The following is a 56,739-nucleotide window of genomic DNA, read 5'->3' on the forward strand; positions in this document are numbered from 1 at the left end:
CCTGCAAGCTTAAGCTAAGCCGATCATTGCGTTAGAGGATTTGTACTAAACCCTGCTTTAAGCGCAGGGAAGTATCAAGCATAGAAAAATCTTAGGTCTATAAACCTTTCAATAAATCCCCAAATCTCTAAATTTATTTAAAAACCCTCCCTAGCTTTTTAACGCGGGTGGTGTTTTTAGATTTTAGGAGGCGTTGTATTTGGCAGTTTTTGTTGCAATTTTAAGGCTTTTGCCTAAGAACTCTCTTGTAGCCATTTTTTAGCCTACTCTTTTGATTACAAAACAAATTTGCTAACTCAACAAGGATTTTTATCTAAATCAAATCCCCTATCTAAGCCCGTGCTTTGATTTTTTGGCTATAATGCCAGCGATGAAATCACACGCCCCTCTTTTTTGTATGTTGCTTTGCTCTCTTAGGGCTATGGATTTAACCCCCTATCATAAGCAATATATCCAGTTAGTAACTGAAGATGATGGCTATATCAACCCCTACATTGATCGTTACTACACGGCAGGTACGCGTATTGGCTGGGTGAGTAAAGAATATAGCTATTTTAAGCGCAAATCTGCCATGTCTTGGGCACGCTTTGTAAGCCTGCAGGGTAAAAAAAATCGCATGACTCGCTTTAATATCTATCTCACCCAAGACATGTACACCCCCACGCTTGCCCACCGCTTACTCACAAATATAGTTAAAGGCGATCACCTCTATGGGGGTTGGTTGCGGCTTAATTTTGGTATTTTCCAAAGAAGCGCGCATGCTTTAGAACACACCAGTTTTTCTATTGGCATGGTTGGTCCTGCCTCTTTAGCAGGCCCTACGCAAAATCTTATCCACACTTGGGGGCATGATCCTAAGTTTTTGGGCTGGAATACCCAAATTAAAAACGAATTTATCTTTGAATTTAACTACACTTGGATTCAAAAACTTGATTTTTATAAAAGCCGTTATTTTAGTATTGACATGTTGCCCGCAGCTAGTTTTAGTTTGGGTAATGCCTTGACTAATTTTAACTTAGGGGCTACTTTGCGCATGGGTTATAACTTAGAGGCTGATTTTGGCCCTAATGAAATCCATAGCGGTTTTCCCGGAGGTGAGCCTTATAGTAACCGCTTAGCTTTTTATGTCTTTGTAGGGGCTATGGGGCAATTCCAGCCCTTAGATGTGTTTGTACAAGGCAATGATGCACAAACCAGAGGCATCACGCAATTACCCTATTTTCTCTATAACGCGCAGGTGGGAGTGGCTTTGCTCTATAAGGGCATGCGTTTTTGCTTTAGTGCGATCGATCTAAGTAAAACTTTTAGAGATCAGAGCAGAAACCATAATATCGGTAGTATTGAATTGGATATTGCTTTTTAAATGTCTAAAAAGATTGTCGTTATTTTACTAGGAGTGGGGGGGTTGTTAGCGGTTTTGCTATTTGGAGTGGGTTTAAAATTAAGCAGTGATATTAAACATAAATTAGAGGAAAGTTTAAACAATTTAGCCAAGCATATACACGCAATGCCCTTTACTTGCAAGGGTTTTAAAAATATTGTCTGTGAGAGTGCGGGTATTCATGGCCAAACGGGGGCAATTTTTCTAACTCTAGCTGAGGTTAAAACAAATGCCTTACAATTTAAATTAGACATCCCCAAGCTCTATGCTACTAAAACATGGATGCCAACAAGTGCGGGTTGTTTATTAGATTTAAGCCTACAAGACACGCTTGTAGAGCATAACACCTGCCATTTAAAAGGGCAACAAATTTCTTATAATCTGCTATTAGATGCCCGTTTAAAGGACGGGGATAAACCCTTAAATCTTAAAAATCTTTTAGGTTCTCAAGCCCAAACACAAAATGTAACAATCCTCGTTGAAAAATTAGGGGTTAAAACCTATTCTAAAGATTTTCGCTCTGTTCTTTACCCTCTTTTACAAAAAACAGGGGATATACACACCTCCCATTTTGACGCGCAAGCCTACAATAAAGCCCTAGAGGAAGTTGTGCGCTCTTTTAGGGGCACTGTGCTAGTTGGGCTATTAGTAGCCGGCTTACAAGGTGAAGCACAAGCAGCACAAGAACTTTCTAACCAATTACTAGCCTTTGCACAAAACAAACGCGATCATGTAAGCTTTGAATTAGTGAATAAAAACGCTCCTTTTATACCTTTGCTAGATTTCATCCATGGCAAAAATTTATTAGATTATCTCCCGCATTTTTCTATTAAAGTGTTGCCATGAAGCGCCTCTTGCTGGCATGGCTATACTCCAAAGATGGATTAAAGGCTGCCTTTAGCGAAGAGCCTGCTTTTAGACAAGTGGTGTTTTTGTGCGGGATTAGCCTATTAGGGGCTTTTTTTTGCGCACATTCTTTTATCCAGTTTGTACTCTTAATTCTGCCCGGGGTACTCTCTGTGATTGTAGAGCTTCTTAATAGCGCGATTGAAAACGCGGTGGATTTTACAGGTACGCAAAAACACCCATTAGCCAAAAAAGCCAAAGACATGGGCTCAGCAGCGCAATTTGTGTGTTTGCTGTTTTTGGTGGGGGTTTGGGTGGGGTATTTTATTTTTTAGAGAGGTTGCTATGGAAGTGAAAGAAATTGTCATTGAGGAATCGTTAAAAGCCAGTTATTTAGATTACTCCATGAGCGTCATTGTAGGGCGTGCCCTGCCAGATGCACGCGATGGGTTAAAACCCGTACACCGGCGTATCCTTTATGCCATGCACGAATTAGGCTTAGGGGCACGCGTGCCTTATAAAAAAAGTGCGCGTATTGTAGGCGATGTCATCGGTAAATACCACCCCCATGGCGATAGTGCAGTCTATGAGGCTTTAGTGCGCATGGCACAAGATTTTTCTATGCGTTTGCCTTTAGTAGATGGACAGGGTAATTTTGGCTCTATTGATGGGGATAATGCGGCCGCAATGCGCTATACAGAGGCACGCATGGCAACTCCAAGTGAGGAACTTTTAAGAGATATTGATAAAGACACGGTAGATTTTAACGACAATTATGATAACACCCTAAAAGAACCCGATGTTTTACCTAGTCGCCTACCTAATTTACTCATCAATGGCTCAAGCGGAATTGCTGTAGGCATGGCCACCTCTATTCCTCCCCACCGCTTAGATGAAATTATAGAGGCTCTTATTTTTGTGCTAGAAAACCCGCAAGCTAGCTTGAGTGATATTTTAGATTTAATACCCGGTCCAGATTTTCCTACAGGCGGAATCATTTATGGCAAACAGGGCATTTTAGAGGCTTATAGTAGCGGGCGGGGGCGTATCCGCGTGCGGGCTAAAACCCGTTTAGAAAGAATAGAGGGGCACGAGAGTATCATCATTGAGGAAGTCCCCTACCAAACCAACAAGGCTAAACTTGTAGAACAGATTAGCGAACTAGCGCGCGATAAAATTGTAGAGGGGATTTCTGAGGTACGCGATGAATCCGATCGAGAAGGGATTAGGGTTGTTATTGATCTAAAAAGAGAAGCCAACGCCCAGATTGTGCTTAACCAACTATATAAATCTAGTGGCATGGAAAGCACTTTTAGCATTATTTTACTGGCTATCCACAATAAAGAGCCCCGTATCTTTAATTTGCTTGAGTTGCTCAAACTCTTTTTAATGCACCGTAAAACTATTGTGATTCGCCGCACAATTTATGAATTAGAAAAAGCCAAAGCCCGTATCCACATTTTAGAGGGGTTATTAGTTGCGCTGAAAAATAGCGAAGCTATAATTGATCTGATTAAAAAAAGTAGCGATACACATAGCGCTCAAGAGGCATTAATTCAAGCCCACCAACTAAGTCAAGAACAAAGCAAGGCGATTTTAGAAATGCGCTTGCAAAGATTAACCGGATTAGAGCAAGAAAAAATCTCTAAAGAACATGCCGAACTTCAGGCGATCATTCAAGAATTACAGGCCATTTTAGAGCATGCCGACAAACTTAACAACCTCATCAAAGAGGAATTATTAGAGATCAAAGAAAAATTTAGCAGCCCGCGTAAAACCCAGATTGAAGAGGATTATGAAGCGCTAAGCGATGAGGATTTAATCGCCCGTGAGGATATGGTGGTTACACTAAGCCATAGGGGCTATGCTAAACGCATGCCCTTAAAAATCTATGAACAACAAAAACGCGGGGGCAAGGGCAAAATCTCGGGAAACACCCATGAAGATGACTTTATAGAGTTTTTCTTTAGCGCTAACACCCATGATATTATCCTTTTTATCACAGATAAAGGGCAACTTTACTGGCTTAAAGTTTATAAAATCCCTGAAATGGGGCGTAATGCCATAGGTAAGGCCTTAGTTAATCTCATTGATATAGCACCGGGGGAAAAAATCTGTGCCATTCTCTCTACCCCGGATTTTAGCCCGGATAAATTTTTAGTTTTCTTTACTAAAAAGGGCATGATCAAGCGCACACAGCTTAGCGCCTTTGGACGGGTGCGCATAGGGGTGCGATCCATTGAGCTAAAAGAAGGCGATGCACTTGTAACCGCACAGATACTTGAGCATGAAAATCAAGAATTATTCATGGCCACAGCTAAGGGGATGTGTATTCGCTTTAAGGCTAGTGGGGTAAGAGATATGGGACGGACAGCTATGGGAGTGATTGGTATGCGCTTAAAAGAGGGGGATTTTGTCATTGGGGCTAGCATAGCACTTAGCGATCAACACAAACTTTTAACCATTAGTTCTAAGGGCATGGGCAAACAAACTTTAATAGGGGCTTATCGCCTGCAAAATAGGGGAGGTTTAGGCGTGATTGGGGCTAAACTCACGCCTAAAACGGGGAATTTAGTAGCCATTGTGCATGTAGATGAGGGGCAAGATTTAATGCTTTTGACTAAAAATGGAAAGATGATTCGCATGCCAATGGATAGTATCCGTGAGACAGGACGCCATGCAAGTGGGGTTAAGCTTGTAAGCGTGGAGGGCGATGGGGTGGTGTATGCTAATACCTGCCCTAAAGAGAATGAAGTGGAGTAGTCTTTTTATGCTACTTTGCCACACTCTTTTGGGGCAAGAATTTATGATTTCTTATGCCATGCAGGTGCAAAATGGAATTGCTACCCGTGCTAGCTTTGGTTTTAGCCGGGCTTTAAAAGAACATGCGAGTAAAAAGAGTTTTAGCTGTGAAATCCCTATTAAAGAGACTACACTCTCCTCCAAACAAAAACCCTTTTTACTAGATATTTTGCTACAAACTTACCAAGATCAGGTAGTGGATTGTTTGTATAAAGGAGAGGTACAAGTACAAAGTAGCGGATTTAACACCCATTTTCAAAACCAAAATAACACCACTTTGCGCATCATTGCGCCTGCTAATGTGCATTTAGAGGGGGCTTTGTTAGTGCTTGAAGTTTATTTAAGGAGATAGCATGAAAATTGCCATCGTAGAGGATGATATTAACATGCGCAAGAGTTTAGAGCTCTTTTTTAGTGATCAAGAGGATTTGGAGGTGGTGGCTTTTAAAGGACCTAAGGAGGCGCTTAAGGCTTTAGATGAGAGTTTTGAGCTCATCATTACAGATATTAACATGCCCCAAATGGACGGGCTAGAATTTTTGCGCCATTTGGAGGGGCGTTATGAGGCCATTGTGATTACAGGCAATGCTACCCTTAATAAAGCCATTGAGTCTATCCGTTTGGGGGTGAAAGATTTTTTCCAAAAGCCTTTTAAGCCGGAACTGCTCTTAGAATCTATCTATCGCAGTAAAAGAGTACTAGAGTTTCATAAAAATAAACCCAAACAAAAGCCTTCTAAAGAATTTTTCATCGCTTCCTCTCAAGCCCTAGAGGCCGTGCAAAGACAAGCTTTAAAAGCAGCAGTTACAGATGCTAGCGTGTTTTTACAAGGCCCTAGCGGGGTGGGTAAGGAAGTTTTTGCCCGCTTTATCCACACCCATTCTAAACGCGCTAAAGAGCCTTTTATGGCTATTAATATGGCTGCTATCCCTGAACACCTTTTAGAATCCGAGCTTTTTGGCTATGAAAAGGGGGCTTTCACCGATGCCACAGCGACAAAGCCCGGTTTATTTGAAATGGCGCATAAGGGGAGTGTGTTTTTAGATGAAATTAGTGAAATGCCTTTAAAACTACAAAGCAAACTTTTACGGGTGATTCAAGAAAGAGAGCTGATGCGGCTTGGGAGTAATAAAACTATTAAAGTTGATTTGCGCTTTATTGCAGCCACAAATACTAATATCCAAGAAAAGATCGCGGCTAAAGAATTTCGCGAGGATCTCTTTTTTCGCCTACAAACCATTCCGCTAAATATCCCCCCACTTAAAGAGCGCAAAGAGGAGATCTTACCCTTAGCCGAGTGGAAACTTAAAGAAGTACTGCAGGTTTATAATTTGGGGCAGAAACATTTTTCTAAAGGTGCGCAGGAGTGTTTGCTTAATTACACTTGGCATGGTAATATCCGCGAGTTGCTCTCAGTAGTAGAGAGGGCAGCTATTTTAAGCGAGGGGGAGAGTATTAGTGAGAAAGATTTATTTTTGGAGCGGAGTTAACTTTTTTGTGCTATTAGGTAAGCGCCTTTTATTCTTTAAGCAAGGAGATTAAGTGGAATTTGTAACTTTAAACAATGGAGTGAAAATCCCTATTTTAGGTTTTGGGGTGTTTCAAATCCCAGATGATGCCTGTGAAAAGGCCGTTTTAGAAGCCATTGAATGCGGGTATCGTTTGATTGACACCGCACAGATGTATCAAAATGAGAAGGGGGTGGGCTCTGCGGTTAAAAAAACCAGTGTACCCCGTGAGGAGCTTTTTATCACCACTAAGGTTTGGTTTAGTAATGCCGGGGAAAAGAAAGCTAAGGCGTCTGTAGAATGCTCTTTAAGAGAAATGCAATTAGACTATCTAGATTTAGTGTTGATTCACCAACCCTTTAATGATTATTACGGGACTTACCGCGCCCTTGAAGATCTTTATAAAGAGGGCAAACTTAAATGCATTGGGGTGAGTAATTTTTACCCCGATCGCCTTGCGGATTTAGTTAGTTTCACCCAAGTAGTCCCTGCCATTAATCAAATTGAGATCAACCCCTTCAACCAGCAAATTAAGGCCCAAGAAACCATGCAAAAATATAAAGTTCAGCCACAGGCTTGGGGACCTTTTGCAGAAGGGCGCAACAACATCTTTAACCACCCCACCCTCCAAAAGATCGCAAATAAGCACAATAAAAGTATCGCTCAGGTGATCTTACGCTGGCTAGTGCAAAGAGAAATTGTGGTTTTATTTAAGTCGGATAAAAAAGCAAGAATGATTGAAAATAGCCAGATTTTTGATTTCAGCCTCCCCTCTGAGGATATGGAAACTATCGCGCAGATGGATCAGCAACAAAGCGCCTTTTTTGATCACCGCGATCCAGGCGCACTAGAGTTTTTAAAAACTTTACCCACCGTTTAAGGATTTTGCATGATTTATCAAAACGCTTTAGAACTCATTGGCGATACACCCATTTTAAAAACAAATCACCTTTTAGAAGCGGGTGCGGCTAGTTTATTTGTTAAGCTAGAAAAATTTAACCCGGGGGGTAGTGTAAAAGATCGCGCGGCTTTAGGGATGATTGAGCAGGCAGAAAAAGAGGGGCGGCTTAAAAAGGGAATGACCATTATTGAACCCACTAGTGGCAATACAGGCATTGCTCTAGCTTTAATGGGCTTACTTAAGGGTTATAAAGTGATGATTGTGATGCCAGATACCATGAGTGTAGAACGCCGTGAACTCATTAGGGCTTATGGCGCTGAGTTGATTTTAACGCCCGGATCACAAGGCACCAAGGGGGCAATTGATAAGGCTTTAGCAATAGGAAAACAAGAGGGCTATTTTATCCCACAGCAATTTGAAAACCCGGCTAACCCTCAAAAACACTACAACACCACCGCAGAAGAGATTTTAAAAGATTTACCTAAAGTAGATGCGGTGGTTTTTGGTGTGGGCACAGGAGGCACGATTGCAGGGGTGGGGCGCAAATTTAAAGAGAAAAACCACCCTGCCCAAATTATCGCAGTAGAACCCGCACAATCGCCCATTTTAAGCGGGGGTAAACACAGCCCCCATAAAATACAGGGTATTGGCGTAGGATTTGTACCGGCTAATTATGATAAAGCGGTAGTAGATGGAGTGATTGCTGTAGATGAGCGCGATGCAGCACATACGGCTAGGCTTTTTGGGGAAAAAGAGGGGATTTTAGTAGGAATCTCCTCAGGGGCAGCTATTTTTGCAGGGATGCAAGTAGCGCGCCAACTTGGCAAGGATAAATTAGTACTTGCCCTAGCACCCGATGGGGGAGAGAAATACCTTTCAACTGGACTTTATGATGCTGGATCTGCGCTATAGTTTAGAGCGCGCTTTACAACAAGACCCAGCCGCCCGCAATAAGTGGGAGGTTTTATTGCTTTATCCGGGCGTGCATGCGCTTTTAGCCCATCGCCTAGCCCACGCCCTTCATAAACGCCGATTTTACTTTTTAGCCCGTGCACTCTCGCAATTTGCGCGCTTTTTAACCGGGATAGAAATCCACCCGGGGGCACAAATCGGGCGCGGGCTTTTTATTGATCATGGCATGGGTGTGGTGATTGGCGAAACCACACAAATTGGCAATGATGTTACGATCTATCATGGCGTAACTTTAGGTGGTACGGGTAAACATAAAGGCAAACGCCACCCAACTTTGGGTAATCGTGTAGTGGTGGGGGCGGGGGCTAAGGTTTTGGGGGCAGTGGTGATTGGAGATGATGTTAAGATTGGGGCTAATGCGGTGGTGCTCTTTGATTTGCCGCGTGGATCAACAGCAGTTGGCATGAAAGCCAAATTAATAGATAAAACAAATGCAGGAGATGAGGAGTGAATGGGTAAAGGTGCGGGGAATGCTATAAATCTGGAGAAAAACTTTCTTGAAAGATATATTTGTGAAAAACGCAGGGAGTATTATATAAAACACCCAATATACTTAAAAATAGGACTAAAGGGGAGGCATCACACTTAATGTTTAGATAATCGCGGGCTTGATAAACATCCACATTCTTATTTATTTTGAGATGTTAGGATGTTTAAGATGATTGTGTAGGTTTTAGGGTAGTGTCTCTCAAGTGTTCCATGTATAGCTGTCATATCGCGTAAAAATTCTAAAATGTCTTTATCCCTTTTGGCTATTTCTTTTAACATTTTTCTTATTTCTGGATATTGCGTCTTATTAACAAAGTCTAAAACCGCTGGATGATTTGGCGGGAGATTTGAGGCGGCTTGGGGATATATGCGTTTGATCATTTCTTTTAAATAATAACGATAAGACTCTGTAGTGAACTCGTGGCCTGTAAATTCGGGTAATCCTTCTATCTGTGTGGAATGTATATCGGTTTTATGTGGCTTTTTCACTAGATACTTCTTTATTTCTTTAGCTTTTGTTTTTTTTAGTGAGAAAGCCCCAAATATACTCGCTGAGACTTTTAAGGCTAAGACGTTCCCTAACCAACTCAGGCAAAAGGCTACTAAAGTACCGCTTAAAAATCAAGAAATCCCCCACAATCCAGCTTTTGGCCAAAACTTTAAAGAGTTTTACCACAATCCAAAAGGTGCAATTGCTAAACTCATAGAAACTAAGGAGGGGCAAGTAGCCGGAGCATTTTATAGAAAGGATTTAGGCGATATAGATTTAGTGTGGGGGGAAATTAGAGATCAGAGCGGTAAACTTAAAGGGCATGGGCTAGCTAAGATTGTAGAAAAACACCTTGATGATTTTAAAGGGTTTGAGGGGAATAGTGCACTTGAGAAGTTAGGGAATGGGTTGGAGGAAATAGTAAGAGAGGGGGATGTGGTTAAAAGAGTAGGCAGAGAAGACGCCTACAACATAACACATAAAGGCTTTATCGTAGGTATTAATAAAGGCTATGATAAGCAAGGCAATAACTATTGGATAGTAACGGCCTTTGATAGAAGCAAGCCTATACAAGAGAAAACCATTAGGACAGCACGCGTTAATGATTTAACAAAAGAGCCGAACAATCCCTCTTTAAACTCTAAAGACATTTCTACCACCCCACCCCTTAAAAATCAAGATCGCCCCTATCAAGTTATTACCGATAAAGAGGCCTTTATTAAAAATTTAGATTTAAGCGCCTATGCTACACCTGTACCTAAAGAACTAGATGTAAAAGCATTTTTAAAGAGTTTAGAGGGTGTAGAAAATAAAGAGAATTTTATTAAACACTTGCAGGCTAAAGAAGATGCCCAAAGTACATTGGCTTATCTAAATTTAGTAGAACCGACTTTAAAAAGCCCAGATATTAAACTCACAAAGGGTAACAGAACAGAACTAATTAAAAGATTTATAGATGAGAATGATAAGTTTTTTGCACTACCCATAACACAAGATGCAGATAAAAAGCTTATAACCTTTATTCCGAAAGCTAGATTGAAATACTTACAAGACAAGATCAGAAACGCCGATCTTATTCAAACCTTTAACGGCCGAGCAGGCGATTAATCGCGTTTGAACCTGCAGGTAAACAATAACCCACACTCACTTAAAAAGTATTTAACTTTGAAAAATCCAGATATTAAACTCATCTTTAAAGACCCGCCTAAGCAAGAGTATATCAAAGCGTTTAAAAAAGACGGGGATAAGAATGTAACTTACTTACTAGTTACAAGAGATGATGATAAGTTGTTGGTTACGGGGTTACCGATCAAAGATAACTATCTACAAATGCAAATTAAAAGTGCTAGCATTATCCACTCTTTCATCTAGCCGGGTAGGCTTGCACCAGTGCAAAGGGAATTACCCCCGAGTGGGCTACCAGAGTTATAGTACAATAAAACAACTTAAAAAACCCCTAACCCTTACCCTAACCTTGTTACTCACCGCTTGCACCCCCCGCATAGTCTACCAAAAGGTTTATATCCCCACCAAGTGTAATATCACTAAGCCAGAGAGACCGCCCGCTCACTTAGATTATTTGAGTTATCTAAAAAAGTTATTGATCCGTATAGATTAAAGGTTAGGGGGTGGTTTTGGAGTGAGTGGCTTAAACTAATGAAGGTAGTGGGCACAAAAAAATATGGTGAAGTGTATGTTTCTGTACCTGCTATTTCCACCACCTAGCCCCGCATTTTTTCCTCAAAGAGATACATCTTTTATCTTAAAAATTCCACTGAAAGAAAAATTACAACTTTGTCAAAACAAGGTTAAAGCTCTTATGAGTAATCCAAACTACGCATTAGCTTACTAGGGTCTGATTGCGTGGTGGTGGAAAAAATGTAAGAAAAATATACCCCTTGGTAGTTTGAAAGATTTTTATCACTAATTAGATTTTGCGCGCAATTAAGAGTCCAAAATTAACCCATTTAAACAGCACCTCTACGGTTTTAAAGCCGGCTTGTTCCAGCAAGGCTATATTTTCTTGTAAACTGTAAGGTACAAGTACATTTTCTAAAGCTTCGCGCTTAAAACTAATTTCATTGAGGCTATAACCCTGAGCTTGTTTATAAAGATAGTAGAGGGCGATCATCTGTTTATCTAAAATGCGATCCAAACTCATCATCTTTTCGGCCACGATAACTACACCCCCGGGTTTGAGGTTTTCAAAAACACGGCTCATTAAGCTCTGGCGCTGTAGTGGTCTAATAAATTGCAAAGTGTAGAGTAGCGCTATAGCCCCTGCTTCCTTTAAATTTGTCTGCAAAATATCCTCACAGCGCCAAGAAATGCAAAAATGTGCGCATTTTTCTTGAGCCTTTTTAAGCATGGCCTGTGCGTTGTCTACACCCACTAAGGGGGTTTGTGGATCTACTTTGGGAGCGAGGGTGGCTAAAAAATTACCCGTAGCACAACCTAAATCATAAACAATTCCGTTTAAATCTTGGGCTACAAAGTGGCTGGCTAGTTTAAGGGTTTCTTCATAGTAGGGGATAGAGCGCTCCAACATGTCATCAAAGACAGAGGCCACCTCCGCATCAAATTCAAAACGCTTAGGTAGGGCGCTGCTAAAGAGAGTATCTTTCAAAGCTTAGCTAAACCAAAAACAGGAGAACTAGGGCTAGCGTAAGCTTTTTTAGGGATACGACCGGCTAAATAACTTTTACGCCCAGCCAGTACAGCATATTTCATGCTCTCAGCCATTAAAACCGGATTTTGGGCTAGTGCAATAGCTGAGTTAGTCAGTACCCCATCGGCTCCAAGTTCCATAGCAATGCTAGCATCTGAGGCACAGCCTACCCCCGCATCAACAATAACAGGTACGCTCACGGCCTCTTTAATAAAACCGATGTTATAGCGGTTTTGAATCCCAAGACCACTCCCAATAGGCGAGGCTAAAGGCATGATCGCGCTAGCACCGGCCTCCTCTAGTTTTTTAGCCATAATTGGATCATCATTGGTATAGGCTAGCACACAAAAACCCTCTTTGGCTAAAGTTTCACAGGCGCTTAAAGTTTCTACCACATCAGGATAGAGCGTTCTTTCATCGCCAATGATTTCAAGCTTAATAAAGGTGATGCCTGTGGCTTCTTTAACAAGGCGAAAGAGGGCAAGCGCCTCTTTAGCGCTGTAGCAACCGGCTGAATTGGGCAAAAAGCTAATGTTGGTGTCTTTGAAAGTATCTAGGAGATTTTCGCTACTTGAATCGGTGATATTAACCCGTCTAACCGCAACGGTTAGCATTTCTGCCCCGCTAGCTAAAGTGGCCTCTTTAGTGGTGGCAAAGTCTTTATACTTGCCACTGCCCACAATAAGGCGAGAGGAAAAGGTTTTAGAGCCGATGATGAGCGGATCGTGCATCACTAGGCTTTCTTATGCACAATTTGGTTAATGTAGTAGTCTACAGAACCCATGCCCTCTTTTTTAGCCCATTCTAAACACTGAGAAACAAAAGCCCAGTTAACATGGTGGTAGAATTTATCCAGATAAACAGGGCGGGCATTTTTGTGATCAATATAGTAGGCATGTTCCCATACATCTACTACTAGAAGTGGGACTTTTTTATCTGTTAGAGGGGTGTGGGCGTTGCTGGTTTGCACAATTTCAACTTTGCCATTAGTGGGGTTATAAACCGCCCAGTTCCAACCAGAGCCAAAAAGAGTTGTCGCGCTTTTAATAAAGGCTTCTTTAAAGGCTTCTAAAGAACCATAATCGTGTTCTAAGGCGCTTTTAAGTTCATCTGTCATTTCTGTGGCTTTAGGGCTCAAGCAATCCCAGTAAAAATCGTGGTTATAGATTTGGGCGGCATTGTTAAAAACACCTCCGCTAGCCTTATTAATGATGCTAAAGAGATCGCTATCTTTAAATTCCCCCTCTTTAGTGAGGTTATTAAGATTGTTGACATAACCTTGATGGTGTTTGCCATGGTGGAAATCAAAAGCCACAGGGCTTAAAAAATCTCCCATGCTATCTTTGCTATAGGGCAAATCTCTTAAAACAAACATGGATACTCCTTATTAAAAAATAGGGTTTTATTATAATCACTTTAGCTACATTTTTGATAAATAGAAAAACCTTTTAGGACTCTAAAAGCTTATCAAGTAAAAGAGAAGTTTGTTCTTGAAAAATTAAAATAGGGTCTTTAAGAGTGGAATTTAGATAATCAATATAGGGCTTACTGGTTTGGTAATAAGAACGAGCATCTGGCATGTTAATAGTGATTTGATAATCTAATTTATGGGTGCTAAGATAGTGTTGGTTGAGCAATAAATCATTGATCATGCCTAATTTACTTGGGCTAATGAGCAAAATCTTAGATCGCAAGGTGAGGGCTAAATCAATAATTTTAACTTTTTCATCTAAGGGCACTAATAACCCCCCCACTCCCTCAACAATTAAAAGATCACAACGCTCTTGCAAGGCTTTTAATTTTTTCTCAATTTGTTTAAAATCAATGGGTGGGAGGTGTGGCTCAAAGCGCGCAGCCACAAAAGGACTAGCCGGTAAAACATAGCGGTAAAAACTAATATCTTCCATGCGGAGATTTTCATCTACATGGAGATTTTCCTCTAAAAACAAGCCTGCATCCCCTAAATCTCCTTGTTGCACGCCACTTTCAATAGGCTTTGCTAAAAGTGTTTTAATCCCTTTTTCATTATAAAGTTTAGCCATTTGCTTAGCTAAGGTTGTCTTTCCCACTCCTGTATTAGTTGCGCTCACAAAAATAGAACGGTACATGACTTAATCCTTGCAGTGGTGTAGGCATTATTATAAACCACGAACTCCAATAACGATACTTTTAAGTTTAACTTTTTTATAATTAGCGCGCATAAAATGCTGTAAGGATTGGCCATGCTTAGAGTGCTTTTTGGAATTAGCGATACACAGGAGTGTAGAAGTGGTGTGGATGCGGCGATTAGATTATTTTCTAGAATCAAGGGCGTGCACTTTACGCTAGTGCATGTAAGTCCAGAGGTGTTAATTTATCCGGAGAGTGGAATCATGAATTATAGCCAAACAGAGGTCGTAGCCAATGAGCAGTCTAGTAAACTCATTGAGGAATTTACACAACTCTTTACCCAACAACAAATTGCCTGTGAAGCGGTTTTAAAAATGGGTAACCCGGTAGATGTGGTGTTGGAGATGGCCCCTGGCTTTGATCTCTTAGTAATTGGAGCTAGCGAGTCTTCTATGTTTTATAAACTTTTTGGATCGCATCAGAATAGTTTTATTGATAACTCGCCTATTCCTGTTTTGGTGGCTAAGTAATGCCACCCATTACAACTAGACTAAATCGTCTCCTGAATGCTGCTTTGGCTTTGGCTACTAAGCTATCTCACCGCTACATCACCCCCGAACATGTCCTTTTTATCATGCTCAATGATAAAGAGATACAGGGGTTTTTAAGGCATTTAGACATTGACATCACAGAGGCCAAGCAGTTAGCCCAAAATTACCTAGTTGAGCATGTTTCTACCTATGAAAATGCTTTAGAAGGCCATGGCAAGATTCCAACTAATGATGAACAACTTGCTAAACTCTTCCAGAGTCTAAGCCGTTATGCTAAAGAAATGCCCTATAAGGTTTTAGATGTACAGGATTTGCTCTGGCTCATGGTAGAAAAAATCCCATGTTATGCCACCGATATTATTAAATCCTACGGGGTAGATGGCCCTAAGATTTTAGAACAACCCCCCCTTGCCTTTTCTAAAGAAAAAACCTCTGCACTTAAAAAATTCGCTAGAAATTTAAACGCTTTAGCCGCAGATCACGCCATTGATCCGGTATCGCATCGCGATGCTGAAATCCAAAAAGTAATTGAGGTCTTGGGTCGGCGTAAGAAAAATAACCCTTTATTGGTGGGTGAACCGGGTGTGGGAAAAACCGCCATTGCTGAAGGATTAGCCCTTAAAATAGTAGAGCGCGATGTGCCTAAATTTTTATACGATTATCGTATCTATGCGCTAGATTTAAGCGGTATGGTAGCGGGGACAAAATACCGCGGGGAATTTGAAAAACGACTCAAAAAAACCCTAAAAGAATTGCAAAAAAACCCCAAAAATATTCTTTTCATTGATGAAATCCACACGGTTTTAGGCTCTGGGGCATCTAGTGCTGGATCGTTAGACGGGGCTAATATTTTAAAACCCATGCTAGCTGATGGGAGTTTGAGTTGCATCGGGGCCACTACCTTTGATGAGTTTAGAGCGGTGTTTGAAAAAGACAAAGCCTTTTGCCGCCGTTTTAGCAAGATTGATATTTTAGAGCCTTCTAAACAAGATTGCTATGCTATTTTAGACGATCTCTCTAGCCATTATGAAAAACACCACAAGGTACACTACACCAAAGAGGCACTAAAGGCATGTGTGGATCTTTCTGTGCGTTATTTGCATGAGAATTTTCTTCCGGATAAGGCAATTGATCTAATGGACATGGCAGGCTCTTTTAAAAAGATTTATGCCCCGGGTAGTAATACCCCCACTATCTCTAAAAATGATATTGAAAATGTGCTTTCTTTTAAAATTGACATCCCAAAATCTCATATCAGTTTTGAGAAGAAAAACCATTTGAAAAATCTAGAAGAACAGCTTAAAAAAGAAGTCTTTGCCCAAGAGATAGCCATTTCTAAACTAGTCAGCGCTATTAAAATCCATGCCTCTGGCCTAATTGCTACAAAAAAACCTGTGGCTAGTTTTTTATTTGTAGGGCCTAGTGGGGTGGGTAAAACAGAGTTGGCCAAAGTCTTAGCCAAACACATGCATTTGCATTTAGAGCGCTTTGATATGAGCGAATATAAAGAAGCCCATAGCATTTCTAAACTCATTGGCGCACCTTCAGGTTATGTGGGCTTTGAGCAGGGCGGGCTTTTGATCAATGCGATTAGAAAACACCCCCGTTGTGTGCTTTTGCTTGATGAAATTGAAAAAGCCCACCCCAATATTTATGATTTACTCTTACAGATTACAGATAATGCTAGCCTTACGGATAATAGCGGTAAAAAGGGAGATTTTAGCCACGCTATTTTAATTTTAACTTCCAACGCAGGCAGTGATGCATTAGGGCAAATGGGCTTTTTAGAAGATCACACCCATAAATACCAAAAAGCTCTTAAAGAGTTACTCAGTCCGGAGCTACGCTCCAGATTAGATGCCATTTTAACCTTTAAACCCCTTAGTTTAGAGAATTTAGAAAGCATTGTGCAAAAAGAATGCAAAAAATTAGAGGCGCTTTTAACCCCTAGAAATGTTAGTTTATCTTTAGAAAAACAGGCTATCACGCACTTGGCCAATTTATGTTTAAAAGACCCATTGGGTGCGCGGGTGGTGGAAAAATTAGTGCATACACATATCAAAGTCCCGCTTAGCGATGCGATTTTATTTGGCGAACTCAAAGAGGGGGGGAGTGCTAAGGTTATCTTGCGTAACCAAAATATCCAAGTTGTATCCACCCCTCTTTCGCGCAAGATTCGCAAGAAAACCACCCCAACATCTTAAGGAAAGGGATGGTAGAAGTTTTGTATAGCAAGATCCACCGCGCTGTGGTTACAGATGCTAATCTTAACTACCAAGGATCTATCACCATTGGTAAGCGCTTGGTGGAGTTAGCTAAATTAGCCCCTTGGATGAAAGTAGATGTACTCAATGTCAATAATGGGGCGCGTTTTAGTACCTATGTGATTGTGGGGGAAAAGGATTATGAAGTTTGTATCAATGGAGCGGCTAGCCGTTTGGTTCAGATAGAGGATTTAGTGATTATCATTGCCTATATTTCTATCCCTTTTGAGCGCCTTAACACCCACAAGCCCCATATTGTGTTTCTCGGGGCTAACAATATCCCTAAGGAAAATCCATGTTAGATTTTAGCCAATTTGGCGGACTTCTCTCCAGTTTACAAGAACAGATTAAAGACTTAGAGGAAAAGAACAAAAACACAGAATTTAGCGCCAAAAGCGGGGGAGGGCTTGTAAAAGTTAAACTCAATGGAGCGGGTGAACTCTTAGATATTCAAATTGATGATAGCCTCTTAGAGGATAAAGAAGCCTTGCAAATCTATCTGATGAGTGCGATTAATGAGGCGTATAAAAACATGGAAGAGGGGCGTAAAAACGCAACTTTTGGTATGCTAGGTGGTTTAAACCCCTTTGCTAAGTAAGTATTTTTTCTTACTCTTATGGGCTAGCTTTCTTTATGCCTATGATTTTTCCCATTGCCAAAAATACTACGATCTAGCCAGTCGCCCGGGTAGCGTGTCTTTATTTTGGGAGGGAAAACAGGTAGCCTTTGTACATGGCAGTGTACCCAAAGGGGTTAAAATCCTTAAAGCCGATCCCTTTGTTGGTTTTTATCTCATTAAAGTCCCTCCCACTAAATTTGCCTATAACCTCCTAGATATTGATGAGCAGGCTTATAAACACCCACTGGCTAGTATAGGAAGCCATGACGCACGACCCGGGAGTATTCTAGCGCGCCAACGGGGTTTTTTAATCTATGCTAGATTTTCTGCTCCCATGCCAGCTAATGCGGTGGTGAGTAATATCTGCTATCAAATTTATGGAATAGGGGTAGGAAATAAAGAAAATGCTTTCATAGAGAGTCGCTATATCAAACGCTTTTTATCCCAAAATAGCCCTTACTATGGAGATATTGGCGTGCGGGTAAAAGAGCAGGGGGGAGTTATGGTAGAGAGTGTAGATCCCTTTTTTACTAACAATCCTTTTTTAGAAAAAGATGTGATCACAAAAATCAACAACCAGCCTATCACTAGCACCGGCCATTTTGAGTGGCTAGTGAGTAATCTCCCTTTTAAACGGGTAATTAGTGTCCAAATTCGCCGCAAAGGGCAATTACAAACCCTAACCGTGCGGGTAGATAAACGCTATGGGGGTTTTTTACTCCCCGATAGTTTTTTAGAGCGTTTTATTAAAATCAACGCGCATTTTGTGATCACGGCTCTACACAAAAACAGACCACAAGCCCTTAGAAATTTACACCTTGGCGATCAAATCCTTTGGATCAACCGCAAGCCCATTGCCTCCTCTAGCGCTAATTTCACCCAGAAACTACGGGCTTTGCGCCAAGCTTTTAGCCATGCCTACATGCAAGGGCGGATTGAAATGTTGATTTTAAGAAAGGGTTTTGAGTTCTATGTCCGCCTCTAAATTACGCGCTTATGAAAACCTTTGCCAAGACTTTGAGGTGTATTTAAAACATGCAAAACCTAAACTAAAGAGTTTCCACCCTACTTTTGAACAAGCCTTTTGGGAAATGCTTTTAAATGGGGGGAAGCGTTTTAGACCTAAGTTGCTTTTAGCGGTGCTTAGTTCTTTTATGCGTTCTCATCTGATGATTAAAAATGCTTTCCCCATAGCTCTAGCCTTAGAAGTTTTACACACCTATTCACTCATCCATGACGATTTACCTTGTATGGATAATGCACCCTTACGCCGCTACCACCCTACTTTACATGTAAGCTATGGTGTAACAGTAGCAACTTTAGTAGGCGATGGGCTAAATACCTATGCCTTTGAACTCCTCTCTAGTGCAAGATTGCCAAGTGCATTAAAAATCTCTTTAATCAGCACTTTAGCCCATTGTGGCGGGGTTTTTGGCATGGTGTTAGGTCAGGCTATAGATTGTTATTTTGAGCATAAACCCCTTGTAAGAGAACAGCTAGAAACACTACACACCTTAAAAACGGCTAAACTCATTGCCGCTAGTCTTAAAATGGGCGCGCTTATTGCTAGAAAATATGCCCGCACCCCTGCTAATTTACCCACCACTCTTTTTAATTTTGGGCTTAAACTTGGGTTATTCTTTCAGGTACGCGATGACATCATTGATCGCACAAAAAGCCCTGAGGAATCAGGTAAAAGCACCCAACTAGATACTTTTAAAAATAACTATGTCAATTTATTAGGCCTTAAAGGGGCACAAGATTATCTTCAAACTTTACAAACAGAATTAAAAACCACCCTTAATACTCTTCCCCCCCTACTAGCCTTGCATTTACAAACCCTTTTAGAGAGCCTAGCATGAAACCTCTTGTTTTACTCACTAACGATGATGGGTATGAAGCTAGGGGGCTTTTAGCGTTAAAAGATGCCTTAGAAGAAGTGGCAGAAGTGATGGTAGTTGCCCCTAAAAATGAAAAATCTGCCTGCGGGCATGGAATCACCACTATGTTGCCTTTACGCATGGAACAAATAGGCCCGCAGTATTACCGGGTAGATGATGGCACACCTAGCGATTGCGTTTGTTTAGCCCTCTTTTTGAGCAAACGCCCCTTTGATTTAGTTATCTCAGGGATTAACCATGGCTCTAACATGGGCGAGGATGTACTGTATTCAGGTACAGTAGCCGGAGCCATTGAGGGCACAATTCATAATATCCCCTCCATTGCAATTTCGCAGTACATCAAAGATTATAAACATTTTGCAGCCCATGATTTTAGTCTAGCCAAACAGATAGCTTGTAAACTTTTACACCTTTATCTCACGCAAGGTTTTCCTTTTAAAGGGCGTAAATTTCTCAATGTGAATATCCCCTACATACAGCCCACAGAGTGCAAGGGGATTAAAATCACCCAAAAAGGAATGCGGCTTTATAAAAACAATATCCATTCTAAACAAGATCCAAAGGGCAGGCAATATTGTTGGTTAGGGCCTAATTCTTTATACTGGGAAGAGCGCGATCAAGTGATCTTGAATGATTTTAAAGCCATTGAACAAAACTATGTTTCTATCACCCCCATCACGCTTAACATGACTAGCTATGCAGATATCAAGACTTTAGAAGGGTGGATTTGATACATTTACCCATAACCCTAGCATACATGCTAAAACTTATAGTAGAATGGGGGTTATGAAAATAGCTTCACGCCTTTTATTATTGTTACTGCCCTTGCTTGGCTTTACCGGTTGTCACCGCTTAAACATGGGCTATTTCTCAGAGATACGAGGGGGTTATATTTTCAATGTCAGCGCCCCTATCGTTGTGGTTTATAGCCCGCAAGATATGATTAGTTCTTTTTATCTACCCCTTATCATCTATGATTTACAAGCAATAGGGTTTTATAATGTTTTTTCCATGCAAGAATACCCGCCTAGTAGAGCTAAAAATATCATCTATGTCCATGTGGTGCGCAATATTTCTGCCTTGCCTATTTATGCCTACCACTATACCCTAATTGATCGTGCTAGACCCGATCGCTGTTACTGGCATGAAGGCCAGTTTTATTGTAGCCAAGTGCCCACAGATTACTATGCGATCAATGGTTTTTCTACTTATAGCAAAATGTTAGTAGGATCGCATTTTATCTTAGATTGGTGGGATAATGTCCTGAATAAACGGGTGCTTTATGTTGATGGGAGTGTAACCGGCAACACTTGCGGGTATAATAGACTTTATGAAGACCTCATCCAAGATACAATTTGGCGTATTGATTTTACCCGCTCTGAGCACTACCGCTACTACCAAAAACTCCCCCTTTATCAACCCTGTTACAAACGCTAATGCAAATCCGCCGACTCTTTTCTTTTTGTGCTAGTCATATTGTGAGGAATTGTACCTCTAGGCGCTGTGCAACCAGCATTCATGGGCACAATTACCAAGTAGAAGTTTTTGTAGAAGCGCATAAACTTGATAGGGCGGGAATGGCCTTAGATTTTGGGATTTTTAAAAATGAAATCGCTAGTTTTATTGATGCCTTTGATCATGCCCATCACTTTTGGAATCAAGAGTCTTTAGAATTTCAAGAATCAATCAAGCAAATGAGTAAGCGCTATGTTAAACTTAGCTTTAATCCTAGTGCGGAAAACTACGCCTTAATGTTTCATTTCTTTTTAGACGCGCTTTTACAGGCCACAGAATTACACAATGAGGAATCGGTGTGTATTTGCTCTGTACGAGTCCATGAAACAGATTATGGTTATGCCCAAAGTTTTAAAGAGGATTTAAAAAATCCGCATTTAATGCGTTTTATTTCGCTAGAAAGTGTAGAGTTTTCAGAAGGGATTTTAGAGCAAATGGCTAACCCGCATTTATTAGATCAGCTTAAAGCCTATCATAAAAATATGAAAAATCCATCGTCTAAAAAGCCCTTTTCAAGTCCCCTTCCTTTGGAGCAAATATGTCCCTCCCACTTGTAGAAACCTTTTATAGCCTGCAAGGCGAGGGTTCTTGTGTAGGCCAACCTAGCATATTTATCCGTTTAGGGGGCTGTAATTTTAAATGTGTGGGTTTTGGTGTAAAAAGCATGATTGATTCAAAAGAAGTAGTGGGCTGTGATAGCGCTTATGCGGTTTATCCTAATGCTAAGTGGAGTTATCTTAAAAGCAGTCAGGAACTTTTAGCGCGTTTAGAGCCCCTTATTTATCCTTCTACATTGCCTCATATTGTACTTACCGGTGGTGAACCCTCTTTACACTTTAACAACCCCATTTTATTAGAAGCATTGCAGGTTTTACACACAAGAGGGCATAGCATTTGGGTAGAGAGCAATGGGAGCGTGTGTTTTGAGTTTAAAGCACCTTTACACGCCTTGCATTTTACGCTAAGCCCCAAACTTGCCTTTGCACAGACTTTTAAAGATTACTCTAAACCTTTACAAAATATTTTAAACCACGCTAAGCAAGTCGTGTTTAAATTTGTAGTAAAACCCCCTTTTGAAGTTTGTATTGCCCAAATTAAAGCGCTCTTAAAACCCCTACATTTTAAAAAACCACCTTTAATCTATCTGATGCCCTTAGGCGTGCAAGCACAAGAAATCCTAGAAGGCTTAAAAAACCTCGCCCCTTTGTGTTTACAACATGGTTATCTTTTAAGCCAACGCCTACATATCTTACTTTGGGGCAACAAGCCGGGCGTTTGATGTTAGAGGCATTTCGTGCTTATATCCAAACCATTAGCCAAGAAGATGGCAAACACCAATTTAGCCTAGATAGCATTTTAGAAATGGGGCAGGGGTTAAAAGCTATAGAATTATTGCACGAGGCACTTAATGCACAAAAACAAATCATTATCGGGGGGGATTATGATTGTGATGGGATGAGTGGAACGGCTTTGGTGATCTACTTCTTTAAAGAAGTTTTGCACTACCCACATATTAACTACATTATCCCGCAAAGAAACACCGATTGTTATGGCATGAGTGTAGAACTTTTAGAGGAATATGAAAACAAACGCCGTTTGGTGCGTACGCATTATAAAAATGGCCAACTAATCGGAGGAATAGCCCTTAATCTACACAATAGCCTTTTTATCACCATTGATAATGGCGCAACAATCCCTGATTCTGTCTGTGATTTTTTACACGCTAGAAATACGGGGCTTATTTTAAGCGATCACCACCACTTTTTAGAAGATCGTATCCCAAAATGCGATGCCTTTATCCACCCTCTTTTAAGCGATAACCACCCTTTTAAAGGCATCAGCGGGGCATGTGTGGGGTATTTATTCATGCTTGCCTATGCCAAACAACAAAAAATTAAAATGCGCTTAGATCACCTCCAATACATGCAGGTTTTAGCAGGGATTTCTACTATAGGCGATATGATGGATGTCAGCGCGCCTTATAACCGCCAACTCTTAAAACGCATGGACAAAACCCTTAAAACCAACATGCCCGCCTCTTTACAGGCAATCTATCAAGCCCAGAAATATAAAAACCCTTACAAACTTTCTACTTTAGCTTGGGATATGATTCCTCTTATCAATGCAGTAGGGCGCTTTGATGGAATCGCGGGGTTTTGCCATTGTAATTTAGTTGTAGATCTTCTAGCCACACAACAGGCTAATCCTGCTTATGCTGCGCTTCTAGTACAAGCCAATGAAAAGCGTAAAATTTGTGTCCAATCGCTTAAAAAAAGCCTAGAAACCACGCAAAAAAATAAGCTAATTTATACGGGTGGGGAAGTCCCACGCGGGGTTTTAGGGGTTTTAGCTAACCAGCTTTTAGAAAATAAGGGGGTTTGTATTGCGCTATGTTGGCGCTATCAGGGGGAAAGTGTAGAGGTGTCTTTACGGGCTAAAGAGGGGGATTTGATCGTACTTTTTACGCGTTTTAAAGAAATGGGGATAGAAGTTTTAGGCGGGGGGCATAAACAGGCTTGTGGGATGGTCTTTAATAATGATGTAGATTTTAATAGGGCGTTAGAATATCTAGGAGGTTTAGATGCTCTTTAAAGTGCCCCAATTAGCCATTTTTGAAAATTCTGAATTTCTTGCTCTCTATCAAGAAGGTGAACCTTATGGGGTGGGCAACCCCGTACCTCTTTTTGAGGTCTGTGCGCGGCTAAAAAGCTGGCGCTATTTAGGCCAAGATCAAAAACACATTAGCTTTATTTTAGAGGATACTAGCGGGATTTTGCTGTGCAAGTGGTGGTTTTATGCTAAAGAGCTTTCTTTAAAAAAGGGGGAAGATATACGCGTGGTGGGTGAATATGATACTTTAGAAAAGGTCTTAAAATGCGTGCATTCTTGAGGGTACAAACGCGTTTAGCCGTGTTTACAATGCATAGTTATAATTTTGTTTAGTTTGAAAGTGGGAGGTTTTTATGATTAAGGGTTTTGCTATGCTAGGCATTGGAAAAGTAGGTATTATTGAAAAAGAATACTTAGAAATGGTAGTACCAGAGCGTAAAAAATTAGAATGTGGCCCCTTAGATGCGCTGGTGCGCCCTATTGCGGTTGCGCCCTGTACTTCAGATTTACACACCTGTTATGAAGGAGGCATCGGGGAGCGCCATAACATGTTTTTAGGGCATGAGGGTGTGGGTGAAGTGTTAGAAGTGGGGCATTTGGTTAGAGATTTTAAAGAGGGCGATAAAGTGATTATTCCAGCGATTACGCCTAATTGGAATGCCTTAGGGTCTCAAAGAGGCTATGCCCAACATGGAGAGGCTGCGCTTTCAGGGTGGAAATTTTCTAATTTTAAAGATGGCGTGTTTGCTGAAAAAATCCATGTTAACGATGCAGACGGAAATTTAGGGCATTTGCCAGAGGGGGTAGAGGCCACTGAAGCAGTGATGTTAAGCGATATGATAACTACAGGCTTTCACTGCGCTGAGCAGGCAAAAATTATGCCCGGAGAGAGAGTAGCAGTAATTGGACTGGGTCCAGTAGGGTTAATGGCACTAGCGGGGGCTAATTTAATGGGAGCGAGTGAAATTTATGCAATAGATTGCGTGCCTTTTCGCTATGAAATAGCGCATAAACATTATGGCGCAACCCATTACATTGATTTTACAAAAGCCCCCATGCAAGAGCAAATTTTAGAGATCACAAAGGGCGTAGGGGCAGATAAAGTTTTAATCGCAGGGGGAGGGGTGGATATTTTAAGTGATGCGTGTGCGTGTGTGGTAAATGGAGGGATTATCTCTAATGTGAATTATTTTGGAAGCGGGGATTATTTGCGCCTCTCACGCCTAGATTGGAATGTAGGCATGGGGCATAAAACCATTAAGGGCGGTTTAACCCCGGGAGGGCGCTATCGCATGGAAAAACTTGCACGGCTTTTACAAACACAAAAATTAGATGTCAAACCCATTATCACGCATAGATTAGAAGGTACTTTTGAAGCCATCGCTCAGTCTCTAGCATGGATGAAAGATAAACCAAAAAATTTTATTAAACCTGTTGTTAGTCTTAAATGGTAAGGGTGCTTGTTTTAGGGGCGGGATATGCATCGTTAGCATTTATTAAGGCTTTGCCCAAGAGGCTTTTAAAGACTTGTCATTTCACGCTTATTTCTCAAAGCTCCCAGCATTATTTTAGTGTGCTTTTACATGAAGTGCTAGCAGGGATCAAGGGGCAATACACTTTAGAACTTAGCGCCATTCTCCCCCCTGAGGTGGAGTTTATCCAAGATTGCGTACTAGAAATCCAAGAGGGAAAGGTGCTAGGGGAGCGTTCTAGTTATGCCTATGATAAACTGGTTGTAGGGCTAGGTTTTCATAGCGATAGTTTTAAAATACCGGGGGTAGAAACGCACGCGCATAGTCTCGTTAATTTTGCAGATACACAGGCCACACACCAAGCTTTGCTCCAAGCAATTAAAACTTTTGATCAAGCGCGCCCTTTTTCTTTGGTGGTGTGTGGGGGGGGATTTAGCGGCATAGAACTTTTAGGTGCGCTAAGCCATACACTCCCTAATCTATGCGATTCTAAAGCTTTCAAGCTTACTTGTATAGAGGCTTTACCCGGTATTTTACCCATGTTTAAAACTAGGTTAGTACAAAAGGGAGTGGCTTATTTACAACATTTAGGCGTGGAGTTAGAAGTGGGGGCTAAGATTTTAGAATGCCAGCATGATTGCGTGGTTGTGGAGCAAAACCATATAAAAAAAGAAATTAAAGCAGATTTTATTATTTGGACTTGTGGGGTGCGGGGAAATCCAGTGATAGAAAATTCTTCTCTTTTTAAAAGTGTGCGCAGTAGGGTAGAAGTAAATAGCTTTTTACAACCTTTAGGGTTAGAGAATCGAGGGATTTTTGTACTGGGCGATTGTGCCCTCTTTAAAGATAAAACCAATAGGCCCTATGCTCCAACCGCGCAACTAGCTAGTCAAATGGGGGTGTACTTAGGGAAACAATTTATCCATATCATCGCCAAACAACGGCCTAAACAACCCTTTATTTTTAAACCCAAAGGGAGTATTTGCTCTATTGGTATGGGCTATGCCATTGGTAGTATTGGTGGTGTTGATCTTTGTGGTAAGTTGAGTCTATGGTTAAAAAAATACATAGAATGGCGTTGGGAATGCTTTTTGCGATCTAATTCCTAGACTTGACAAGATTTTTTAAAAATGCTATAGTTAAGTTTTTGTTCCAGATTAGCTCAGCGGTAGAGTAGGCGGCTGTTAACCGCTTGGTCGTAGGTTCGAATCCTACATCTGGAGCCACTGCTAAAAGCAAAATCTAAACTCTGTAGCTTCTAGTTGATAAATTTATCAAGATTTTAGCAGAGTTTAAATCCCACTTAAAGAAAAGTCTACTTGAGGAAAGACATAGCTTTTAAATATTTAAGCGATAGGGCTTATCCCTTGTATGTGTTGGATCGTATTTGCTAACCTCATAGACAAAAGGAAACTGCTCTTTTTTGATAGCATTAAACTCTTTTTTAAGAGCAAGATGGTTAGACTTAATCCCATTCTGATAGTTTTCTTTCCACCTAGCAAGCCCCCAATTGTAAGCTAGTCTAGCACACCCGAAAGCTTTTTTAAAATAAGTTTTAGCCTTGTTATTAGGGCTTAGTTGGACTTTATGGGTTATCTGAAACATTTTCATCTACAACCGCCTGCATTTGTTCTAATAGTTTCTTGTTTTTCTTTGATCTAGAGCCATATAGACGCGCTGAGAAGACCGTAATAATCTCTAAGACATCTTTAACTAATTCCTCCTCAAAACGCACATTTTCATCGCCTTTATTAATCAGAATAACTTCCACTTCTTTAGCCTCACAAATGCTAAACACCAACTCAGCTCCAAAGCGCAACAATCTATCCTTATGGGTAAGCACTAAGCGTTTAACTTGACCTCTCAAGATCAGATTTAAAAGTTTAGTTAAACCTTTTTTATAGTAATTCATTCCAGAACCTAAATCAGTAATCACCTCGTAGTCAAAGCCTAGCTTAGAACAATAAAGTTCTAAAACTTGCACCTGCCTTATTAAGTCATCTTTTTGATCCGAACTAGAAACACGGGCATAGGCTATTGTTTTTCTGTTATCATTGTGAAAGACGATATTTTTATTAAGGCTAAATGCCGCGCCGCGTTATCTTTGCGGCTATGAAAACATAATACCAGCCATCACCATTGCTACTGCTAAGAATGGGCGGCGCACTTTCATAGCGCATTAATTTGCCCCTAGTGTTGGCATAAGTTAAATTGTATTTAAATATCCGCTCAAGGCACTTTTTATTGATCGTTTCTAAGAGTTGGGGATTTGCTTTGACAAAATCTGCTAAAGTCAAGTCTGTTTTTAAATGCCCACAATTAGAACAGGTTTTAGAGCTTGGAAAGAGAAGTAAACTTTCTTAATACAATGATATAGTCTCACTAATTTACCCGTAGTGGATCAAAAAATCGCCTTTAAGCCAAATACCTACAAAACTTTTTTAAGGCTAATTAGAAAATTACGCCGGGAATAATCAGGCTAAAGAAAACTTGGCGGTGTTTTAAAAGCCATTGAGGAAAAGAAAAAGCGGTTTAAAGAGTTGATCAGGCTTTCTAAGGAAGTTAACGAGTTCATGGATTCTATCACACTAACGCCGAAGATTACTAAATTTGTAACTTACAAGCAAGGTTGCATCTAATCCAAAACTCCCCCCAATCATCGTAGAAACTAAATTTTTATGTCCGGGCACATCAATAAAACCTAAAGTTCGTTTAGAGGTTTTTAAACTTGTAAAACTTAAATCAATGGTGATGCCGCGCATGCGCTCATGTACACTAGTGTCTCCATCAAAGCCTGTTAATGCTTTAATTAAAGCGCTTTTGCCATGATCAACATGCCCACAAGTGCCTAGTAGAAAATATTGCATCAGCGCTTGAGAGGTTCTAGCCAAACTTTAATCCCTCCCTTTAAAACAAGAGGGTTATTCACATCACTTACCCGCACGAAGCGTACCTTATCTGTAATATCTAGGCTAATTTTTTCTGTAGGGGTGTCTGTGGCTGTGTAATTTAGCATGTGCAAGGTGATAAACGCTAAAAAAGATAATTAAACTCTTTAGTGCAAATTGAGTCAATAGCCTTTATTCTTATTTTCTGCTAACTCTATTATTTTTAATACGGGATGATTTAGTGCACCTGCTGGGCTAAAATAAGGGTTTAAAAGTTTATTTTTTGAGGCTTTATTCTGATTTATCTCTATGTTTACTAAAGTAAACAGAACTTACGCTAAACTAGCCCCACGAAAACTTCCTAGGGCTTTAGCTCTAGGGGTTTTCAAATCTTAATGAAAGGAGATTGTTATGAGCAGCAACAGCAACAACAGCAACAATAACAGGAACAACAGCAATAACAGCAACAACAGCAACCGCAATAACAGCAACAACAATAACAATAGCAATAACAGCAACAACCAAGACTAGTTATGCTATTCCCCCCTTGCTGGGGGGGCTTTAATCCCTTATCTTTTTTGTTTTTCTAGTAGGTTTAGCACAGCCATCTTGTAGTTTTGCGCGCATTCTTTATCTTTGCCCTCAAAACGGGTTACTAGCGTGGGTGTGGTATTACTTGCCCGCACAAGAGCAAAGCCATGTTCAAAGACCACTCGTATGCCATCAATTTCTATCATCTCAACAATGGGTGGAAAATTTGGATCTAATTTTCCCTTTAGTGCGCTCTTGAGTTTTTCAATGATATTAAATTTTTCCTCTTCTTGGACACTAATTTTTTCTTCAGGGGTTTTATAAGAATAAGGTAGGGCGTTAATGATCTCTTCTAACTCTGTAGGCGTGGTGTGCACAAACAATTCTAAAAGGCGCAAACAAGCATAAAGCGCATCATCATAGCCAAAATAGCGATCGTTAAAGAATAAATGCCCGCTAATTTCGGCCGCAAAATGGGCGTTTGTCTCTTTTAACTTAATTTTTAAATTGCTATGCCCGGTTTTATACATAATAGCTTGCCCTAGCGCATTGATCGTATCATACATCACCTGCGAACATTTCACCTCGCCAATTACAATAGGCTTAATCCCCTCTTTAGCTAAATTTTGGGCAAATAAAATAGCTAGTTCATCGCCCATATAAATGTGATTAGGGGTGAGTAAAGCAATGCGATCGCCATCTCCATCAAAGCCAAATCCTATAGAGATATTTTGTGCCCGCATATGCTCTTTTAAATCCTCTAAATTTTTAGCCTCGCTTGGATCGGGGTGGTGGTTAGGAAAAGTCCCATCAGGTTTAGCATACAAACTATCAAAGCAAATATTAAGGGCTTGTAACACAGGTATAAGCCCCAAAGCCCCTACACCATTGCCAAAATCTAGCGCAATTTTATAAGGAAAGTTTTTTAAAGAGACAAAGGCATCAATTAAATAGGTTTGATAGGTCTCTTTAGCGGGTAATGTATGCGCTTTACTTGAATGTGGCTTGAATGCCAGCGGATTGTTACGCATCTGCCCTTGGAGTTCTTGAATCTGCTGTCCATAAAAGGGTTTTTGATTGATCGTAATTTTAAAGCCATTGTAATTAGGTGGGTTGTGTGAGCCGGTGATCATGATAGAATTTTTAAGGCATGTATTTTGAATAGGATAAAAGGTAGCAAAGTAAGCAATTGGGGTAGGGATAAGCCCTAGATCATAGACTTTTATAAAATTTTCTAACCCGCTTTTAAGCCACTCAAAAAGAATAGGCGAGTGGGTGCGTGCATCATAACCCACAGCCACAGAGTCGCTCTCTTTAGCCATTAAAGCGCCTAAATGTAAACCTAATTGGCGTACCACTTCTTGCGTAAGGTTGTAATCAAAAATACCGCGAATGTCGTATTCTCTAAAAATACTAGAATCAAGTTGCATAAAAATCCTTAGGGTTTTAATAGATTAAGTGCTTGAGAACAGAGGTCTTTCCAAGGTGAATTAGTAGAGATAGCTACACAGGCTTTAAAAGTGTTTTGTGCTTGTACTAATTGGTTACTCTGTTTTAAAATCGTGCCTTTGCTATAAAGTACATGTTGTCTATCCTTAGGCTCTAAAGGTTTGCGTAATAAAAAATTGCTTTGTTGCAAAGCCTCTTTGAGTTTACTCTGCCGTATTAAAGCGCTGATGAGTTGGTTTTGGGCATAGGGGGTATAGGTGTTGTTTTGATATTTATCTTGCAAGGCGATAAGATTTTTAGCGTAGAGTTCTAGGGTTGTGGGGTTATTTGTACTCTTGGCTTCATTTTGCAAGAGTAAAGCATACACCTCAATCATGCGCGCATCTTCTTTAAACCATTTTGCTAAATTGGCATAAATTTTAAACGCCTCTTGTGGGTTATTGGTTTGCATGTAATCTAAAAACACTGTAAAGGCAATATCATAGTACCGGCGATTTTGAGTGAGTATAGCCAAAGAAAGCGCGTCTTTAGCGGCTAATAAAGAATTTTGATAATCATTAAGTGCGTAGAGATTGCGCCCTTGTCTGTATAGCCATGCTAGTTTATCTGTAGATTTATCTTTAAGAGCACTTTGAGAAAAGATAGCAGCCTTTTGATAAAGCGCTTCTTGATAAAGACAATCAAAGGCCTGTATTTGTTCATCAGCATTAAAAACATGGGGATCAAAGCCAGTAACGCGCACTAAGAAAGAATTAAAGCTTTTACAATCCGCATCTTTAAGCGCTCCTTTGCCTAATTCAATTAGAGCACCTTGTACATAGGGGGAGCTTTGTTTGAGTTTGAGTTCTAAAACCTGACTATAATACCGGTGTTCTAAAAGCAAAGCTGCCTTATACTCCAAAGCCTTTTGGTATTCATCAGAACTTGCCGGGTAATCTTTAAGAATTTGGTTATAACGGGCTAATTTTTCCTCATAATTGCCATGCATTAAAAACAACACATTTTTATCGCGGGCCTTGACTAAAGTGATGTGGATGGCGTTATTGTAATTATCTATGTATTCTGAGTTAGCTAGGTGGGCTTCATTGGGTTGGTTGTTTTTCTCATAGAGTAAGCCTAATTCAAAGGTGGCTTTTTCTTGGACATTAAAATCATTGCTTTGGTGGGAGAGAAGGGTAGCGATTTTAATAGCGGGTTTGAAAATAGCGCGGTTTTTAAGCATGGTGAGTAGATCATAAGATTTAGTCGGGTGTTTCATGAAATATTCAGGGTTACCATAAATGATTTTAGCCAAAATCAAAGCGGCATTTTTACCACTCCCGTTTAAATCAAAAAGACTCCAATTAAAAGCAATTTCGCTCGCGCTATCAATATCCTTAGCCTCTTGATAGGCTTTTTGAAACCCCATTAAAGCCGCGCTACGATTACCCTCATTAGCAGCTTGTTGGGCTAAACGCATTTGTGAGAGAGGAGAATAGCGACTCTTAGGGTATTCCTCCATAATGCGCTTAAAAGTGGTGGCTGCTTGGGGCATGTAATTAATCTGGCTATAAGCATCGCCTAAAGCATACAAAACAGAGGGAACTTGGGGATCTGATGGGTAGAGTCTGATCCACTGGGTGGCTACTTGAACCACTAAATCTTGTTTTTTCTTAAGATGGCTTAGCGCTGTGATTTCATAAAAATAAAGATCTTTTCTAAAAAGCGTATCCGGATAGAGTTTTAAAATATTAACAATGGATTCTAAGGCCTCCATATAATAACCATTATCAATTAAGCGTTTGACATTGAGGTATTCTGCAAAACCTTGATCTTTGGTATGGGCGATGGGTTGGTTATCCACATCTAATTCTGGAATTAAGGGCGTTTGGGCCTTATCAATTAAAATAGGAAAATTCAAACCCTCAGAGGGCATCACTGTAGGGTCTTTTTTAGTCAAAAAAGGAATTGTATGCTTAAAACCCACAATTTGCCATGTTTTAGAGGATTTTACAGAAAGTTTTTGGATAGGGATACTTTGTTTATAATCATAGGGGAGTGCAAAGAGTTTTTGTTTATACTGGGGCTGGATATGCAAATAAAAGATAAAATTTTGCATCTCATAAAAGACTTTAAAAAACTCTGTTTGGAAAGGCATAAAACCCATTGAAGGGATTGAGGCAATCGTGCAGATAATTTCTTGTAAGGGATATTTGACTGCTGCGCATTTGAAGGGTTTATCATGGGTTAGAGTGAGGGTTGCAAAACCCTCCCCTTTTTCTTTACCATTGGTGATTGTAAGACTAAGCGCGGGCAATAGCGCACATGCCAGCATTAAAAGCCCTAAAATGCGTGGCATAGACTAGACTCTATTAGAACCCAGATACACTTGTAAAACAAAGATAGAAAAGACACATAAAAAAGCCATAGTCGTGGTGAGGGTGTAAAGGGTTGTATTGGCATTACTTGAAAGAATCGCGCTAGATTTGACCGGTTCTTTAAAAAACATCGCCACTATAAGGCGTAAATAATAAACCGCACCCACTGCGCTATTTAAAATCATCACAACAGGCAAAAAGATTTGGTGTTCGCTAATAACTTGTTGCAAGATGAGTACTTTACCCCAAAACATAGAAAAGGGAGGAATACCAGCCAAAGAACATAAAAAGATCGCGCTTAATAGCGCTAAAAAGGGCTTAGTTTGAATCAAGCCATTAAAGCGTTCATAAGGGTAGTTATAAGTGCGTGCTTTTGCATCATCTTGATTACTAACCATCCAAAGTACGGCAAATGCCCCGATGTTGGTGAATAAAAATAAAAGCCAGTAGCTAAAAAGAGCAGTTGATCCAAATAAAACGCAGGCAAGCGCAAAACCGGTATGAGAAATAGAACTATAAGCCATCATGCGTTTGACATCTTTTTGTAAAAGTGCCATCGCATTTGGGATTGTGATTGTAAGGGCAATGAGGAATGTATAGAGGTGTTCAATGTTAATAATTGAAGTGGGTGCAAAAGTATCAAAGATTGAAGTGTGGGCAAAGACATAAAGTACCCGTAAGATCACCACAAACCCGGCTATTTTAGGCACAATAGAGATAAAACCAGCAAAAACCGGATTATTGCCCTCATAAATATCAGGCATCCAAGTATGAAAAGGCACAAGGGAGACTTTAAAGCCAATCGCTCCAAGCATGCACGCAAGCGCTAAGAGAAAAATAGGTAGGGTTAATGGCATGGCTTTATCAAAAAGTGTGCTTCTAAGACCATCGCTAATTCCTGCTAAATCTAAGCACCCGGTAAGAAAATAAAGTAAAGCTGTGCCCATTGTAAAAAATACGCTAGCCAAAACCCCCATACTAAAATATTTAATCGCCGCTTCAATGCCGGTATTTTTATAATTTAGAGCCATTAACACACACATAGATAAAGAGGCGGTTTCTAGGCCTAAGAGAATGAGTAATAAGTGATCAGCAGAAACCATAAGTTCAAAACCAGCGGTCATAAACAGATAAAGAGAATAAAACTCGGGGGTTTGAAACTCAGTAAAGCGCTCTTGGCTTTGTACTAATAGCAAAAGTAAAAAACTAGCTAAGACTAACAATAACTGCCCATTGAGGGCAAAATTATCATTAAGGATAGTCCCTATATTCTCTATAGGGGGGTTGTAAGTGTAGATAACCACCAGATTAAAGGCTAAAAATACAGAGGCTAAAGATACATTTAATCCGCGTGAAAAACGCATAAAGGCATTGATCAACAAAAGACAAATACCCCCGCCTACACTAATGAGCATGGGTAAGAGGGCTTGTATATCTAACTCAGGGGATAAAGAAGAGAGGATAGAATTCATTATCGTCCTTAGGAAATTAATCGCCCTTGTAGGGTTTGTAATAACACTTGCACGCTTCGCTCAATCGGGGATAAAAGAGGTTTAGGATAAATGCCTAAAAATAAGATAACAGCCACTAAGCATGCCATGATGCTTTTCTCACGCCAACATACATCTTTAAACGCCTGTACACACCTATTTGGCAAACCATAAAAGACTTTTTTATACAGCACTAGCATATAAATAGCAGATAAAATAATGGTGGTTCCGGCTAAAAGTGCAAAAAGAGGGGAGATTTTAAAAAAGCCTAGTAAGCTTAAAAATTCGCCTACAAAGCCGCTAGTTAAGGGCATACCCACATTGGCTAAAAGAATGATCATAAAGAAGGTGGCATATGTGGGCATGGTTTGGGCTAATCCTTTAAAGGCCACTATTTTAGTAGAGCGGCTGCGATCATAAAGCATACCAATGAGCATGAAAAGCCCGGCACTGACTAAGCCGTGTGAAAACATCGTAAAAATAGCCCCGCCAACACCCTCTGCATTAAGCGCATACAACCCTAAAAGCGCTACGCCCATGTGCGACATGGAACTATAAGCAACCAGCCGTTTCATCTCTCTTTGAGCACAGGCTAAAATCCCCGCATAAATCACCATGAATAAAGATAAAGTACTCAGAGGCAATAAAAGATAGAGTACGGCATTGGGGAATAAGGGGAGTAAAAAGCGCACCATTGCATAAGTGCCCATTTTAAGAAGTAAAGCAGAAAGCAGAGCTGATCCGGCAACAGGGGCGTTACCATAGGCATAGGGTAACCAACTATGGAAAGGAAAAATAGGGATTTTAACCGCAATGCCTAAGAAAAGCGCCCCAAAGACCCACAAATACGCATTACCGGGTAGCTCTTGGGCTGGTATCACTTGTGAGAAAGTGTTTAGATCAAAATCCCAGTAGGGAGCACCTAAAGAAGCAAAGCAAGTATAGGCATAATAGATAATCCCTAAAAGCATGATCAAAGAGGCAAAAAAGGTATAAAGAAAGAATTTAAGCGCAGAATAGATTTTATCCTTAACCCCAAAACGCCCGATTAAATAAAGTGCTGGCAAAAGCGAGGCTTCCCAAAATACATAAAAAAAGATGAGGTTAAGCGCACTGAACACACCCATTAAAATCCCCTCTAAGAGAAGAAAGCAGATGAGCATGTCTTTAGCATGTTCTGTAACATACAAGGATAGTAAAAAGATCACAAAGGCGGTGAGCAAGATTAAAAAGAGTGAAATCCCATCTACACCTACATGGTAGTTAATGCCCATTTGTTTGAGTAACTCTATAGATTCTTCAAACTGCATCATGCCCGTGTGTTTATCAAATACAACCCACAATCCTAGAACTAAGAGCAATTCTAAAAAGGCGATCACGACGCCATAAATCTTAGCCTCTCTGTCTTGCAAACCAAAGAGGGGCAAAGACGCTAGGATAGGAAAGAATATCAAAACACTTAAAAAGTGATGTGGCAATAGGGCATCCATATTAACTCCAGTAACTTAGCATGACTAAGAGGGTAATAGCTAGCACCCCAAAGGCCATCCATCTTAGGGCGCTACTTAAATTTCCACTCTGCATAGGGCGCAAAGAAATACCCAGCAAAACAGGGATTTTAGCTAAAATATCTACAAGCGGATCTAAAACGCGTATCTCTACTTTACGCCATAAAATATAGGCAAACTGGAGGAAAATCTGGCTGATTTTAGCATAGAGCTTAGGGATGTAATACTGATTAAAGAGCAAACGATAGAAAAACCCGCCTTCCTTAGCGCTAATGCCGTGTTGGTATTTTTTAATAGCATAGGCAATAGAGGCTAGTACGCCTAAAGTTGTGAGGATTAATAATAAACCTTTTGGTACGGGGTATTCTGCAAAAGAGGGCACAGAAATAGCTTTAGAGACAAAATCTAAAAAAGAATGCTCAAAAAGACCGGCTATGATAGCTAAAATCCCTAAGGGCAACATGGCTAATAACATGAAACTAGGCGCTTCATGGGGGTGATCTAGGTGATGTTTTTGAGGGGCAAAAAAGACAAGCATTAAAAGTCTAAAACTATAAAAGGCGGTAAAAAACGCCCCGATTAATAAAGCCAAGAATAGCCCATGGTGGCCAGTGGCAAAGGCTACTTCTAAAATTTTATCTTTAGAAAAAAAGCCAGCAAAGGGATAAATCCCGCACAAAGCTAGCGAGGCTAGCCCCATTAAAATAGCTGTCATTTTTAGGGGCTGGTATAATTTACCCATTTTAGTGATATTAAGTTCATCATGCATGGCATGCATCACATTACCCGCACCCAAGAATAAAAGCGCTTTAAAAAAGGCATGGGTAAAGAGGTGAAACAGCGCTACCCAGTAAGCCCCAAGCCCTGCCCCTACAAACATGTAACCTAATTGGGAGAGAGTAGAGTAGGCAACAATGCGCTTTAAATCTTGATTAACTAATGCCATGCTTGCCCCAAAAAGCGCTACAAACGCGCCTAAACAGGCAATGGCATAACTCACTTGCGAGATTGCATGGTAGAGTGGATGGGCGCGTACAACTAAATAAACCCCAGCTGTTACCATAGTAGCCGCGTGGATAAGCGCAGAAACCGGAGTAGGCCCTTCCATAGCATTAGCTAGCCAAGTGTGCAAAGGAAATTGCGCGCTTTTGCCCACCGCCCCGATAAAGAGTAAAACCCCAATCCAAAAGAGTAAATTAGAATCGGTATGTGTAAGATTAGAAAAAACAACAGAGTATTGTAGTGAGCCAAAAGTCCAGTAGATCAGCAAAATCCCCATAAGCATGCCTAAATCAGCGATGCGATTCATCACAAAGGCTTCAATGGAGGCATTATTCGCGCTTTTCTTTTGATACCAAAAACCAATGAGTAAATAAGAACATAGCCCCACACCCTCCCAGCCCACAAAGAGACCTAAAAAGTTATCGCTAAGCACTAGCACTAGCATAGAAAATACAAAGCCGGAGAGATAACTAAAATAGCGATTAAACCCTTTATCCTCTTGCATGTAGCCAATGGAATAAACATGGACTAAAAAAGAAACAAGTGTTACCACCACAATCATAATGGCACTAATAGGATCAAGTGCAAAGGAAAAATTAACATGCAAACCACCTAGATTAATCCAATCTAATAACTCTACTTGTACAAGTTGCCCATGCAAAGCCTTTATCAGCAGGCATATAGCCCCCGCACAAGAAAAACCTAATAAAGTTGAGTTAATCACCCCGACATGTATTTTTTTTGCATACCCACCCCAAAAACCCGCATAAAGCGCTCCGATTAAAGGCGCAAATAACACAACAAGCAAATCTTGCATTTTCTAGCCTTTCATGCGATTAAGTGAGTCAATGTCTAGGGTTTTATGCTTTTTATACCATAAAATCACCAAACCTAGCCCCACAGCCACCTCAGAAGCAGCCAAAGCAATCATAAAGAGCGCAAAAACTTGCCCATCTATGTTTTTAAGTGTATGAGAAATTGCGACAAAGGCGACATTAATTGCATTGAGCATAATCTCTGTAGAAAAAAAGAGCATTAAAATATTCTTTCGTCTGAGCATGCCTACTAGTCCCACACAAAAAAGTAACCCTGCAAAAACTAAATAATGCCCCAGAGTGATCACGCATTTTCCTTTTGGCTAAGATAACTTTTTCTAAGCGCTGTAGTGATTCCGCCTATGAGTGCGCTCAAAAGCATCACTCCCCCCGCTTCAAAAGCGATGCGGTATTTAGTGAACACAAAATAACCCATTGAATGGACATTGGTGGTGCTTAGATTGGGTGTAATAATTTCTAAATTCTCAGCACTAAGATGGTGTGCGTAATTATTAAGCGTAGGCGCGCCTAGTATAACCACTAAGAGCAACGCAAAAACCCCGCCTAGTATATAAACTAGCCAAGGTTTATGCGCTCTCTCAATCACCTCCTCAGAGGCGTTAAAAAACATCATGCCAAAGGCATACATCACAATCACCGCCCCCACATACACTAAGATTTGAACCACGCCCAAAAACTCCGCACCTAGCAAAAAGAAAAAGCCTGAAATAAAAACCATGCTAGCAGCTAGCGCACTCATGGCATATAAGATATTACTTGTACTCACCACGATCAAAGCCATGCTTAAAGTCAGGATTGCAAAGAAATAAAAGGCGATAACCTCAAACATGGGCATCCTTAGGGATTTCTGCTTTTTCTGCGCTTTTTTCCTCTGTTTTTTCCTCTGTCGCGTAGTCTAGCGGGGTTTGTTGCATTCTTTGGCTGGCATGTTCACTAGGCGATCCAAAACCGGCAAATTCTTTATGGCTGTGATCTTTAGCACTCTCTATATCTGTTAAAAACTCTGCTTTACCCCCAAACTGCGATCGCTGTACACTGCTATTTTCAAAGCGCTGCCCCATTACAATGGCAAGTTCTGGGCAAACCTCCGCACACAACCCGCAGTAAATGCAACGGCCTAAATTGATTGTGTAGCTGTCTATGTATTTGCGCTCATCAGGGGCTTTATGGGTGATGATTCTAATACAATTACTCGTACAAATCTTTTCGCATAACCCACACCCGATACACCGTTCATTGCCAGAATCTAGAAGTCTTTGTAAGTGGTGTACGGCGCGGTAACGCGGGCTTAAGGGGAGTACTTCCATTGGGTAGTGAATGGTAACATCTTTACTAAAAAATTCCTTAATGGTTAACCCCAAACCTTTAAATAAATCCAAACCAAAACTAGATTTAAGCGTGCCGATGAGTTTAGCGCTAGGGCTATTTTCTTGGGGTTCTTTAGCAAGCCATTTATAGGTTTGTTTTCCCATATGCATTTCTCCTAGATTAAGATAACAAGCGCTGTGATAAGAATATTAATCAAAGATAAAGGCAACATGATTTTCCAACACATTCTCATGAGCTGATCGGGGCGGACATGGGGGAAAGTCGCGCGTGCCCACATGGATAAAAAGACAAAAAAGCACACTTTAATCAAAATAGCAATGCCTCCGGGAATAAAACCCCAAGCGCTATAACCTCCAAAGAATATTAAAGAGATCACAAAGCAAAAGGCAAAGAGATGGGCGTACTCAGCTAAGAAAAACATTCCCCACCTAAGGCCGCTATATTCTGTACAAAATCCGGCTACAATTTCGGCTTCATGTTCGAGTAAGTCAAAGGGAGTGCGGTTTAATTCCGCATAACTCGCAATTAAGAATAAGAAAAAGGCTAAAGGTTGTTTGAAAACTAACCAGTGAATCATGCCGCCCTCTTGGTAGTGGTTGATCTCTACTAAAGAAAGAGAGCCTACGACCATGATAGGGGCTAAAATAGTGAGTGTACTCACTACCTCAAAACTTAAAAGTTGGATAGCCGCGCGCGCAGAGCCTAGTAGGGCGTATTTACTATTGGAGGCTAGCCCGGCTAAAAGGGGCGCATAAATGCCGGCTGAGCCTACGGCTAAAAAGAAAAGCAAGCCTACATTGATGTCTGAGATGATAGGCTTAATGGTATGCCCAAAGAGGGTAAAATCACCAAAAAAAGGAATGGGCGCCATGCTCACAAAGGCACTTACCATTGCAATTACAGGGGCTATGGCAAAGATAAGGCGGTTTGCATGCTGGGGGATAATGTCCTCTTTGGTAAAGAGTTTGATCGCATCAGCAATAACCTGCAAAAGCCCAAAAGGGCCTACATAAGTAGGGCCTAGTCTTCGCTGAAAATAGGCTAAGACCTTACGCTCTAAATAGGTCCCAAAAGCCCCTAAACCGGAAAAAACCAGTACTACGACTAAAATTTTTACCAAAGTTTCTAGGATTTCAGCGCTCATGCTAGCTCCCACTCTAGTTGTGCAAATAAGGCGCCATTAAACACGCCCTCAATATCTAGGCTAGGGCTTACCATAAACACATCTTGATCAAGCCCATAATCTATATAAAGCGCACCTTTAAGCTTGCGCCCCTCTTTGTGCAAACAAATTAAACTCCCCTCTTGTAAACCTAAGCTTTCTAAATATTTAGGCGAGGTGTAAATGCCTTCTTTAAGTTGGAGATTTTGGCTAGTGAGGGTATGGGTGTTAAACTGGGTTTCGGCAAATTTTAAATAGCTATTAAAAGGCATGCTCTCTAATTTAGCAATGGGTTCACTTGGCGTACTCTCTTGTGTTTCTTGAGGCTTAAGTTTATAACCTCTGTGGTTGCTTTTATCATTGGCATAGAAGTTTTTAAAATCATCATAGGCAAGGGGTTGATAGCCCTTTTCTTGGGGTAAAAGAGGGGTATACTCTACTAAACTTTCCCCATAGAGTCCAAAATGTTGGGCAATATCGGCTAAATCTAACCCTGTGTAGGCTAAGGCAGGTCTGATAGGTAAAACGCGCCCCTCAAAGTTAGTTGTACTGGCCTCTATTTGATTAGGACTTGGCAAGATAAAATCCACACTCTGCAAACTTTCTTGATCGCAGACACAATTTGAATCTAGCACAAAATCCCCCCGTGTGCGCACACCTACGCTTGGGTGCTCCCCTCTATCTTTTTCTAGTTGGCAAATAGAAACAATGCCTAGCGCATTAGCCGTAGGCGGGATCAAAACGATCTTAACTTTGGGGTGTTGGCTAGCCTCTTTAAGCATTCTAGCGATATTGCTTGCTCGTTTGTGCGTGTAAATTTCTTGCCCTATAAGCAGTACAACACTGGGCGCTTTTTCTAAAGTGGTGGTGATTTTCTCATAAGTAGCGCTATCTAGTTTAATATCCTCTAACATTTGATAAACCGGTTTAGGTTGCTCCTTAGCCTTTTCTGGAGTTTCTGCCTCTTGAGTCTCTATATTTTCTTTAGGTGTTTCTACTGGTTTTTGGCTTGCTAGTAAACTCTCTAAACTTGGGCTTTTCACACCTAAAGCTAGCAAAATCGCCCCCAAAAAGATTTCCTCAGCATGGCAAGGATAGTTCACAGAAATAACACTACGACTCATTTTATTAATCGCTTTGTCTGTGAGAGGGTGGCCATAAATAAGCGTTGTACCTTTGTTAACTTTAAGCATATTGGCAAGGGCGTATTTGATTAACGGGTTTTCATTGCGGATTTTTGAACCCACACTCACCACACAACCCGCGCTTTTAATCTCTGAAATATCAGGGAAATTTGTAGGTTTAAACTCTTTTAAAAATTTCTGAAAAGTATAGAGTTCCTCATTATGCAAACTAAAACCACAATGTTTACGCAAATATTCTAATAAATAGGCCTCTTCATTATTCACATCTCCGCCCACATAAACCGCTTTGGCCTCTTTAAGTTTTTGCACGGCTTGATCAATATTGCTACTCCCCTCTTTGGAGGCATGTATATCAAAGGCAAAACGCCCCGCCCCACAAATAGGGTTATGGTAAAAATCATTACCCACTCTAAAAATTTTCTTTTCCTCGCCTAGCGTATCAAAGTGGCGTACATGATAATCTAGCAAACAACCTGCTGCACAGTGCATGCAAGTTGAATCAATATGGGTGAGTTCCCAAGCATTCGCGCTATAGCTAAAATCTTTATAAACGATCGCACCCACAGGACAAACCGCGATACACTCCCCACAATCAAAGCAAGGTACTTCGCCTACAAAACTAATCATGCCCTTTTGTTTGCGACTCCACACGCTAAAAGGGTCTTTGGGCATGCTTTCTTTAAATTTGTCGGGAGCGTGTAAATTGGCTTTAGTGGCCTTGAGGTTGTTATCACCGATATTATCGCTACAAGTGGTTACACAACGCTCGCACATGATGCACAAATTAGGATCGTAAGAAGCCTGTGCCCAGAAGGCAAAGGGCTTAGCATCATCGCGCACGGCAAAGGGCTGGGTGTCTACTTGCATGCGCATGGTCATGTCTTGTAATTCACACTCCCCGCTTTTATCACACACCCCACACTCTAAAGGGTGGTTGACATCATAGGTTTGCATGATCATCTGGCGCTCGGTTTTAAGGGCGGGGGTATTGGTGAGTATATTAGTATTAGGCTTGGGTTTAGTATTACAGCTATAAACCCGTTTGCCCTCCACCTCTACCATGCACATCTTACAAGCCACCGTAGGCGAGCACCCGCTTAAATAACAAATAGCCGGGATATACACCCCCGCACTTCTAGCCGCCTCTAAAATGGTTTGTCCCTCTTTGTATTCTACCTTTAATCCGTCTATATTGATATGTGGCATGCCTACCTCTTTTTGACTACTAAAGTCCAATCTACGCGGTTAAAACGCAAAGAATTCATCAAAGTATCCCCCCTTTGTTTGACATACTCCGCGCTTTGTTCTACGATGTTAAAATCCACCACCTCTAGCATAAAAATCACCACCTCACCAGCTTGTACACTACGATCTAAAATACCCCCCATGTGGTTTAAAACCGCCTCATTGGGTTGATCTCTTAAGGGGCGTAGATCAAAGCGCTTCATCGATCCACCTCGCCAAAAACTGCGTTACTTGAGCCAATTACGGTTACTGCGTCAGCTAGATACTGCCCTATTAAAATATCTTGCAAAGAACCAATGTGATAAAAACTAGGGGCGCGGATTTTAAGGCGGTAAGGGTAGGGATCGCCCTCTGAGTGGATAAAAAAGCCTAATTCTCCCTTAGGCGATTCAGTGGGGGCGTATACCTCGCCTTTGGGGGGGCGCATGCCTTGAGTTACAAGCACAAAATGTTGCATTAAAGCGTAATTTTGCGTCATGATGTCCTCTTTAGGGGCGGAAAAATAATGTGGGTTGTGTGCCATGATGGCCTTATCTGTGGGGGCGTGCATGGGAATGAGTTGTTCTAAAATACGCAAGGATTGTTCGATCTCTAGCATATAAAGTTGGTAGCGATCATAAGAATCTCCATTATTGCCCACCGGAATATCAAAGTCTAATTCTGGATAAAGCTCATAAGGCTCTTCTTTGCGCACATCATAGGCAATACCTGTACCTCTAAGCATGATTCCACTAGCGCCCCAAGATTTAGCTTGTTCTTGTGTGATCGTGCCTACATTTTCTAAACGGGCTCTCCAAATGCGGTTACTATCAAGTAGCCCCCCTATTAGTTTATGTGTTGCGCGCACCTCTTTTATAAAGGCCTTTAAGCTTTCTAGCCAGCTAGGCGCTAAATCTAAAGGCACGCCCCCGATACGGATAGCATTATGAGTCAGTCTTGCCCCACAATAATCCTCCATTAAATCTAACCCATACTCGCGGGTTTTAAAGCAGTAAAGAAAAACCGACATCGCCCCCACATCTAGAGCGTGCACGCTTAAGAAAAAGATATGTGAAATCACGCGGTTTAATTCTAGTAAAATGGTGCGAATCACCTGTGCGCGTCTGGGGATTTGCACCCCTAGTAAAGTCTCCACAGCGTGAGCATAGGCGTAGTTATTGCTGGTAGAGGAGGTGTAATCTAATCTGTCGGTGGTTGGCATGTACTCATTATAAGTCATGTTTTCGCCTAGCTTTTCACAGCCTCTATGTAAGTAGCCAATCTCAGGCGTAGCCTTGATAATTTTTTCTCCATCAAGTTCTAAAATTAGGCGCAATTGCCCGTGTGAGGAGGGGTGCTGAGGCCCAAAGTTAATCACCATTTGGTTATCATCTCTCTCAAAGAGGACATTTTCAAACTGGGGTTTAAGTTTATTAAAGATCTGTGCCATTAGGGACGCTCTTTGAGTTCTGAGGGGTCTTTTGTGTGTAGGTCTTTGACAAATAAAGACTTTTGGAAAGCGTGTTTTTGGGGGTGATCTTCAAGCGGGAGGCCTTTGGATTGTTCATGCCCAATTTTAGAAAAATTGAAGGTATCTTTCTCATCTACCCGTGCGCTATCTCTTTGCTCAGGCCCAATAATTTCGCGGTATTCTTTGCCAAAAATCTTATCCACCTCATACCACGCGGCATGTTCATCGCCCTTTAGTGGATAGGATTTTAAAAGCGGATGGCCAACCCAGTCTTCTGGCATTAAAATCCGGATTAAATGCGGGTGGCCTTCAAAGACAATCCCAAACATATCATAAGCCTCTCTTTCACTCCACAGAGCCGATCTAAAAAGATGACTCAGGGTGGGGGCTTTAGTACCTTGTTTAAGAGTGGCCTTTAAACGCAAGCGCCTTTTTTGCGCAAAGTTAGGTAGATAAGAGACAAATTGATAAAAGAGTTCAAACTCGCCTCTTTGTTCTAAAAAATCTATCGCGCTCATTTCGCTCAAAGTTTCATAACCTAGATTTTTTAGCCTCTTGGCAATTTCTGCTACCTCTGCCACCTCTACCACAAACACAGCCGTGTTAGTTTCTATAAAATTCTCTAGGATTTTATGATAATAGCTAAGGTGGTTGTAAATCACCTCGTAAGCTGTACCGATAAGAGAAGTTCTAGGCGTGTTTGCAATAACATGGAAGCGATCGGAGTAGTGGACATGTTTTTGGACATTGGCATTGGGGCGTTGTCTTCTAACCATTTGTAATCCTTTAAACGAGTCGTTTAGGCGCTTCTTCTGGCAATGCCTTTTGGCGGCGGATTTTATCTTGTAAAACCATTAAGGCATACTGCAAAGTTTCAGGGCGGGGTGCACAGCCGGGCAAATAAATATCTACAGGGATCACGCGATCTACTCCCTGCACGGTGGCATAAGTGTTAAACATGCCGCCTGTATTTGCACAAGAACCCATAGAAATCACCCATTTAGGTTCAGGCATTTGATCATAAAGGCGACGGGTAAATTCAGCGTGTTTTTTGGTAAGAGTGCCGGCGATGATCATCACATCTGATTGGCGGGGGGAGGCTCTAAAAATCGTGCCAAAGCGATCAAAATCAAAGCGCGAGCCACCTGTAGCCATCATTTCAATCGCACAACAAGCCAGCCCATAAGTAAGAGGCCAAAGCGAATTACTGCGCCCCCAATTTAAAAGCCTGTCTAAAGTGCTTAAAGCGATAGGAAGCCCGCCATTTTTTAAATAACTTACTGCATGCTCTGCCATTCTAGTGCTCCTCTTTTTAGTGCGTAAATAAAACCAATGACTAACAAACCAAGAAAGCTCAACATCTCTAGAAAGCCAAATAACCCTAAATCTTTAAAACACAGCGCCCAAGGGAACATGAATACAATTTCTACATCAAAGAGGATAAAAAGCATCGCCATGACATAAAACTGGTGGCTGATGCGGTTTTGTTGCTTTAAAGCAATGGGGCCACATTCATAGGCAGAAAGTTTGAGTTTTTCATTTCTTTTTTTGGCAAGTAGGCGGCTTAAAAAGCGCTGTATACGCAAAGTCCAATTAAAGACTAAAAAACTAAAGACCAGTAAGAAAAACGCCCCAAAATACGGATGTTCAAAACCACTCACTCCCACCGCTAGCTCCTTAGCAATTTCAATCCTATTAAAGCATAAATTGATTAACCAAAACTTTTATTAAAGATAGAAGTAGGGTATCAGAAATTTATTAATATTTTGCCAGCAGATTAACTATGTGCGGCTAAAAATAGCGCTGCTCCCTCACTTGTAAGGATAATAGGAGAGGGGCTATAAATTTTTCTGTCCTTAAAGAATTGGCGCTCTTGGTTAGAAAATCCCCCCTCAGGGCCTATAAAAATTCCATTTTCTAGGCTAACTAGCCCTTGAGTTTGATCATGCAAATCAAAAATACAGGCAGTAGGGTAGCACTCTAAGGCCATTTTTGTATTTTCTAAAACCTCTAACTCCATACATGCACTACGGCCACATTGTTCACAAGATGCAATGAGAATTCTTCTAAAACGCTCCAACTTGGGGGCGTCAATTTTTTCATTCTTTTGGCTAAAATGGGCGTAGAAAAAACTAATCTTCCCCACTCCCATTTGGTTAAGATAGGGTAAAACTTTTTCAATATTTTTAGACGCGATAATCGCCCAGATCAAATGAGAATAGCGTTTAGGGCAAATAGGGCGCAACTTTTGATCTATTAAGGATAAGCGTGCATGGTGTTTTTTAACCTCTAAGGGCTTGTAAAAATAAAGAATGTGATCGGCTAGGTTTCTAAAAACAAGAATTTCTTGGGCATGCATGCGGCGGCTTAAATAAACATGCCTGTAACTCTGTGCTGTTAAAAATAACTCTTGGCTACCGGCCTCTTTATGGTAAATAAATTGCATTAGAGGATATAAACAAGTAGACAAAGCAATAAATCTAGCCCATACAAGCCTTTAGACCATTTAATGTAGGCTAGCATTAGCGATTCTTTTGTGCGGGCTAGTTTGAGTTTGTAGACCCGCATGATCTCACCTAACATGACAATCCCCACCACAAGCCCCATAAGAGCAACCTTACCTGAAAGTGCAAAACTTTGCATGGCAAGTAGAAAAATACCGCTAAAAAAGGCCATAGCCACCCACGCAAAAACCATGGGCATCATGAAATACAGGCATTTATTAAGGGTGGCGTAATTTTTAACTAGCCCTAAAAAAACTAAATTGATCCCAAAGACTATGGGACCTAAAGCCATTAAACAAGCATGGAAATTGCGGGCATCTTGCCACGCCTCAGCTACCATTGAAAATTTTAAAAATTATAAACATAGTTAGCATAAAAGGCAATCACCCGCCTAAAAGAATAGGTGATGGTTTGGCCGGTGCTAGTCTGTGTATAATAAGGGGTGTTGATCACGGGGACTCTAAAGCCCACTTCTAGGCCGTTGTGTGCTCCAAGATTAGCCCGAATCCCAAAGTTAAACATCCATTGTACAAATGTGGGCGAATAGTTGATATTATTAGCGCCAATGGATTGTTTGAGGTAATAGTTACTAGTGCTCACACAATTAGTATTGGCCACCATTGTAGTACACACATCATTAGCTTTCCCCGCTCCCAAAGTCCAGCTACTCCCTCCCACTGCCATACCTACAAAGGCTCCAATATCATATCCCTTATTGCGGTAAAAATCCCAAAGCCCATCAATTCCCACACCATAAAAGAAATTGCCTAAAGAACCTTGCGTGGGATACTTCCTGCCTGTTTCTTGTGAAAAAGAACCCCCTTCTAAACTAATAAGGCCATAGTAACGCAAACCCCACCGCTTAGCTTTACCAAAGAATTGTTTATAACCCCCCACAAAATCCACACCGCCCATATTTGCCGAAAAAGGTTGTTGGCTTGTAAAATTAAAAGTTCTATCTGCATAAGATCCAGCCCCATGGGCGTATTGTAACCCGGCTTCTGCATACCAACCATTTTTAGCCGCCCCTAAGGGTAAAGCACCCAAGAGTATATATAATCCTGCTTGATACCATTTACGCATGCTAAACTCCTTTCTTAAAAAGCGCCATTTTAGCAAATTTTACTCTTATAGAGACTAAAAAAAACACTAGTTAGCTGAAGGGTTTTTAAATACACTTAATAACACCCCCGTACCTAAAATTGCTAATACAATATAAAGGCTAGTAGTGGGGCTAATACTTAGACCAAAACCAAATAAATGAGAAGTGGCATCTAAAATAAGTTTTAAACTAATAAAGGCAAGTACCACAATCACACTTTTTTCTAAATAAACTAGGTAGCGTTTTAAAACCTCTAGCACAAAATAAAGGCTACGCAAACCCAAAATCGCAAACATCATCGCGCTATAGATAATCAAGGGCTCTTTACTCACCGCAATCACGGCCGGTACGCTATCAAAGGCAAACATCACATCGCTTAATTCCATTACAGCTAAGCACAAAAAAAGCGGGGTGGCGATAATCTTAGCCTTGCTAAAAGCGCTTTGGTGGTGCAAAGCTTCTTTTTCTGTACCCTCTAACGAACTTTCTAAAGTTTCTAAACGCTCTTTACTAAGGAAAAAATCATGGCCAACTAGTTTTGGATAAACAGGGAAGAATTTATAAACGAGGCGGTAGGCTAAATGTTTGGAGTAATCCTCCTGTGCTTCTTCTTCCTCCTTATCTTGGTTTTTGATCATCACCACACAGCTATAACCCACCAAAAGGCCAAAGAGAATTTCTACATAGACTGAAAGATGTAATAACCCAGTTCCTATCAAAACAAAGATCAGTCTAAAAACAATCGCGCCGATAATGCCATAATACAGCACGCGGTGGCGGTAAATATCTGGGATTTTAAACCAAGCAAAAACAGCCATCATCACAAAAAGATTATCTACAGAAAGGGCTTTTTCTAGCACATACCCGGTGAGAAATAAAGACATGTTAGTAGGGCCATCATGCATATAAAGATAGAGTGCAAATAAAAGTGCGGTGGCGATCCAAAAAAGCGACCATAAAGTTGCGCTTTTAAGCGTGATCACTTGATCTTGGCTATGGGCTTTAAAATCAATCCATAACGCAAGAGCCATTAAGATTAAAAACACTAATAAATCCATTAAGCCCCCTGTGAATCTAAAAACACACCATCACTAAAACTATTGGCATGCACATTACAAAAGGCATTTTTAAGAGAAGTAAAAAGGGTGGGGTTATTGCGCTCCATTTCTTGTAAAAAATATTTAGTGGCTGATCTAGCAATGGGGGGTTTGTCTGAATCGGGTTGTTTGGCCGGGCAATTACAATCAGGGGCGGTGGGGATATTTTGGGATTTGACAAAATCAATACTTTGGCGTTCACGGATATGAATAAGAGGGCGGATCACAAAGAGTCCATTTTCTGCTCTATAGATAGGGGGCATGCTGCGCAAACTCCCATTATAGGTAAAGTTCATGAAAAAACTCTCTACCGCATCATCAAGGTGGTGTGCTAGGGCGAGTTTGTTATAGCCATGTTCTAGCGCATAATTATAAAGCACCCCACGACGCATACGCGAACAAAAACTACAATAAGAACTCTGTTCACGGCGCTTTTCACGGATTGTCTGGGCGATATTGGTATAAAGAATGGTATGGGGGATATTTTGCTCTGTGCATAAATCACTTAGCCATGCCAAGTCTTCTTTTAGACCATAGTGCACGGTGGCAGCTTGAAATGTAAAATTAAAGGGGGCGTGTGCTTGCATGCGCGCAAGCAAACAAGAGAGTAAAATAGAATCCTTACCCCCACTTAAGCCTATAAGGATGCGATCACCCTCACTAATTAAATTATAGGTGGCATTAGTCCTACCTACAACATTTAGAATTTTCTTACTGATGTTATAAACCATGTATGTCCTTTAAATGAGTTGAGCATTGTCATTGTTAAAATTTATAAATAGCCTCTAAAAATCTCTTGTCTAATACTAACATAAAGGATCTGAATAAAACAGAATAGAGAGTTAGATAGGAAATAGAGATGTGGCGTTAAAAAACATAATCTTAACCTTTGCTAGTTTTTCCAGATTTTCAAAATAATGGAGAGTACGATCTGGGATCTAGCGTCAGAAATAGCGCTAAGATAGACGCAAAGAACTTCATTATTTACAGGTGGAGCTACAATAAAGCTACACACTCTGCTCTCTTAAAAGGTCTATTTCTGCTAGCATATCCTGTAGTTTGTGCGCATCAAAGGGGAGATATTCAGCAAGGGTGAGACCAACTACATCCGCCTCTTTAAAAATCACCCTTAAAATCTGGCGCAGTTGATTCATTGACATTCTACCCCCTAAGCTGCCGTCTCCTACCAACTCTTTATTAGCAAAATAAGTAGAGAAAAACAAACTAGCATCCAGCACATCTACATCCAAGTGAATCACAATATATTCAAATTGGGTACAAAAATTTGAAATTTCTTGATCAGAGAGAAATTCTTTATCTTGGATTTTAAAGTTGACCCCCCTTTGCCTCAAAAAAGATTCCTGATCAGGAAGCAAGCTTTGCAAGCCCACATAGAGGATTTCATGGGCTAAAAACTTTGGATATTGCCTTAAATGGCTAAGCTTAGTATCCTTCTCTCCTAGCAAAGAACCTAGCACAAAGGCGTGCGCGTAGGGGTAATTGCCATTGGCAGTAGAGACATCCGGGTGCGCATCAATCCAGATAATACCTAGATTTTTATATTTTCCATGCAAATAATCAAAGGGCGCTTGAGATACAAGACAATTCCCGCCTAAAGTGATGACTTTATCTGGCTGAACCTCTCTTAAGATTTCTCCGGCTCGCTTAATACCCGCCACAACTGCCTCTTTTGCATACACCCCTTCTGTAATTTTATAAGCCTCTTTGGAGGGCGGATCGATGTCTACTACATAGACCTTTTGAGTGGTATTTTCTGGCAAAAGTTTTGCAAGTAGATGCGCTCCCAAATAATAAGTCTCAAGCCCTCCGCCTGCAAAATCAGGATATAAAAGACGGATGATTCTCATGTATCCTCCTTATTTAGAATTTTCTTACTAATGTTATCTTTTAAAAAAGCGGGTGATTGCTAGGACACATTTACAAAGGGCGTACTCTAAAACCTCTTACCTAATACTAGCATAACCAACCCAATTAAGTCTTAATCAAAACTTTATCGTTTTGTGGATGTATACTTAAGAAGCTAATTTTGTGCTGGTTAATACATGAATTTAGCAAAGTATGCATCTATTTCTGCGCGTAAGCTAATACCTGCTTGCTCAAAAGCATTTAAAAGTAGCTCATAACTCCCATCACCCCCTAAAAAATCCCAAAATTCTTTTGCTACCTTTAACTCATGTTTTAAGTCTAACATACCTGCAATTGTCCACCTAGCATAAGGTTTTGGCTCATAGGGGTTATATGGAATAGCTATCAAACTATTTATTCCATGATTTTTAAAATCTAACATTGCAAGAGCAGACCATGTGAGTAGTGTGCGCTTAAATTCTTTAAAACTACCCTTGTTTGGCTTTGCTGTTTTTAGATCTATTAAAAATATTTCCTTATCTCTTTTTAAAAACAAATCTACTTTTGTGGGTTTTATAGTGGATAAATCCCCACTTTGGGAGTTTGAAATGGCTTTTAATTCATTTATTTTATCTGGTCTTGCATTGGCACTTTCTAGATTATCTATGATCTGCTGTATTGTTATTTGGCAATTTTTATATATTTTATTGCCCATATCACGCTGTTTTTGCACAACTTCAAAATTATTCTTTGCTAGCTCTTTGGCTACTAATTCAAAAATACTCGTACCAAAATTTGTATTTAAACTTTGAATAAAACTAAAAAGCGCCATTCTATCACTTCCTAAAAGGCGTGTGTGAAAAGGCATGTAAGAAGTCTCAGGATTATAAGATTTAAGTTTTGATTTTAAGGCCTTTATCAATAAATCTTTTACATCTTGCATGATTTCTCTTTTAATAAAAATATGCTTTCGTTGTAGCTTTTATTGTCTTTTTGAGCACGATTAAGCACGGGTCTATCAAAGCACTTAGCTATTCTCATATCTGCTAGATCTGCAATACTTGGATAGAGATCAAATTTATCATTTGCCACTATGAATATGTTGTAATCTTTTACTAAAAGTGGCTTTACATTTCTTAGCGCTTTAGCGATGTTTTCTACATAGTTTCTTTGCGCACTCTTGCCCTGCCCATCTCTAAGACTTCCTATTTCTAAACCGTCAAATCTTGCTAGATTAAAAAGATCGTAAGCATAAGCGTGTTGCTCGTGATAATCAATTAATCCAACATAGGGTGGAGATGTAAAAATACCTGCTATTTTCTGTGTTTGGATTAAATGTTTGAAGCTTGTATCTTGTAGCTCTTTTAATACATCGCAATTTGTAGAATCTGCGTTGATACAGGTTTGTAAAGTAGATGTTTTAAGTTTTTTAAATTCTTTTAATCTTTTAAGCGTATCTAGCGCATATCTTTTAAAATGTTTTTTAACACTAAAAAGAGGTTTACAAATGCGCCTATGCTTTTTACAATAATAAGGCCGGATAATAGCATACTTTAGTGTGGCTAAATCGCTATGAGTAGTCGCGCGCACGCTCCTAGCTGTGCGGCTCAAAATTATTTTAAAAATATCATCTAGTGGGGATATTAAATCTTTTATAAAAAAGAGCTCCTCTTTTATGCATGGCAAGTACCATTTGTCTAAAAAGCTACCAGTTTGTTTTGTATTTAAATCAAAACCTTTTACAGCTTCGTTATAAATAGCTAAAAACTCAGCCTCTTTTTTAAGCCCAAAATCTAGTTCATTAATCTCTTTTAAAAAAACCTTTCTTTTAAAATCGTGCGGAAAATTAGCCTTATTAAACTCACTTAATTTTTGATTTAATATAGTTTCAAGTGGGTGGATTTTTCTACTTTCTAAATAATTTATTATCTTATTTGTCTCATTTTCTAGAGCAGTAAGATCATAATTTTTAATCTTTGCATTTGAAAGTATCACATTAAAATTTGATAGCTCTATGCCTAATGCGTGCATGCCTAGTTCATTAGCTACAGCTAGAGTTGTACCAGATCCACAAAATAAATCCAAAACAATATCACCCTTTTTAAAAAAGGGCTCTTTTAAGAAATGCTCTACAAGTTGGGGAATAAATTTACCCCTGTAAGGGTGGAGGCGATGGATGTGTTTTGTTGTTTCTGACTCTTTAAAATTGGCAAAAGAGAGGGGATTATCTAATTCTATTTTTGTATCATAGTAGTTTTTAAGCTCAAGCAAAGAGATTAATTTTTGATTCTTGCTTTGACCATGATTGACGATGCGTCCATAGTTTAAAAGGTAGTTAATATTATTAATCGTTACCTTCTTGCCCAAATATCTACTGGCCCACAAACTCGCATCTTTTAAATTTAATAATTCTATTTTGTCCAAAATCATTAGTATTCCTCACAAGGTCTTCTATTACATTTAACTAGTAACATAGTACTCATTACAATAGTAGTGGAATTTATCCCACTCACCAAAAAGTTTAGAATTTTCCTTACAAGTGTTTTAAAATTTCTCCTAAAGATCGGAGAAGAGTTTTAATGCCTTCTCCCGTAACAGCAGAAATTGGCAGAATAAAACGCGCCTTTAAAATCTCAAGAGGCATTGCAGGCATCACATCTATTTTATTGATCACAACCGCAAATTCTTTTTGGGCAAGTTCTTTAGAAAACTTAGCAAGCTCTTGGCGCAACTTTTCATATTGCTCTTGCACATTAAAAGTACTATCTAGTACAAAGAGCAAAAAACGCGTCCGTTCTAAATGGCGCAAAAAATCTAGGCCTAAACCCTTGCCCTCGCTGGCTCCCTCTATAATTCCGGGAATATCTGCCATAACAAACTCTTTAAAATCCCCCACGCGCACCACTCCTAAATGGGGAATTAAAGTTGTGAAGGCATAAGGCGCGATTTTGGGTTTAGCATTAGAGATTATGCTAATTAAAGTAGATTTCCCCGCATTTGGAAAGCCCACCAAACCCACATGGGCGATAAGTTTAAGTTCTAGGCGTAAAGAAAGCGTCTTTCCGGCTAAGCCTTTTTGGGCGTAAGTAGGCCGTTGTTTGATCGCGTTTTTAAAGCGCATATTGCCAAGCCCGCCCTTGCCCCCTTTGAGTAAAACGACATTCCCCGGCTCTATTAAATCACAAAGAAGTTTTTCCCCCTCAAAAATCTGCGTCCCGGGAGGCACATACAAAACCAAATCCTCTCCTCTTTTGCCACTACAATTTTTAGGCCCACCGGGAGCGCCATTTTGTGCCTTGTAGTGCTTTTTGCCTCTAAAGGCGCTAAGAGTATCGCTATTTGCATCCACACTAAAGATTACATCGCCTCCATCGCCTCCATCGCCTCCATCTGGTCCTCCTTGCATGACAAATTTTTCCCGCCTAAAGCTCACACAACCCGCCCCGCCTTTACCTGAGGAGATACTAATTTCTACCCAATCTACAAACATTTAGCCCTCTTGGAAGTATTGGGTTTTTTCTAGGTGGGGGATAGCGCTTAACAGTTTTTGTGTGTAGGGGTGCTTTGGTGTTTCTATTACCATTTCTACGCTTCCCTCCTCAACAATGAGCCCCTTTTCCATGACCAAAATCCGATCGCTAATATGCTCCACCACCCCTAAATCATGGCTAATAAAAAGATAGCTCAACCCCAAATGCGCCTGCAAATCTAAAAGCAAATTAAGAATTTGTGCTTGAATGGAGACATCTAAGGCCGAAACAGGTTCATCACAAATTAAAATGCGCGGTTTGAGCATGAGAGCTCTAGCAATGCCTATACGCTGTCTTTGTCCGCCTGAAAACTGGTGTGGATAACGCTTAGCCCACTCAGGTTTAAGCCCGGTTTGATGCATCATCTCTAAAACCTGCTTTTGCCGTTCTGTTTTATTTAGCTTGGTGTTTAATAACAAAGGTTCAGCGATAATATCCTCAACTTTCCAGCGCGGATTAAGGCTTGAATAGGGGTCTTGAAAGATCATTTGCACACTTTGGCGATAGGCTCTCCAATCTTTAGCACTAAATTGTTGCATGCCCTTCTTTTCAAAGAGTACCTCTCCCTTGCTAGGCTTTTCTATGCCCACTAAAATTTTAGCCACCGTGCTTTTGCCACAGCCACTCTCCCCTACTAAGCTTAAAATCTCTTTAGGCTGGATAGTAAAACTCACCCCCTTAAGCACGGCAAGTTCACCATAAGATTTATAAAGATTTTTAACCTCTAGCAACGGATTTCCCTAGCAAAATCTAAATAATTCGTGTTTTCATCTACACTTTTAAGGCGTATCTTGCGTTTGCCCGGCTTTGGGATAGCCTCTAATAGCGCCTGTGTGTAGGGGTGTTTGGGGTTGTTAAAGAGATCAGAGGCGCGCGCTTTTTCTACCACCTCGCCCTTATATAGTACCACGACTATATCAGCTAACTGCGCGACGACGCCTAAATCATGGGTGATAAAGAGCATGGCCATGTGCTGTTGTCTTTGTAAAGTTTGCATCAACTCTAAAATTTGTGCTTGAATTGTAACATCTAGCGCGGTAGTGGGTTCATCGGCAATTAACAAAGAGGGTTTACAAGCCATAGCCATAGCAATCACCACCCGTTGGCGCTGGCCTCCGCTAAGTTTAAAAGGATAGGCGTTATATTTGCTCGCATCTAATCCAACGCTATTTAAAAGTTCTAGACTCTTTTGTTTGATCTGTGCGTTGCTGAGTTTGCTTTGGTGGATTTTAAACACCTCGCTGATTTGAAAACCAACTGTATAGCTAGGATTAAGGCTTGTCATAGGTTCTTGAAACACCATGCCTATTTCTCTGCCCCGCAGTTTTTGCATTTCTTTATCTGAATAGGCCAGTAGATTTTGCCCTTTAAAAAGAATTTTACCACCCATAATTCTGCCCGGTGGCCTAATAAGTCCCATAATAGACCACGCACTCATGCTTTTTCCACTCCCACTTTCTCCTACAAGGCACACAGTTTGTCCTACTTGAATGCTAAAACTCACCCCGTCCACAGCTTTAATCAAACCAGTGCGGCTAGAAAAGTAAGTTTTAAGATTTTCTACTTCTAAAAGCGCATTCATGTAGATTTTTTGGGGTCTAAAGCATCCATGATCCCATCTCCTAATAAATTAAAGCCCATTACCGTAAAAAAGATCGCACAGCCCGGGAAAAGCAAAACCCAGGGGGATGTGGTGATGTATTGCAAGGCATCCATAAGCATCGCGCCCCATTCTGGGGTAGGTGGCTGTGCCCCTAAACCTAAAAAACTTAAACCTGCTGCTTCTAAAATTGCCCCCGCAAAGCCCATAGTGGCTTGTACGATGAGCGGCGCGGTGCAGTTTGGCAAAATCACGACAAACATAAGGCGCAGATGAGAAGCCCCATTAAGCACAGAGGCTAGGGTGTACTCTTTTTCTTTTTCAAGGAGTACACTACCCCGCACAATGCGGGCAAAACTTGGAATACCCACAATGCCAATGGCTAACATGGCATTTGTCAGAGAGGGGCCCAAAATTGCCACTACGATGATGATGAGTAAAATAGAGGGCAAGGAGAGCATTAAATCCATAAAGCGCATGATAATCATGTCTGTTAATCCGCCTACATAGCCCGCCACAAGCCCAAAGATCACCCCAAAGATAAGGGCAATCCCTACAGAGACTACCCCGATAATCAGCGAAATACGCGCCCCAAAGATGAGTCGAGAGAGAATATCACGGCCTAGATCATCTGTGCCTAGATAGTGTGCTTTACTCCCATTCTGTGTAAAAAAAGGTTCTAAAAGCCGCGCTTGGGGGTTTTGTAAACTTGGATCGTAGGGGGCTAAAGCGGGCGCAAAGATCGCACAAAATACAAGTATCACCAACAAAACAAGCCCAAAAAGAGCTGCCTTATTTTGCCTAAAATTTTCCCAAAAGAGATAAAAGCGTTCCATTAAGCTAGCCGGATTTTAGGATTGATAAACCCGTAAAGAATATCTACGATCAGATTTGTCCCAATAAAGATCACCGCCACAATGAGGCTTGAGGATTGGATAATGGGAAAATCGCGTTGGTTAAGAGCATTAACCATCCAGCGCCCTACTCCCGGCCATGAAAAAGTGGTTTCAGTTAAGATACTCCCGGCTAAAAGGCCAGCTAACATTAAGCCAATAATAGTAGTAACTGGAATAAGAGCATTTCTTAAGGCATGGACAAACACTACTCTCAGGGCTGAGCAACCTTTGGCCTGTGCGGTGCGGATATAATCCTCTTGTAAAACCTCTAGCATGCTTGATCGTGTCATGCGGGCAATAATGGCAGTGGGGATAGTGGCTAGGGCGATGCTTGGTAATACTAGGTGGCGCAGGGTGTCTAAAAAGGCGGGGAAATTAAGCGCCAGTAAGCTATCAATCAGATAAAACCCAGTGGGGCCTTCTAAATCGTAAGCATCATTGAGTCTTCCAAAAACAGGAAACCAGCCTAATTTCACGCTAAAGACATAAATGAGCATTAAACCTAACCAAAAAACAGGCATAGACACCCCGGCTAAGGCTGCACCCATGCTTACATGATCAAAGAGACTATAGCGCTTAGTGGCTGCAATCATACCTACAGTGATCCCTACGATAATAGAAAGCAACAAAGCGCTTAGAGAAAGTTCTAAAGTA

61 protein-coding genes, 1 tRNA gene and 2 pseudogenes (1 of these 64 only partly in view) are annotated in these 56,739 nt (G+C 40.7%); 26 read left to right on the plus strand and 38 right to left on the minus strand.

Going from position 1 to position 56,739, the window contains the following annotated elements; translation table 11 throughout:
* The first annotated feature begins 361 nt into the window (after positions 1–361).
* From G6Q06_RS05780 to epsC, 9 genes are read left to right on the plus strand one after another with little or no spacing between them, the layout of a single operon-like run.
* Complete coding sequence (locus tag G6Q06_RS05780) at positions 362–1,363, plus strand: lipid A deacylase LpxR family protein (RefSeq protein ID WP_240329280.1); 1,002 nt, start codon at positions 362–364, stop codon at positions 1,361–1,363.
* Positions 1,364–2,227 (plus strand): hypothetical protein, encoded by an 864-nt coding sequence (locus G6Q06_RS05785; protein WP_163565999.1) that lies wholly within the window; start codon positions 1,364–1,366, stop codon positions 2,225–2,227.
* On the plus strand, positions 2,224–2,562 hold the full coding sequence (locus tag G6Q06_RS05790; RefSeq protein ID WP_163533951.1) for a diacylglycerol kinase: 339 nt from the start codon (positions 2,224–2,226) through the stop codon (positions 2,560–2,562). The genes G6Q06_RS05785 and G6Q06_RS05790 overlap by 4 nt, the downstream gene beginning before the upstream one ends.
* Before the next feature lie 10 nt (positions 2,563–2,572).
* Complete coding sequence (gene gyrA / locus G6Q06_RS05795; RefSeq protein WP_205435939.1) at positions 2,573–4,990, plus strand: DNA gyrase subunit A; 2,418 nt, start codon at positions 2,573–2,575, stop codon at positions 4,988–4,990.
* The gene (locus tag G6Q06_RS05800) at positions 4,977–5,381 is read left to right on the plus strand and encodes a hypothetical protein (protein ID WP_163566001.1); all 405 of its coding nucleotides are present in this window, start codon (positions 4,977–4,979) and stop codon (positions 5,379–5,381) included. Before gyrA ends, G6Q06_RS05800 begins: the two co-directional genes overlap by 14 nt.
* 1 nt (position 5,382) lies before the next feature.
* Positions 5,383–6,519, plus strand: coding sequence for a sigma-54-dependent transcriptional regulator (locus G6Q06_RS05805; protein ID WP_163534743.1), 1,137 nt, complete (start codon positions 5,383–5,385; stop codon positions 6,517–6,519).
* A gap of 52 nt (positions 6,520–6,571) precedes the next feature.
* A complete protein-coding gene (locus G6Q06_RS05810; protein WP_163564132.1) occupies positions 6,572–7,417 on the plus strand; it encodes an aldo/keto reductase in 846 nt (281 codons plus the stop codon).
* A gap of 9 nt (positions 7,418–7,426) precedes the next feature.
* Positions 7,427–8,350, plus strand: a complete 924-nt coding sequence (gene cysK / locus G6Q06_RS05815) for a cysteine synthase A (protein ID WP_163566002.1) — start codon at positions 7,427–7,429, stop codon at positions 8,348–8,350.
* On the plus strand, positions 8,331–8,861 hold the full coding sequence (epsC, locus tag G6Q06_RS05820) for a serine O-acetyltransferase EpsC (RefSeq protein WP_205426757.1): 531 nt from the start codon (positions 8,331–8,333) through the stop codon (positions 8,859–8,861). The genes cysK and epsC overlap by 20 nt, the downstream gene beginning before the upstream one ends.
* Before the next feature lie 176 nt (positions 8,862–9,037).
* Here the strand turns inward: epsC and G6Q06_RS05825 are convergent, their stop codons facing one another.
* Positions 9,038–9,388, minus strand: a complete 351-nt coding sequence (locus tag G6Q06_RS05825; protein ID WP_163534765.1) for a hypothetical protein — start codon at positions 9,386–9,388, stop codon at positions 9,038–9,040.
* Here G6Q06_RS05825 and G6Q06_RS05830 point away from each other — a divergent pair.
* Positions 9,354–10,496 carry a hypothetical protein gene (locus G6Q06_RS05830; RefSeq protein WP_163566003.1) on the plus strand — a complete coding sequence of 381 codons (1,143 nt, stop codon included), beginning with the start codon at positions 9,354–9,356 and terminating at the stop codon, positions 10,494–10,496. The genes G6Q06_RS05825 and G6Q06_RS05830 overlap by 35 nt on opposite strands.
* 57 nt (positions 10,497–10,553) lie before the next feature.
* Positions 10,554–10,760, plus strand: a complete 207-nt coding sequence (locus tag G6Q06_RS05835) for a hypothetical protein (protein ID WP_240329281.1) — start codon at positions 10,554–10,556, stop codon at positions 10,758–10,760.
* Between the two features lie 556 nt (positions 10,761–11,316).
* On the opposite strand, the gene cmoA is transcribed toward G6Q06_RS05835, so the two are convergent.
* From cmoA to bioD, 4 genes are all read right to left on the minus strand, one after another.
* Positions 11,317–12,015, minus strand: a complete 699-nt coding sequence (cmoA, locus tag G6Q06_RS05840; protein ID WP_163533961.1) for a carboxy-S-adenosyl-L-methionine synthase CmoA — start codon at positions 12,013–12,015, stop codon at positions 11,317–11,319.
* The gene (locus tag G6Q06_RS05845) at positions 12,012–12,788 is read right to left on the minus strand and encodes a thiazole synthase (RefSeq protein WP_163566004.1); all 777 of its coding nucleotides are present in this window, start codon (positions 12,786–12,788) and stop codon (positions 12,012–12,014) included. Before G6Q06_RS05845 ends, cmoA begins: the two co-directional genes overlap by 4 nt.
* A 2-nt stretch (positions 12,789–12,790) precedes the next feature.
* On the minus strand, positions 12,791–13,432 hold the full coding sequence (gene sodB / locus G6Q06_RS05850) for a superoxide dismutase [Fe] (RefSeq protein ID WP_163566005.1): 642 nt from the start codon (positions 13,430–13,432) through the stop codon (positions 12,791–12,793).
* Positions 13,433–13,505: 73 nt separating this feature from the next.
* The gene (gene bioD, locus G6Q06_RS05855) at positions 13,506–14,165 is read right to left on the minus strand and encodes a dethiobiotin synthase (protein ID WP_163566006.1); all 660 of its coding nucleotides are present in this window, start codon (positions 14,163–14,165) and stop codon (positions 13,506–13,508) included.
* A 114-nt stretch (positions 14,166–14,279) separates the two neighbouring features.
* On the opposite strand from bioD, the gene G6Q06_RS05860 reads away from it, so the two are divergent.
* From G6Q06_RS05860 to G6Q06_RS05930, 15 genes are all read left to right on the plus strand, one after another.
* Complete coding sequence (locus tag G6Q06_RS05860) at positions 14,280–14,696, plus strand: universal stress protein (protein WP_040499074.1); 417 nt, start codon at positions 14,280–14,282, stop codon at positions 14,694–14,696.
* Positions 14,696–16,921, plus strand: coding sequence for an AAA family ATPase (locus G6Q06_RS05865; RefSeq protein ID WP_163566007.1), 2,226 nt, complete (start codon positions 14,696–14,698; stop codon positions 16,919–16,921). The genes G6Q06_RS05860 and G6Q06_RS05865 overlap by 1 nt, the downstream gene beginning before the upstream one ends.
* An 8-nt stretch (positions 16,922–16,929) precedes the next feature.
* On the plus strand, positions 16,930–17,283 hold the full coding sequence (panD, locus tag G6Q06_RS05870; protein WP_205426758.1) for an aspartate 1-decarboxylase: 354 nt from the start codon (positions 16,930–16,932) through the stop codon (positions 17,281–17,283).
* Positions 17,277–17,579 (plus strand): YbaB/EbfC family nucleoid-associated protein, encoded by a 303-nt coding sequence (locus G6Q06_RS05875; protein WP_163535335.1) that lies wholly within the window; start codon positions 17,277–17,279, stop codon positions 17,577–17,579. The genes panD and G6Q06_RS05875 overlap by 7 nt, the downstream gene beginning before the upstream one ends.
* On the plus strand, positions 17,569–18,585 hold the full coding sequence (locus G6Q06_RS05880; RefSeq protein ID WP_205435941.1) for a DUF7488 domain-containing protein: 1,017 nt from the start codon (positions 17,569–17,571) through the stop codon (positions 18,583–18,585). Before G6Q06_RS05875 ends, G6Q06_RS05880 begins: the two co-directional genes overlap by 11 nt.
* Positions 18,572–19,462, plus strand: a complete 891-nt coding sequence (locus tag G6Q06_RS05885) for a polyprenyl synthetase family protein (RefSeq protein WP_163566008.1) — start codon at positions 18,572–18,574, stop codon at positions 19,460–19,462. The genes G6Q06_RS05880 and G6Q06_RS05885 overlap by 14 nt, the downstream gene beginning before the upstream one ends.
* Entirely contained in the window at positions 19,459–20,232 is a 774-nt protein-coding gene (surE, locus tag G6Q06_RS05890; protein WP_163533967.1) for a 5'/3'-nucleotidase SurE, read from the plus strand. Before G6Q06_RS05885 ends, surE begins: the two co-directional genes overlap by 4 nt.
* Positions 20,233–20,278: 46 nt before the next feature.
* Positions 20,279–20,938 carry a hypothetical protein gene (locus G6Q06_RS05895; RefSeq protein ID WP_163566009.1) on the plus strand — a complete coding sequence of 220 codons (660 nt, stop codon included), beginning with the start codon at positions 20,279–20,281 and terminating at the stop codon, positions 20,936–20,938.
* The gene (locus G6Q06_RS05900; protein WP_205435943.1) at positions 20,938–21,573 is read left to right on the plus strand and encodes a 6-pyruvoyl trahydropterin synthase family protein; all 636 of its coding nucleotides are present in this window, start codon (positions 20,938–20,940) and stop codon (positions 21,571–21,573) included. The genes G6Q06_RS05895 and G6Q06_RS05900 overlap by 1 nt, the downstream gene beginning before the upstream one ends.
* Entirely contained in the window at positions 21,555–22,295 is a 741-nt protein-coding gene (locus G6Q06_RS05905; protein ID WP_163533968.1) for a 7-carboxy-7-deazaguanine synthase QueE, read from the plus strand. Before G6Q06_RS05900 ends, G6Q06_RS05905 begins: the two co-directional genes overlap by 19 nt.
* Complete coding sequence (locus G6Q06_RS05910) at positions 22,295–23,608, plus strand: DHH family phosphoesterase (RefSeq protein ID WP_240329284.1); 1,314 nt, start codon at positions 22,295–22,297, stop codon at positions 23,606–23,608. Before G6Q06_RS05905 ends, G6Q06_RS05910 begins: the two co-directional genes overlap by 1 nt.
* Positions 23,598–23,906: a single-stranded-DNA-specific exonuclease gene (locus tag G6Q06_RS05915; protein WP_163566010.1), complete on the plus strand. Its 309-nt coding sequence runs from the start codon at positions 23,598–23,600 to the stop codon at positions 23,904–23,906. The genes G6Q06_RS05910 and G6Q06_RS05915 overlap by 11 nt, the downstream gene beginning before the upstream one ends.
* 73 nt (positions 23,907–23,979) lie before the next feature.
* Positions 23,980–25,080 carry a zinc-binding dehydrogenase gene (locus tag G6Q06_RS05920; RefSeq protein ID WP_275896959.1) on the plus strand — a complete coding sequence of 367 codons (1,101 nt, stop codon included), beginning with the start codon at positions 23,980–23,982 and terminating at the stop codon, positions 25,078–25,080.
* The gene (locus G6Q06_RS05925; protein ID WP_163566011.1) at positions 25,074–26,207 is read left to right on the plus strand and encodes an NAD(P)/FAD-dependent oxidoreductase; all 1,134 of its coding nucleotides are present in this window, start codon (positions 25,074–25,076) and stop codon (positions 26,205–26,207) included. Before G6Q06_RS05920 ends, G6Q06_RS05925 begins: the two co-directional genes overlap by 7 nt.
* A gap of 42 nt (positions 26,208–26,249) precedes the next feature.
* Positions 26,250–26,324, plus strand: a tRNA-Asn gene (locus tag G6Q06_RS05930).
* 157 nt (positions 26,325–26,481) lie between these two features.
* Here the strand turns inward: G6Q06_RS05930 and G6Q06_RS05935 are convergent.
* The 33 genes and pseudogenes from G6Q06_RS05935 to G6Q06_RS06095 all read right to left on the minus strand — a co-directional run.
* A pseudogene (locus G6Q06_RS05935) lies at positions 26,482–26,709 on the minus strand (helix-turn-helix domain-containing protein); the annotation flags it as partial.
* Positions 26,684–27,181, minus strand: a pseudogene (locus tag G6Q06_RS05940) (IS607 family transposase); the annotation flags it as partial. The pseudogenes G6Q06_RS05935 and G6Q06_RS05940, both read right to left, overlap by 26 nt.
* 505 nt (positions 27,182–27,686) lie before the next feature.
* The gene (locus G6Q06_RS05945; RefSeq protein ID WP_240328962.1) at positions 27,687–27,989 is read right to left on the minus strand and encodes a GTP-binding protein; all 303 of its coding nucleotides are present in this window, start codon (positions 27,987–27,989) and stop codon (positions 27,687–27,689) included.
* Positions 27,965–28,114: a hypothetical protein gene (locus G6Q06_RS05950; RefSeq protein ID WP_163533972.1), complete on the minus strand. Its 150-nt coding sequence runs from the start codon at positions 28,112–28,114 to the stop codon at positions 27,965–27,967. The genes G6Q06_RS05945 and G6Q06_RS05950 overlap by 25 nt, the downstream gene beginning before the upstream one ends.
* Positions 28,115–28,361: 247 nt before the next feature.
* A complete protein-coding gene (locus G6Q06_RS05955; RefSeq protein ID WP_163566012.1) occupies positions 28,362–28,511 on the minus strand; it encodes a hypothetical protein in 150 nt (49 codons plus the stop codon).
* A 44-nt stretch (positions 28,512–28,555) separates the two neighbouring features.
* Positions 28,556–29,947, minus strand: a complete 1,392-nt coding sequence (locus G6Q06_RS05960; protein WP_163566013.1) for a phosphomannomutase/phosphoglucomutase — start codon at positions 29,945–29,947, stop codon at positions 28,556–28,558.
* A gap of 8 nt (positions 29,948–29,955) precedes the next feature.
* Complete coding sequence (locus tag G6Q06_RS05965; RefSeq protein ID WP_163566014.1) at positions 29,956–32,304, minus strand: tetratricopeptide repeat protein; 2,349 nt, start codon at positions 32,302–32,304, stop codon at positions 29,956–29,958.
* Positions 32,305–32,307: 3 nt separating this feature from the next.
* Complete coding sequence (locus G6Q06_RS05970) at positions 32,308–33,795, minus strand: NADH-quinone oxidoreductase subunit N (protein WP_205435945.1); 1,488 nt, start codon at positions 33,793–33,795, stop codon at positions 32,308–32,310.
* Positions 33,796–33,803: 8 nt separating this feature from the next.
* Entirely contained in the window at positions 33,804–35,303 is a 1,500-nt protein-coding gene (locus G6Q06_RS05975; protein WP_163566015.1) for a complex I subunit 4 family protein, read from the minus strand.
* Between the two features lies 1 nt (position 35,304).
* Complete coding sequence (gene nuoL / locus G6Q06_RS05980; RefSeq protein ID WP_205435948.1) at positions 35,305–37,140, minus strand: NADH-quinone oxidoreductase subunit L; 1,836 nt, start codon at positions 37,138–37,140, stop codon at positions 35,305–35,307.
* A 3-nt stretch (positions 37,141–37,143) separates the two neighbouring features.
* A complete protein-coding gene (gene nuoK, locus G6Q06_RS05985; protein WP_163533977.1) occupies positions 37,144–37,446 on the minus strand; it encodes an NADH-quinone oxidoreductase subunit NuoK in 303 nt (100 codons plus the stop codon).
* Complete coding sequence (locus tag G6Q06_RS05990; protein WP_163566016.1) at positions 37,443–37,988, minus strand: NADH-quinone oxidoreductase subunit J; 546 nt, start codon at positions 37,986–37,988, stop codon at positions 37,443–37,445. Before G6Q06_RS05990 ends, nuoK begins: the two co-directional genes overlap by 4 nt.
* Positions 37,981–38,631 carry an NADH-quinone oxidoreductase subunit NuoI gene (nuoI, locus tag G6Q06_RS05995; protein ID WP_205435950.1) on the minus strand — a complete coding sequence of 217 codons (651 nt, stop codon included), beginning with the start codon at positions 38,629–38,631 and terminating at the stop codon, positions 37,981–37,983. Before nuoI ends, G6Q06_RS05990 begins: the two co-directional genes overlap by 8 nt.
* Before the next feature lie 11 nt (positions 38,632–38,642).
* Positions 38,643–39,632, minus strand: coding sequence for an NADH-quinone oxidoreductase subunit NuoH (nuoH, locus tag G6Q06_RS06000; protein ID WP_163533980.1), 990 nt, complete (start codon positions 39,630–39,632; stop codon positions 38,643–38,645).
* Positions 39,629–42,001: an NADH-quinone oxidoreductase subunit G gene (locus G6Q06_RS06005; RefSeq protein WP_163566018.1), complete on the minus strand. Its 2,373-nt coding sequence runs from the start codon at positions 41,999–42,001 to the stop codon at positions 39,629–39,631. The genes nuoH and G6Q06_RS06005 overlap by 4 nt, the downstream gene beginning before the upstream one ends.
* A gap of 2 nt (positions 42,002–42,003) precedes the next feature.
* On the minus strand, positions 42,004–42,243 hold the full coding sequence (locus G6Q06_RS06010) for an NADH-ubiquinone oxidoreductase subunit E family protein (protein WP_163566019.1): 240 nt from the start codon (positions 42,241–42,243) through the stop codon (positions 42,004–42,006).
* Positions 42,240–43,469: an NADH dehydrogenase (quinone) subunit D gene (gene nuoD / locus G6Q06_RS06015; RefSeq protein WP_163566020.1), complete on the minus strand. Its 1,230-nt coding sequence runs from the start codon at positions 43,467–43,469 to the stop codon at positions 42,240–42,242. The genes G6Q06_RS06010 and nuoD overlap by 4 nt, the downstream gene beginning before the upstream one ends.
* The gene (locus tag G6Q06_RS06020; RefSeq protein ID WP_163566021.1) at positions 43,469–44,266 is read right to left on the minus strand and encodes an NADH-quinone oxidoreductase subunit C; all 798 of its coding nucleotides are present in this window, start codon (positions 44,264–44,266) and stop codon (positions 43,469–43,471) included. Before G6Q06_RS06020 ends, nuoD begins: the two co-directional genes overlap by 1 nt.
* Before the next feature lie 10 nt (positions 44,267–44,276).
* The gene (locus G6Q06_RS06025) at positions 44,277–44,786 is read right to left on the minus strand and encodes a NuoB/complex I 20 kDa subunit family protein (protein ID WP_064429981.1); all 510 of its coding nucleotides are present in this window, start codon (positions 44,784–44,786) and stop codon (positions 44,277–44,279) included.
* Positions 44,768–45,157 (minus strand): NAD(P)H-quinone oxidoreductase subunit 3, encoded by a 390-nt coding sequence (locus G6Q06_RS06030; protein WP_163566022.1) that lies wholly within the window; start codon positions 45,155–45,157, stop codon positions 44,768–44,770. The genes G6Q06_RS06025 and G6Q06_RS06030 overlap by 19 nt, the downstream gene beginning before the upstream one ends.
* A 110-nt stretch (positions 45,158–45,267) precedes the next feature.
* Positions 45,268–45,936: a 16S rRNA (uracil(1498)-N(3))-methyltransferase gene (locus G6Q06_RS06035; RefSeq protein ID WP_163566023.1), complete on the minus strand. Its 669-nt coding sequence runs from the start codon at positions 45,934–45,936 to the stop codon at positions 45,268–45,270.
* Complete coding sequence (locus tag G6Q06_RS06040) at positions 45,936–46,334, minus strand: hypothetical protein (RefSeq protein WP_240328779.1); 399 nt, start codon at positions 46,332–46,334, stop codon at positions 45,936–45,938. Before G6Q06_RS06040 ends, G6Q06_RS06035 begins: the two co-directional genes overlap by 1 nt.
* 8 nt (positions 46,335–46,342) lie before the next feature.
* Complete coding sequence (locus G6Q06_RS06045; protein ID WP_240329287.1) at positions 46,343–47,077, minus strand: outer membrane protein; 735 nt, start codon at positions 47,075–47,077, stop codon at positions 46,343–46,345.
* 66 nt (positions 47,078–47,143) lie between these two features.
* A complete protein-coding gene (locus G6Q06_RS06050; RefSeq protein ID WP_163564157.1) occupies positions 47,144–48,154 on the minus strand; it encodes a TerC/Alx family metal homeostasis membrane protein in 1,011 nt (336 codons plus the stop codon).
* Complete coding sequence (locus G6Q06_RS06055) at positions 48,154–48,924, minus strand: tRNA 2-thiocytidine biosynthesis TtcA family protein (protein WP_163533989.1); 771 nt, start codon at positions 48,922–48,924, stop codon at positions 48,154–48,156. The genes G6Q06_RS06050 and G6Q06_RS06055 overlap by 1 nt, the downstream gene beginning before the upstream one ends.
* A 276-nt stretch (positions 48,925–49,200) precedes the next feature.
* Positions 49,201–50,061 carry an arginase family protein gene (locus G6Q06_RS06060; RefSeq protein WP_163566024.1) on the minus strand — a complete coding sequence of 287 codons (861 nt, stop codon included), beginning with the start codon at positions 50,059–50,061 and terminating at the stop codon, positions 49,201–49,203.
* 188 nt (positions 50,062–50,249) lie between these two features.
* Entirely contained in the window at positions 50,250–51,002 is a 753-nt protein-coding gene (locus G6Q06_RS06065; RefSeq protein WP_163566025.1) for a TdeIII family type II restriction endonuclease, read from the minus strand.
* The gene (locus tag G6Q06_RS06070) at positions 50,990–52,489 is read right to left on the minus strand and encodes a DNA methyltransferase (protein WP_163566026.1); all 1,500 of its coding nucleotides are present in this window, start codon (positions 52,487–52,489) and stop codon (positions 50,990–50,992) included. The genes G6Q06_RS06065 and G6Q06_RS06070 overlap by 13 nt, the downstream gene beginning before the upstream one ends.
* 103 nt (positions 52,490–52,592) lie before the next feature.
* Complete coding sequence (gene obgE / locus G6Q06_RS06075; RefSeq protein ID WP_163533992.1) at positions 52,593–53,549, minus strand: GTPase ObgE; 957 nt, start codon at positions 53,547–53,549, stop codon at positions 52,593–52,595.
* The gene (locus tag G6Q06_RS06080) at positions 53,550–54,320 is read right to left on the minus strand and encodes an ATP-binding cassette domain-containing protein (protein WP_163566027.1); all 771 of its coding nucleotides are present in this window, start codon (positions 54,318–54,320) and stop codon (positions 53,550–53,552) included.
* A complete protein-coding gene (locus G6Q06_RS06085; RefSeq protein ID WP_205435952.1) occupies positions 54,314–55,171 on the minus strand; it encodes an ABC transporter ATP-binding protein in 858 nt (285 codons plus the stop codon). The genes G6Q06_RS06080 and G6Q06_RS06085 overlap by 7 nt, the downstream gene beginning before the upstream one ends.
* Positions 55,168–56,025, minus strand: coding sequence for an ABC transporter permease (locus G6Q06_RS06090; protein WP_163566028.1), 858 nt, complete (start codon positions 56,023–56,025; stop codon positions 55,168–55,170). The genes G6Q06_RS06085 and G6Q06_RS06090 overlap by 4 nt, the downstream gene beginning before the upstream one ends.
* Positions 56,025–56,739, minus strand: partial view of an ABC transporter permease gene (locus G6Q06_RS06095; protein WP_163566029.1) — the 3' portion only. Its footprint extends 290 nt past the window's final position; the window shows 715 of its 1,005 coding nt (coding positions 291–1,005); its start codon lies beyond the right edge, outside the window; the stop codon is at positions 56,025–56,027. Before G6Q06_RS06095 ends, G6Q06_RS06090 begins: the two co-directional genes overlap by 1 nt.

It is taken from the genome of Helicobacter suis (assembly GCF_902196135.1).
Classification (GTDB): domain Bacteria; phylum Campylobacterota; class Campylobacteria; order Campylobacterales; family Helicobacteraceae; genus Helicobacter; species Helicobacter suis_A.

What these genes read in the sequence shown, in the direction of transcription:
- G6Q06_RS05780 (WP_240329280.1), top strand. Translation starts at nt 362, where the DNA reads ATGCCAGCGATGAAATCACACGCCCCTCTTTTTTGTATGTTGCTTTGC.
- cysK (WP_163566002.1), top strand. Translation starts at nt 7,427, where the DNA reads ATGATTTATCAAAACGCTTTAGAACTCATTGGCGATACACCCATTTTA.
- G6Q06_RS06025 (WP_064429981.1), bottom strand. Translation starts at nt 44,786, where the DNA reads ATGGCAGAGCATGCAGTAAGTTATTTAAAAAATGGCGGGCTTCCTATC.
- nuoD (WP_163566020.1), bottom strand. Translation starts at nt 43,469, where the DNA reads ATGGCACAGATCTTTAATAAACTTAAACCCCAGTTTGAAAATGTCCTC.
- G6Q06_RS05885 (WP_163566008.1), top strand. Translation starts at nt 18,572, where the DNA reads ATGTCCGCCTCTAAATTACGCGCTTATGAAAACCTTTGCCAAGACTTT.
- epsC (WP_205426757.1), top strand. Translation starts at nt 8,331, where the DNA reads ATGCTGGATCTGCGCTATAGTTTAGAGCGCGCTTTACAACAAGACCCA.
- G6Q06_RS06050 (WP_163564157.1), bottom strand. Translation starts at nt 48,154, where the DNA reads ATGGATTTATTAGTGTTTTTAATCTTAATGGCTCTTGCGTTATGGATT.
- G6Q06_RS05875 (WP_163535335.1), top strand. Translation starts at nt 17,277, where the DNA reads ATGTTAGATTTTAGCCAATTTGGCGGACTTCTCTCCAGTTTACAAGAA.
- G6Q06_RS06065 (WP_163566025.1), bottom strand. Translation starts at nt 51,002, where the DNA reads ATGCAAGATGTAAAAGATTTATTGATAAAGGCCTTAAAATCAAAACTT.
- G6Q06_RS06060 (WP_163566024.1), bottom strand. Translation starts at nt 50,061, where the DNA reads ATGAGAATCATCCGTCTTTTATATCCTGATTTTGCAGGCGGAGGGCTT.
- G6Q06_RS06085 (WP_205435952.1), bottom strand. Translation starts at nt 55,171, where the DNA reads ATGAATGCGCTTTTAGAAGTAGAAAATCTTAAAACTTACTTTTCTAGC.
- G6Q06_RS05900 (WP_205435943.1), top strand. Translation starts at nt 20,938, where the DNA reads ATGCAAATCCGCCGACTCTTTTCTTTTTGTGCTAGTCATATTGTGAGG.
- gyrA (WP_205435939.1), top strand. Translation starts at nt 2,573, where the DNA reads ATGGAAGTGAAAGAAATTGTCATTGAGGAATCGTTAAAAGCCAGTTAT.
- G6Q06_RS06035 (WP_163566023.1), bottom strand. Translation starts at nt 45,936, where the DNA reads ATGCAATTTATTTACCATAAAGAGGCCGGTAGCCAAGAGTTATTTTTA.
- nuoH (WP_163533980.1), bottom strand. Translation starts at nt 39,632, where the DNA reads ATGAGCGCTGAAATCCTAGAAACTTTGGTAAAAATTTTAGTCGTAGTA.
- G6Q06_RS05790 (WP_163533951.1), top strand. Translation starts at nt 2,224, where the DNA reads ATGAAGCGCCTCTTGCTGGCATGGCTATACTCCAAAGATGGATTAAAG.
- G6Q06_RS05800 (WP_163566001.1), top strand. Translation starts at nt 4,977, where the DNA reads ATGAAGTGGAGTAGTCTTTTTATGCTACTTTGCCACACTCTTTTGGGG.
- G6Q06_RS05960 (WP_163566013.1), bottom strand. Translation starts at nt 29,947, where the DNA reads ATGCAACTTGATTCTAGTATTTTTAGAGAATACGACATTCGCGGTATT.
- sodB (WP_163566005.1), bottom strand. Translation starts at nt 13,432, where the DNA reads ATGTTTGTTTTAAGAGATTTGCCCTATAGCAAAGATAGCATGGGAGAT.
- nuoI (WP_205435950.1), bottom strand. Translation starts at nt 38,631, where the DNA reads ATGGGAAAACAAACCTATAAATGGCTTGCTAAAGAACCCCAAGAAAAT.
- G6Q06_RS05895 (WP_163566009.1), top strand. Translation starts at nt 20,279, where the DNA reads ATGGGGGTTATGAAAATAGCTTCACGCCTTTTATTATTGTTACTGCCC.
- G6Q06_RS05925 (WP_163566011.1), top strand. Translation starts at nt 25,074, where the DNA reads ATGGTAAGGGTGCTTGTTTTAGGGGCGGGATATGCATCGTTAGCATTT.
- G6Q06_RS06070 (WP_163566026.1), bottom strand. Translation starts at nt 52,489, where the DNA reads ATGATTTTGGACAAAATAGAATTATTAAATTTAAAAGATGCGAGTTTG.
- G6Q06_RS05970 (WP_205435945.1), bottom strand. Translation starts at nt 33,795, where the DNA reads ATGAATTCTATCCTCTCTTCTTTATCCCCTGAGTTAGATATACAAGCC.
- G6Q06_RS05845 (WP_163566004.1), bottom strand. Translation starts at nt 12,788, where the DNA reads ATGCACGATCCGCTCATCATCGGCTCTAAAACCTTTTCCTCTCGCCTT.
- G6Q06_RS05920 (WP_275896959.1), top strand. Translation starts at nt 23,980, where the DNA reads ATGATTAAGGGTTTTGCTATGCTAGGCATTGGAAAAGTAGGTATTATT.
- G6Q06_RS06055 (WP_163533989.1), bottom strand. Translation starts at nt 48,924, where the DNA reads ATGGTTTATAACATCAGTAAGAAAATTCTAAATGTTGTAGGTAGGACT.
- G6Q06_RS06090 (WP_163566028.1), bottom strand. Translation starts at nt 56,025, where the DNA reads ATGGAACGCTTTTATCTCTTTTGGGAAAATTTTAGGCAAAATAAGGCA.
- G6Q06_RS06045 (WP_240329287.1), bottom strand. Translation starts at nt 47,077, where the DNA reads ATGCGTAAATGGTATCAAGCAGGATTATATATACTCTTGGGTGCTTTA.
- G6Q06_RS05975 (WP_163566015.1), bottom strand. Translation starts at nt 35,303, where the DNA reads ATGGATGCCCTATTGCCACATCACTTTTTAAGTGTTTTGATATTCTTT.
- G6Q06_RS05805 (WP_163534743.1), top strand. Translation starts at nt 5,383, where the DNA reads ATGAAAATTGCCATCGTAGAGGATGATATTAACATGCGCAAGAGTTTA.
- G6Q06_RS05910 (WP_240329284.1), top strand. Translation starts at nt 22,295, where the DNA reads ATGTTAGAGGCATTTCGTGCTTATATCCAAACCATTAGCCAAGAAGAT.
- G6Q06_RS05965 (WP_163566014.1), bottom strand. Translation starts at nt 32,304, where the DNA reads ATGCCACGCATTTTAGGGCTTTTAATGCTGGCATGTGCGCTATTGCCC.
- G6Q06_RS05950 (WP_163533972.1), bottom strand. Translation starts at nt 28,114, where the DNA reads ATGCTAAATTACACAGCCACAGACACCCCTACAGAAAAAATTAGCCTA.
- G6Q06_RS05990 (WP_163566016.1), bottom strand. Translation starts at nt 37,988, where the DNA reads ATGTTTGAGGTTATCGCCTTTTATTTCTTTGCAATCCTGACTTTAAGC.
- surE (WP_163533967.1), top strand. Translation starts at nt 19,459, where the DNA reads ATGAAACCTCTTGTTTTACTCACTAACGATGATGGGTATGAAGCTAGG.
- G6Q06_RS05865 (WP_163566007.1), top strand. Translation starts at nt 14,696, where the DNA reads ATGCCACCCATTACAACTAGACTAAATCGTCTCCTGAATGCTGCTTTG.
- G6Q06_RS06020 (WP_163566021.1), bottom strand. Translation starts at nt 44,266, where the DNA reads ATGGTTAGAAGACAACGCCCCAATGCCAATGTCCAAAAACATGTCCAC.
- G6Q06_RS05860 (WP_040499074.1), top strand. Translation starts at nt 14,280, where the DNA reads ATGCTTAGAGTGCTTTTTGGAATTAGCGATACACAGGAGTGTAGAAGT.
- obgE (WP_163533992.1), bottom strand. Translation starts at nt 53,549, where the DNA reads ATGTTTGTAGATTGGGTAGAAATTAGTATCTCCTCAGGTAAAGGCGGG.
- G6Q06_RS06005 (WP_163566018.1), bottom strand. Translation starts at nt 42,001, where the DNA reads ATGCCACATATCAATATAGACGGATTAAAGGTAGAATACAAAGAGGGA.
- G6Q06_RS05915 (WP_163566010.1), top strand. Translation starts at nt 23,598, where the DNA reads ATGCTCTTTAAAGTGCCCCAATTAGCCATTTTTGAAAATTCTGAATTT.
- nuoL (WP_205435948.1), bottom strand. Translation starts at nt 37,140, where the DNA reads ATGCAAGATTTGCTTGTTGTGTTATTTGCGCCTTTAATCGGAGCGCTT.
- G6Q06_RS06040 (WP_240328779.1), bottom strand. Translation starts at nt 46,334, where the DNA reads ATGGTAGCTGAGGCGTGGCAAGATGCCCGCAATTTCCATGCTTGTTTA.
- panD (WP_205426758.1), top strand. Translation starts at nt 16,930, where the DNA reads ATGGTAGAAGTTTTGTATAGCAAGATCCACCGCGCTGTGGTTACAGAT.
- G6Q06_RS05905 (WP_163533968.1), top strand. Translation starts at nt 21,555, where the DNA reads ATGTCCCTCCCACTTGTAGAAACCTTTTATAGCCTGCAAGGCGAGGGT.
- G6Q06_RS06010 (WP_163566019.1), bottom strand. Translation starts at nt 42,243, where the DNA reads ATGAAGCGCTTTGATCTACGCCCCTTAAGAGATCAACCCAATGAGGCG.
- bioD (WP_163566006.1), bottom strand. Translation starts at nt 14,165, where the DNA reads ATGTACCGTTCTATTTTTGTGAGCGCAACTAATACAGGAGTGGGAAAG.
- G6Q06_RS05785 (WP_163565999.1), top strand. Translation starts at nt 1,364, where the DNA reads ATGTCTAAAAAGATTGTCGTTATTTTACTAGGAGTGGGGGGGTTGTTA.